53 protein-coding genes and 1 pseudogene (2 of these 54 cut by a window edge) are annotated in these 56,259 nt (G+C 72.3%); 28 read left to right on the top strand and 26 right to left on the bottom strand.

The genetic code is table 11. From position 1 onward, the window contains the following. Positions 1-80: the end of a cellulose binding domain-containing protein gene (locus tag SACTE_RS02705; RefSeq protein ID WP_343236534.1), read on the top strand. 2,644 nt of this gene lie to the left of the window's left edge; 80 of the gene's 2,724 nt are visible here — the last part of the coding sequence; its start codon lies off the left edge, out of view; its stop codon occupies positions 78-80. A gap of 63 nt (positions 81-143) precedes the next feature. On the opposite strand, the gene SACTE_RS02700 is transcribed toward SACTE_RS02705, so the two are convergent. From SACTE_RS02700 to SACTE_RS02670, 7 genes are all read right to left on the bottom strand, one after another. After that, positions 144-2,537, bottom strand: a complete 2,394-nt coding sequence (locus tag SACTE_RS02700) for a family 43 glycosylhydrolase (protein WP_014044493.1) — start codon at positions 2,535-2,537, stop codon at positions 144-146. Further along, a complete protein-coding gene (locus SACTE_RS02695) occupies positions 2,489-4,000 on the bottom strand; it encodes a sulfatase-like hydrolase/transferase (protein WP_014044492.1) in 1,512 nt (503 codons plus the stop codon). The genes SACTE_RS02700 and SACTE_RS02695 overlap by 49 nt, the downstream gene beginning before the upstream one ends. Further along, positions 3,997-4,980 (bottom strand): aliphatic sulfonate ABC transporter substrate-binding protein, encoded by a 984-nt coding sequence (locus SACTE_RS02690; protein ID WP_014044491.1) that lies wholly within the window; start codon positions 4,978-4,980, stop codon positions 3,997-3,999. Before SACTE_RS02690 ends, SACTE_RS02695 begins: the two co-directional genes overlap by 4 nt. Positions 4,981-5,017: 37 nt before the next feature. Further along, entirely contained in the window at positions 5,018-5,797 is a 780-nt protein-coding gene (locus SACTE_RS02685) for an ABC transporter ATP-binding protein (protein WP_014044490.1), read from the bottom strand. Further along, positions 5,794-6,522, bottom strand: a complete 729-nt coding sequence (locus tag SACTE_RS02680) for an ABC transporter permease (RefSeq protein WP_226995213.1) — start codon at positions 6,520-6,522, stop codon at positions 5,794-5,796. The genes SACTE_RS02685 and SACTE_RS02680 overlap by 4 nt, the downstream gene beginning before the upstream one ends. A 95-nt stretch (positions 6,523-6,617) precedes the next feature. Next, complete coding sequence (locus SACTE_RS02675) at positions 6,618-7,817, bottom strand: ROK family transcriptional regulator (RefSeq protein ID WP_226995142.1); 1,200 nt, start codon at positions 7,815-7,817, stop codon at positions 6,618-6,620. A gap of 77 nt (positions 7,818-7,894) precedes the next feature. Next, entirely contained in the window at positions 7,895-8,860 is a 966-nt protein-coding gene (locus tag SACTE_RS02670) for a formylglycine-generating enzyme family protein (RefSeq protein ID WP_014044487.1), read from the bottom strand. Positions 8,861-9,143: 283 nt separating this feature from the next. On the opposite strand from SACTE_RS02670, the gene SACTE_RS02665 reads away from it, so the two are divergent. Then, positions 9,144-9,728 (top strand): hypothetical protein, encoded by a 585-nt coding sequence (locus SACTE_RS02665; protein WP_014044486.1) that lies wholly within the window; start codon positions 9,144-9,146, stop codon positions 9,726-9,728. Between the two features lie 116 nt (positions 9,729-9,844). Beyond that, positions 9,845-10,549, top strand: a complete 705-nt coding sequence (locus tag SACTE_RS02660; protein ID WP_019992869.1) for a class F sortase — start codon at positions 9,845-9,847, stop codon at positions 10,547-10,549. Between the two features lie 69 nt (positions 10,550-10,618). Here the strand turns inward: SACTE_RS02660 and SACTE_RS02655 are convergent, their stop codons facing one another. Beyond that, positions 10,619-11,491 (bottom strand): aquaporin, encoded by an 873-nt coding sequence (locus SACTE_RS02655; protein WP_014044484.1) that lies wholly within the window; start codon positions 11,489-11,491, stop codon positions 10,619-10,621. Positions 11,492-11,647: 156 nt separating this feature from the next. Continuing rightward, a pseudogene (locus tag SACTE_RS02650) lies at positions 11,648-12,220 on the bottom strand (DNA polymerase ligase N-terminal domain-containing protein); the annotation flags it as partial. A gap of 735 nt (positions 12,221-12,955) precedes the next feature. On the opposite strand from SACTE_RS02650, the gene SACTE_RS02645 reads away from it, so the two are divergent. Together SACTE_RS02645 and SACTE_RS02640 are read left to right on the top strand one after the other, a co-directional pair. Continuing rightward, positions 12,956-13,876 (top strand): glycoside hydrolase family 16 protein, encoded by a 921-nt coding sequence (locus tag SACTE_RS02645; RefSeq protein WP_014044481.1) that lies wholly within the window; start codon positions 12,956-12,958, stop codon positions 13,874-13,876. A gap of 101 nt (positions 13,877-13,977) precedes the next feature. Further along, complete coding sequence (locus SACTE_RS02640) at positions 13,978-14,961, top strand: aldo/keto reductase (protein ID WP_014044480.1); 984 nt, start codon at positions 13,978-13,980, stop codon at positions 14,959-14,961. Between the two features lies 1 nt (position 14,962). On the opposite strand, the gene SACTE_RS02635 is transcribed toward SACTE_RS02640, so the two are convergent. The 3 genes from SACTE_RS02635 to SACTE_RS02625 form a co-directional block, all read right to left on the bottom strand. After that, the gene (locus SACTE_RS02635; protein ID WP_014044479.1) at positions 14,963-16,135 is read right to left on the bottom strand and encodes a serine/threonine-protein kinase; all 1,173 of its coding nucleotides are present in this window, start codon (positions 16,133-16,135) and stop codon (positions 14,963-14,965) included. Positions 16,136-16,340: 205 nt separating this feature from the next. Beyond that, entirely contained in the window at positions 16,341-17,069 is a 729-nt protein-coding gene (locus SACTE_RS02630) for an HAD-IA family hydrolase (RefSeq protein ID WP_014044478.1), read from the bottom strand. Then, positions 17,066-17,575 (bottom strand): Lrp/AsnC family transcriptional regulator, encoded by a 510-nt coding sequence (locus SACTE_RS02625; protein ID WP_014044477.1) that lies wholly within the window; start codon positions 17,573-17,575, stop codon positions 17,066-17,068. The genes SACTE_RS02630 and SACTE_RS02625 overlap by 4 nt, the downstream gene beginning before the upstream one ends. 223 nt (positions 17,576-17,798) lie before the next feature. Here SACTE_RS02625 and SACTE_RS02620 point away from each other — a divergent pair, with 223 nt between their 5' ends. From SACTE_RS02620 to SACTE_RS02610, 3 genes are all read left to right on the top strand, one after another. Next, positions 17,799-18,191 carry a heme-binding protein gene (locus SACTE_RS02620; RefSeq protein WP_014044476.1) on the top strand — a complete coding sequence of 131 codons (393 nt, stop codon included), beginning with the start codon at positions 17,799-17,801 and terminating at the stop codon, positions 18,189-18,191. 266 nt (positions 18,192-18,457) lie between these two features. Beyond that, positions 18,458-19,969 carry an FUSC family protein gene (locus tag SACTE_RS02615; RefSeq protein ID WP_026359046.1) on the top strand — a complete coding sequence of 504 codons (1,512 nt, stop codon included), beginning with the start codon at positions 18,458-18,460 and terminating at the stop codon, positions 19,967-19,969. A 290-nt stretch (positions 19,970-20,259) separates the two neighbouring features. After that, positions 20,260-21,330 (top strand): lactonase family protein, encoded by a 1,071-nt coding sequence (locus SACTE_RS02610; RefSeq protein ID WP_014044474.1) that lies wholly within the window; start codon positions 20,260-20,262, stop codon positions 21,328-21,330. 78 nt (positions 21,331-21,408) lie between these two features. On the opposite strand, the gene SACTE_RS02605 is transcribed toward SACTE_RS02610, so the two are convergent. Both SACTE_RS02605 and SACTE_RS02600 read right to left on the bottom strand, forming a co-directional pair. Beyond that, positions 21,409-22,332 (bottom strand): hypothetical protein, encoded by a 924-nt coding sequence (locus SACTE_RS02605; protein WP_014044473.1) that lies wholly within the window; start codon positions 22,330-22,332, stop codon positions 21,409-21,411. A 138-nt stretch (positions 22,333-22,470) separates the two neighbouring features. Continuing rightward, the gene (locus SACTE_RS02600) at positions 22,471-23,607 is read right to left on the bottom strand and encodes a BadF/BadG/BcrA/BcrD ATPase family protein (RefSeq protein ID WP_014044472.1); all 1,137 of its coding nucleotides are present in this window, start codon (positions 23,605-23,607) and stop codon (positions 22,471-22,473) included. Positions 23,608-23,672: 65 nt separating this feature from the next. Here SACTE_RS02600 and SACTE_RS02595 point away from each other — a divergent pair, with 65 nt between their 5' ends. Next, entirely contained in the window at positions 23,673-24,350 is a 678-nt protein-coding gene (locus SACTE_RS02595; protein WP_014044471.1) for a uracil-DNA glycosylase, read from the top strand. A gap of 108 nt (positions 24,351-24,458) precedes the next feature. Here the strand turns inward: SACTE_RS02595 and SACTE_RS02590 are convergent, their stop codons facing one another. The 4 genes from SACTE_RS02590 to SACTE_RS02575 form a co-directional block, all read right to left on the bottom strand. Then, positions 24,459-25,124: a DUF3618 domain-containing protein gene (locus tag SACTE_RS02590; protein WP_014044470.1), complete on the bottom strand. Its 666-nt coding sequence runs from the start codon at positions 25,122-25,124 to the stop codon at positions 24,459-24,461. Next, positions 25,100-25,546 carry a phage holin family protein gene (locus SACTE_RS02585; RefSeq protein ID WP_014044469.1) on the bottom strand — a complete coding sequence of 149 codons (447 nt, stop codon included), beginning with the start codon at positions 25,544-25,546 and terminating at the stop codon, positions 25,100-25,102. Before SACTE_RS02585 ends, SACTE_RS02590 begins: the two co-directional genes overlap by 25 nt. A gap of 18 nt (positions 25,547-25,564) precedes the next feature. Then, a complete protein-coding gene (locus SACTE_RS02580) occupies positions 25,565-26,251 on the bottom strand; it encodes a hypothetical protein (RefSeq protein WP_014044468.1) in 687 nt (228 codons plus the stop codon). A gap of 379 nt (positions 26,252-26,630) precedes the next feature. Then, positions 26,631-27,701, bottom strand: coding sequence for a LacI family DNA-binding transcriptional regulator (locus SACTE_RS02575; RefSeq protein WP_026359048.1), 1,071 nt, complete (start codon positions 27,699-27,701; stop codon positions 26,631-26,633). A 212-nt stretch (positions 27,702-27,913) separates the two neighbouring features. Here SACTE_RS02575 and SACTE_RS02570 point away from each other — a divergent pair, with 212 nt between their 5' ends. The 11 genes from SACTE_RS02570 (at position 27,914) to SACTE_RS02520 (ending at position 42,852) form a co-directional block, all read left to right on the top strand. Then, entirely contained in the window at positions 27,914-29,158 is a 1,245-nt protein-coding gene (locus tag SACTE_RS02570) for an extracellular solute-binding protein (protein WP_026359049.1), read from the top strand. Between the two features lie 2 nt (positions 29,159-29,160). Beyond that, entirely contained in the window at positions 29,161-30,090 is a 930-nt protein-coding gene (locus SACTE_RS02565) for a sugar ABC transporter permease (RefSeq protein WP_014044465.1), read from the top strand. Between the two features lie 5 nt (positions 30,091-30,095). Then, a complete protein-coding gene (locus SACTE_RS02560) occupies positions 30,096-30,995 on the top strand; it encodes a carbohydrate ABC transporter permease (RefSeq protein WP_014044464.1) in 900 nt (299 codons plus the stop codon). Between the two features lie 90 nt (positions 30,996-31,085). Continuing rightward, positions 31,086-33,488, top strand: coding sequence for a glycoside hydrolase family 3 N-terminal domain-containing protein (locus tag SACTE_RS02555; protein ID WP_014044463.1), 2,403 nt, complete (start codon positions 31,086-31,088; stop codon positions 33,486-33,488). Positions 33,489-33,767: 279 nt separating this feature from the next. Continuing rightward, a complete protein-coding gene (locus SACTE_RS02550; protein WP_014044462.1) occupies positions 33,768-35,036 on the top strand; it encodes a glucarate dehydratase family protein in 1,269 nt (422 codons plus the stop codon). A gap of 63 nt (positions 35,037-35,099) precedes the next feature. Continuing rightward, on the top strand, positions 35,100-36,638 hold the full coding sequence (locus SACTE_RS02545; protein WP_014044461.1) for a sodium:solute symporter family protein: 1,539 nt from the start codon (positions 35,100-35,102) through the stop codon (positions 36,636-36,638). 74 nt (positions 36,639-36,712) lie between these two features. Beyond that, positions 36,713-39,913, top strand: a complete 3,201-nt coding sequence (locus SACTE_RS02540) for a glycosyl hydrolase 115 family protein (protein ID WP_014044460.1) — start codon at positions 36,713-36,715, stop codon at positions 39,911-39,913. A gap of 24 nt (positions 39,914-39,937) precedes the next feature. Next, the gene (locus SACTE_RS02535; RefSeq protein ID WP_014044459.1) at positions 39,938-40,339 is read left to right on the top strand and encodes a hypothetical protein; all 402 of its coding nucleotides are present in this window, start codon (positions 39,938-39,940) and stop codon (positions 40,337-40,339) included. A gap of 142 nt (positions 40,340-40,481) precedes the next feature. Then, entirely contained in the window at positions 40,482-41,588 is a 1,107-nt protein-coding gene (locus SACTE_RS02530; RefSeq protein WP_014044458.1) for an NADH:flavin oxidoreductase/NADH oxidase, read from the top strand. Positions 41,589-41,648: 60 nt separating this feature from the next. Next, positions 41,649-42,377, top strand: a complete 729-nt coding sequence (locus SACTE_RS02525; RefSeq protein ID WP_014044457.1) for a class I SAM-dependent methyltransferase — start codon at positions 41,649-41,651, stop codon at positions 42,375-42,377. A gap of 100 nt (positions 42,378-42,477) precedes the next feature. Beyond that, positions 42,478-42,852 (top strand): helix-turn-helix transcriptional regulator, encoded by a 375-nt coding sequence (locus tag SACTE_RS02520; protein ID WP_176724345.1) that lies wholly within the window; start codon positions 42,478-42,480, stop codon positions 42,850-42,852. Positions 42,853-42,889: 37 nt separating this feature from the next. Here the strand turns inward: SACTE_RS02520 and SACTE_RS02515 are convergent, their stop codons facing one another. Continuing rightward, positions 42,890-43,555 (bottom strand): DUF305 domain-containing protein, encoded by a 666-nt coding sequence (locus SACTE_RS02515; RefSeq protein ID WP_014044455.1) that lies wholly within the window; start codon positions 43,553-43,555, stop codon positions 42,890-42,892. A 175-nt stretch (positions 43,556-43,730) separates the two neighbouring features. On the opposite strand from SACTE_RS02515, the gene SACTE_RS02510 reads away from it, so the two are divergent. Further along, entirely contained in the window at positions 43,731-45,227 is a 1,497-nt protein-coding gene (locus tag SACTE_RS02510) for a hypothetical protein (protein WP_014044454.1), read from the top strand. 186 nt (positions 45,228-45,413) lie between these two features. On the opposite strand, the gene SACTE_RS02505 is transcribed toward SACTE_RS02510, so the two are convergent. From SACTE_RS02505 to SACTE_RS02485, 5 genes are all read right to left on the bottom strand, one after another. Next, a complete protein-coding gene (locus tag SACTE_RS02505) occupies positions 45,414-45,608 on the bottom strand; it encodes a hypothetical protein (protein ID WP_014044453.1) in 195 nt (64 codons plus the stop codon). A gap of 128 nt (positions 45,609-45,736) precedes the next feature. Continuing rightward, positions 45,737-46,462, bottom strand: coding sequence for an HAD-IA family hydrolase (locus SACTE_RS02500; protein ID WP_014044452.1), 726 nt, complete (start codon positions 46,460-46,462; stop codon positions 45,737-45,739). Between the two features lie 30 nt (positions 46,463-46,492). Continuing rightward, positions 46,493-47,179: a phosphatase PAP2 family protein gene (locus SACTE_RS02495; RefSeq protein ID WP_014044451.1), complete on the bottom strand. Its 687-nt coding sequence runs from the start codon at positions 47,177-47,179 to the stop codon at positions 46,493-46,495. Positions 47,180-47,214: 35 nt separating this feature from the next. Next, positions 47,215-48,150, bottom strand: coding sequence for a M56 family metallopeptidase (locus SACTE_RS02490; RefSeq protein ID WP_014044450.1), 936 nt, complete (start codon positions 48,148-48,150; stop codon positions 47,215-47,217). Positions 48,151-48,237: 87 nt separating this feature from the next. Continuing rightward, a complete protein-coding gene (locus tag SACTE_RS02485; RefSeq protein ID WP_014044449.1) occupies positions 48,238-48,819 on the bottom strand; it encodes a DUF5134 domain-containing protein in 582 nt (193 codons plus the stop codon). Between the two features lie 230 nt (positions 48,820-49,049). On the opposite strand from SACTE_RS02485, the gene SACTE_RS02480 reads away from it, so the two are divergent. Then, on the top strand, positions 49,050-49,598 hold the full coding sequence (locus tag SACTE_RS02480) for a GNAT family N-acetyltransferase (protein WP_014044448.1): 549 nt from the start codon (positions 49,050-49,052) through the stop codon (positions 49,596-49,598). 18 nt (positions 49,599-49,616) lie between these two features. Here SACTE_RS02480 and SACTE_RS02475 read toward each other — a convergent pair whose 3' ends face one another. After that, positions 49,617-50,300 carry a glycerophosphodiester phosphodiesterase family protein gene (locus SACTE_RS02475; protein WP_014044447.1) on the bottom strand — a complete coding sequence of 228 codons (684 nt, stop codon included), beginning with the start codon at positions 50,298-50,300 and terminating at the stop codon, positions 49,617-49,619. Between the two features lie 248 nt (positions 50,301-50,548). Here SACTE_RS02475 and SACTE_RS02470 point away from each other — a divergent pair, with 248 nt between their 5' ends. The 4 genes from SACTE_RS02470 to SACTE_RS02455 all read left to right on the top strand — a co-directional run bounded on the left by SACTE_RS02470 (position 50,549) and on the right by SACTE_RS02455 (position 54,469). After that, positions 50,549-51,946, top strand: coding sequence for a DUF6421 family protein (locus SACTE_RS02470; protein WP_014044446.1), 1,398 nt, complete (start codon positions 50,549-50,551; stop codon positions 51,944-51,946). 26 nt (positions 51,947-51,972) lie between these two features. Then, entirely contained in the window at positions 51,973-52,743 is a 771-nt protein-coding gene (locus SACTE_RS02465; protein WP_014044445.1) for an SDR family NAD(P)-dependent oxidoreductase, read from the top strand. Beyond that, entirely contained in the window at positions 52,740-53,804 is a 1,065-nt protein-coding gene (locus tag SACTE_RS02460) for a low specificity L-threonine aldolase (RefSeq protein WP_014044444.1), read from the top strand. The genes SACTE_RS02465 and SACTE_RS02460 overlap by 4 nt, the downstream gene beginning before the upstream one ends. 68 nt (positions 53,805-53,872) lie before the next feature. After that, entirely contained in the window at positions 53,873-54,469 is a 597-nt protein-coding gene (locus SACTE_RS02455; protein WP_014044443.1) for a transglutaminase domain-containing protein, read from the top strand. 88 nt (positions 54,470-54,557) lie between these two features. On the opposite strand, the gene SACTE_RS02450 is transcribed toward SACTE_RS02455, so the two are convergent. Continuing rightward, positions 54,558-55,280 carry a lysophospholipid acyltransferase family protein gene (locus tag SACTE_RS02450; protein WP_014044442.1) on the bottom strand — a complete coding sequence of 241 codons (723 nt, stop codon included), beginning with the start codon at positions 55,278-55,280 and terminating at the stop codon, positions 54,558-54,560. A gap of 219 nt (positions 55,281-55,499) precedes the next feature. On the opposite strand from SACTE_RS02450, the gene SACTE_RS02445 reads away from it, so the two are divergent. Next, complete coding sequence (locus SACTE_RS02445) at positions 55,500-55,826, top strand: thioredoxin family protein (RefSeq protein WP_014044441.1); 327 nt, start codon at positions 55,500-55,502, stop codon at positions 55,824-55,826. Between the two features lie 197 nt (positions 55,827-56,023). Next, positions 56,024-56,259 carry the beginning of a flavin reductase family protein gene (locus SACTE_RS02440; RefSeq protein WP_014044440.1) on the top strand. 271 nt of this gene lie beyond the right edge of the window, so 236 of the gene's 507 nt are visible here — the first part of the coding sequence; the start codon lies at positions 56,024-56,026; its stop codon lies off the right edge, out of view.

Here is a 56,259-nt window from a genome sequence, read left to right as displayed (position 1 = left end):
GCTTCACCGGCAGTTGGGCGGGGAGCAACGCCGAACCGGCCGCCTTCACCCTGGACGGCCAGGCCTGCACCGTGGGCTGACCCCTCCGGCACGCACGCGGGGCCCGGCAGTCGCCGCCGGGCCCCGCACGACTTGACGGGCTGTCAGGGAGCGTACGTCCGCACGTAGTCGAAGTCGGCCACCGCCCCCGACCGGTTCAGGGAGACCAGCCCGATCCGCAGATCGCCCCGCGCCGGGAGCGTCCAGACACCGCCGGGCGACCAGTGCGCACCGTCCCGGCTGGTGGAAGCCCTGACCTCGTGCTCCTGATGCGCGGTGTCACGGTGGTAGGCCAGCCGCAGCCACATGGTGTCCGCCGTGGGGCCGCCGAACATGGGGGCGTTGGCGACGGCGGTCGGCGGGGTGGTGGTCGGCCGCTCGCCCTCCTTGCCGAACTCGCTCACGTGCAGCACCGCCCCGTCGCCGTTGGTGAGCGGCAGCACCGAGTGGACCAGCTTGAACCAGCGGTCGTCGTTCTCGTACAGCACCAGCCCGGCCTGCTGGGCCGCCTGGGCGGGCGCGAACCGCAGCTTCGTCTCGACCGTGAAGTCCCCCGGCGGGGCGTCCCGCAGGAGCACAGAGGCGCTGTTGTCGCCGAGATACAGCTCCGCGTCCTGGGTCGGCCAGGACAGCGAACCGCCCGTCGCCCGCACCCCGGAGGCCGGGCCGCGTACCCACCGCCAGGGCGAACCCTCCGTCGTACCCGGGACGGTCGCCGCGTCGAACTCGTCGCTGAACGCGGGCAGCGGCCTGCCCGGACCCGCCTGCGGTACCCGCGAGACCACCGGCCGGTACAGCGCCGCCGCCCCCACGTTGTCCGCCGCCGCGCCGGCACCCCGTGCCGCCGCGCCGACCGCGCCCTCACGGACGGCCCCGGCGGGCAGCACCCGGTCCTGGACGGCCACCGGGTCCCGCAGCCGGTCGCCGGTCACCTCGACCGTCATCCGGGTGCCCCGCACCTCCACCGACACGGTGTGCCAGGTGTCCCACGAGAAACCGGCCGGCAGCGCGGTCACCCGCTCGCCGCGGCTCGCACCGCCCACCCGCACGTCGGTGACCAGGGCGCCGCGGGCGCGGTCGAGCCAGGCCACCACCCGGTTGCCCGCGTCCTTGTGGGCGACCGTCAGCCCGGCGGCCCCGGACGGGGACGTCACCCGGAGATCCGCCTCCGCGCGCAGCGCGGCGGGCGCCCGTCCCGCGGCGAGCAGATACGCCGGGTCCGTCGCCGGACGGGCCGGCGCGTACGCCGCGTACCCGCCGGAGTCGCGGTCCGTACCGGCGGACCAGCCGGCGGGCGACGCGCCCTCGGCGCGCCAGCCGGACAGCCCTCCGCCGAAGGACCCCCCGGCAGCCCACGAGGTGACCGGGGCGGCCGTCGGACCGTCCGAGGGGCCCGCGCCCGCGCGGACGACGGGCCAGCCGCCGATCCAGTCGAGCCGGTCGATCAGCATCGGACGCCGGGTCAGCTTGAGCGAACCGTTCGACGCCGGGGCGAGATCCGGCGACTCGCTCGGGATGCCGTGGTAGACCAGCCAGTCCTGACCCGACAGATCGGTCTGGATCGCGTTGTGCCCCGGGCCGATCCACCGGTTCCCGCCGGCCGAGACGACGACACCCGCCTTGCTGGTCAGGGCCATCAGATCGGTGCCCTCGTCGTCGGTGAACGGCCCCGTGGGCGAGGTGGAGCGGCCCACCTTCACCTGGTAGCCGCTGAACGCGCCGTCGCAGCAGCCCGCGTCGGAGTAGAAGAGGTAGTAGAACCCGTCCCGCTGGACGACGAACCCGCCCTCGACGCGGCGGCCCCGCGCGACCTGGGTGACCTCGCCCTCGGTCCGGGTCCGGTCGCCGTTCATCTTCGCGACGCAGATCGTGTCGTAGCTGCCCCAGTACAGGTAGGGCGTGCCGTCGGTGTCGGTGAACTGCGCCTGGTCGATGTTGCCCGCGGGGCAGCCGCTCGGGGACGGCAGCACCGCGCCCCGGTCGCTCCACGGGCCGGTCGGGGTCGGCGCGGTCACGAGGCCCACGGTGTTGCGGCCGGGCACGGAGTAGTAGAGGTAGTACCGCCCGAACGCGTAGTGGACGTCCGGCGCCCACAGCCGCGAACCCTCCAGCCAGGCGGGACGGGTCGCCGGGGTGAAGACCTCCCCGGCGTACTCCCAGCTGACCATGTCCGCGGAACGCAGGATCGGCAGGATGCGCTCCCCGTCCTCACCCTTGCTCTGGAACACCGGGTTCTGTGTGCCGTAGGCGTACCAGAACCCGTCCTTGCCCCGGATCATCACCGGGTCGGGGAACGTGTCGACGGTGGTGCCGGTCACCGGGTTGGTGTACGTCGCCGGCGCGGCCGGGGGCCGCGGGGCGCCGTGGGAGGGCGCGGCGGCCAGGGTGCACAGCCACAGCAGGGCGGCGGCCGCCGCGGCCCACGGGCTGACGGTCCCGCGCGTGCGTCTCACGGGGCCCCCGTCCCGGCCCCGGCCGCATCCGCGTCCGGGGTCCATGTGGTGTCACCGGTCTCGAAGGCGCTGAGACTCGGGTCGTAGTCGGAGGCGCCGATGTCGTACATCGACGTCATCCAGTGGTAGAAGTTGTCACCGCGCTCCCGCAGCAGCTCGTACAGCCGCCGCGTCAGCCGGGTGCGTACCGGCGCGAACTCCGGGTGCGTGTACCGGTTGCTGAGCTCGTGCGGGTCCGCCTCGAGGTCGTACAGCTCGTTGACCGACTCCGGGTTGACGACGAGCTTGTAGCGGTCGTCGCGGATCATCCGCTGCGGGTACGGGAAGTGGTGGCCGTGGAACTCGGCGACCAGCTCGCCCGGCCACCCGGGCTCCTCACCGCGCACCAGCGGCACCAGACTGCGGCTGTCCACCGCGGGCGAGGTGTCGCAGCCCGCCAGCTCCAGCAGGGTCGCCGTGCAGTCGGTCAGGCTCACCAGCTCGTCCCGGACCTGCGGGGGCGCCCCGGGGATCCGCACGATCCCGGGGATGCGGTAGATGTCCTCGTACATCGCCGGGCCCTTGTCGTGCAGCCGGTGCGCGCCCGTGAACTCCCCGTGGTCCGCGGTGAAGAACACCGAGGTGTCCTCCCCGAGCCCCAGCTCGTCCAGGCGCGTCAGGATGCGCCCGATCTGCTCGTCGATCAGAGTCACATAACCCCAGTAGACGGCGATCAGCTTGCGCGAGGTCTCGATCGGGATGGTGTCGAAGGCCCAGTGGGCGCTGTAGTTGCGCTGCACCGGCGGTTTGCCCTCGAAGGTCTCCGCGACCGACGGCGGGAGCTCGACCAGCGCCGGGTCGTAGAGGTCGTAGTAGGCGTCGGGCAGCAGATACGGCAGATGCGGCCCGAAGAAGTGGGTGGCCAGGAAGAAGGGGCGGCCGCCCGCCGCGTACTCCTCCAGCTGTTCGATGGCCCGGGTGGCGAGGTAGTACTCGAAGGTCGCCTCCACCGGCTGGTGCAGCCGCGCGGCCAGCAGGTTCCCCGGGTTGCCGCCGGGCGCCGTGCCCCGCACCGGGTCGGAGATCCGGTACGGGGGCAGGCCGCGCTCCTCCAGGTACGCCAGGTAGTCGGGGTGGTCGACCGGGTTGTGCCAGCCCGGCAGGTCCGGGCCCTCGAAGCCGTAGGAGGCGGCGTTGCGGTGGGTGCCGCCGTGCCACTTGCCGACCAGGCCGAGGCGGTAGTCTCGCTCGGCGAGCGCGGCGGGGAAGGTGAAGGCGTCCTCCCGCAGATCCTCCAGATACCCCACGTTCCGCTCGTAGTTGGCGAGCAGCCGGTGCCGGAACGGGGCCTGCCCGGTGAGCAGGCTGGCCCGCGCCGGGGTGCAGATGGCGGTGGGTGTGTAGAACCGGTCGAACCGCGTGCCGGTCGCCGCCAGCCGGTCCAGGTTCGGGGTCGCGACATGAGGGTTCCCGTAGCAGCCGAGGGTGTCCACCCGGTGCTGGTCCGTCATGAGGAAGAGGAGATTCACTTGCCGTACGCCTCCGTGTAGAGGTCGCCCTCGTAGTACGTGGTGGAGGCCGGCGCCTTCGGGAGCTGCCCGGTGCCGACGAAGAACTCACCGAGCCCGTCCAGCCAGCCGCCGACCGTGCCGTCCTTCGTCTTGGCGACCAGTTCCCCGGTGGACAGGGTCTCCACGTTCGCCGCGTCGGCCGCCACGGCCTTGCGGTCGATCTTCAGCAGACCGGCCGCCGCGTCGACGGACTCCTCGGGGTGCGCGGCCCGCCAGTCGTTGGCCTTCTGCAGGACCTTGACGACCTTGGTGGTCAGCTCCTTGTCCGCCTTCGCGGGGCTGACGAACGCGGTCGGGAACGCCTTGTCGGTGAAGTCCGCGGTGCTCGCCACCTCCTTCAGACCGGGCTTCCTGGCCTTGATGGTGTCGATCAGCGGATACCAGAGCCCGGCGCCGTCGATCTGCCCCGACACGAACGCGGACACCACCGTGGAGGGGTCCATCGGCACCTTCTCGACGTCCTTCTCGCTCATCCCCGCCTTCTGCAGGGCCAGGTTGAGCGCCATCTCGCCCGATGTGCCCTCGGGGACGCCGACCTTCTTGCCCTTGAGGTCCTGGATCGAGTCGATGCCGGGCTGGGCGATCACCCGGTCGGCGCGCGCGAGCGTGTTGACGGCGACGACCTTGGCCTTGCCCGAGGCGGGCAGCCACATGGCGCCGGGCCCGATGTAGCCGAAGTCGAGGTCGCCCGAGCCGAGCGCCTGGATCTGCAGGGGGCCGTTGGTGAAGACCTTGTAGTCCGGCGAGAGCCCCTGCTCCTTCCACAGCCCCTGCTTGTCGGCGATGGCCAGCAGGGAGGCGCCGTTGTAGTCGCTGATGTAGCCGAAGCGGACCTTCCGGCCGCCGTCGGAGGACGAGTCTCCGGAGCAGCCGGTCACGGAGAGTGCCAGGACGGACACGGCGGCGACCGCCGTCAGGGCGCGCTGAAGTATACGCATGTCGAAGTGGTCCTTAGAGAAGCGGTGGAGGGAGGGGTCAGAGGGCGGAGGCAGCCGGTGACTGGTGGTAGACCGCCTGCCAGACGGTGTTGCGGATGCGGGCGAACTCGGGGGAGAGGCGGATGGCCTCCGTACGCGGATACGGCAGGTCGACGTCGACGACCGAGTGGATCCGGCCCGGCCTGGCCGCCATCACCACGACGCGGCGCGCCAGATACACCGCCTCGTCCACGTCATGGGTGACGAACAGGACCGTGCGCCGCTCCCGGCTCCAGGTGTCGAGCAGCCGGTCCTGCAACCGCACCCGGGTCAGGGCGTCCAGCGCGCCGAACGGCTCGTCCATCAGCAGCACCCGCGGGTTCACCGCGTAGGCGCGGGCGATCGCGCAGCGCTGCTTCATCCCACCGGACAGCGTCTTGGGCAGGGCGTCCGCGAAGTCCGAGAGCCCGACCAGATCGATGGCGTGTTCCGCCCGCCGCCGGCGCTCGGCCCGGGGCACGGAGGCGAGTTTCAGCCCGAACTCGACGTTGCCGCGCACCGTCAGCCAGGGGAAGAGCGCGTACTGCTGGAAGATGACGCCGCGGTCGGGGCCGGGCCCCGTCACCGGCTCCCCGTCGACCAGGACCTCGCCCCCCGTCGGGGCGGTCAGCCCGGCCGCCAGCGAGAGCAGGGTGCTCTTGCCGCAGCCGGACGGGCCGACGACGGTGACGAACTCCTCGTCCCCGATGTCCAGGTCGACCTCGTCGAGGGCGGTGAAGACGGAGTCCTTGAGCGGATAGGTCCGGGAGACCCGGCGGAAGCTGATCTTGGGGTTCATCGGGTCTCCTGCCAGCGGGTGAGACGGCGTTCGGCGAGCAGCAGCAGACGGTCCATCAGCAGGCCGAGGAGGCCGATGGTGATCAGACCGACGAAGATGGTGGGCAGGTCGTAGTACAGCTGGGCGCTCTGCATGCGGAAGCCGAGCCCCTCCTGGGCGGCGATCAGCTCGGCGGCGACCAGCGTGCCCCAGGCCGAGCCGAGCCCGATACGCATCCCGACGAGGATGAACGGGGCGGACGCCGGCACCACCACCTTCAGGAACACCGTCCCGTCGCGTGCGCCGAGCACCCGTGCCGCGTCGATGAGGGTACGGTCGACGCCGACGACCCCCTGGAAGGCGGCCACCACGCTCGACAGGAAGGCCGCGAGGAAGATCACGAAGATCTTCGGCACCTCCCCGATGCCCATCAGGACGATCGCCAGCGGGATCATCGCCAGCGGCGGCACCGTACGGAAGAACTGGATGTAGGGCTCCAGCAGCCCGCGGGCCACCGGGTACCACCCCATCAGAAAACCGACGGGCACGGCCAGCAGCGTGCCGAGCGCGAAGCCCACGAGGACCCGGCGCAGGCTCGCCAGCGCGTCCACCACCAGCGTGCCGTCGGCGATCAGCTCAGCTGCCCGCTTCCCCACCGCCACCGGCCCCGGCAGTGCCTGCACCCCGGCCCGGGCCAGGAGGGCCCAGATGCCCAGCCCGGCGGCCAGCGCCGCCAGGTTGAGCACCGGCGCGGGCGGGAACCGGCGCTTGGGGCGGAGCGCCCGGCCCGGCTCGCCCGGTGCGGCGGGCGCCGCCTTCTCGAACGTGGTCTCCGTGGAACTCACAGCGCTTCCTCGAGGTCGTCGGCGCCCGGATAGCGGGCGAGCAGCGGGGATTCGTGCAGGGCGAGCGCCACACCGCCGAGCGCGCCGGCGGCTTCACCGAGCGCCGTCCGGCGCAGCGTCACACCGTCCCGGGCGAGCGGCAGGACATGGGCGTCCAGGGCCCGGCCGACCGGACCGAGCAGGGCGTCGCCCGCCGCGGCGAGTTCGCCGCCCAGCACGATCACCAGGGGGCCGACGGCGTTGACGACGGAGGCGAGCACCGCGCCCGTACGGGTCCCGGCCGCCTCCAGTACGCGAAGTGCCACGCGGTCACCGGCCGCGGCGGCCGCCAGCAGCGTGTCGACGTCGTCGGCGCGCCCACCGCCGGCCCGGTAGGCGTCGAGCACCGCGCCCACCGAGGCGACCGTCTCCAGACAGCCGGAACCGCCGCACTCGCACGGCCGGCCCCCGGGTTCGGCCGTGATGTGCCCGAACTCGCCCGCCAGGCCGTCCACTCCCCGGTGCAGCGAGCCGTTCACGACGAGCCCCCCGCCCACTCCGTGCGAGAGGCGCAGGTACAGCACGTCGCGGCTCCCGGCGGCGGCACCCCAGGAGCATTCGGCGAGCGCGGCGAGGCGGGTGTTGTTGTCCAGCAGCACGGGAGCGCCGAACCGCTCACCCAGCAGCTCCGCGAGGTCGGCCAGCGGCCCGTCGGGCACATGGCCCTCACCGGTCAGCCGTACCGGTCCCACCACGCCCACCCCGACGGCGCCCGCCGTGCCGAGCGTGGTCAGCCGCAGTGTCTTGCCGGCGACCGACCCCACCAGCTCCTCGGCCAGGGCCACCCTGCGCCGCCAGGAGAGCCCGGCCGGATGCGCGGCGCTCGCCGAACCCGTCACCTCGTGGGCCACGTTGGCGGCCGCCACGCGCACGGCCCGGCGCGCGAAGTCGACACCCACGGCCTGACCGGCCGACGGGTCCAGCGAAAGGCGCTCGACCGGACGGCCCCGCCGGCGCGGACCGGGGTCGGCGGCGGACGACACCACGGCACCGCTCGCCACCAGGGTCGCCACGATGTCGTACAGCGTGGTGCGGGACAGCCCCACCCTGCGTCCGAGCTCGGCGCGGCTCTGCGGTCCGTGCCTGCGCAGCAGGCCGAGCACGCTTTCCTCGTGCCCGCGTCTGAGCTGCGTGAGAGGGCCACCGTGAGTGTGCATGCCGCTCAGCATGCTGACGTGACGATTTTTTCGTCAACCTCCCGGAAAAATATTCATGTTGCCGCAATGCCTGGCGGTCACGCGTCCCGCACGCAGCGGAACCCCAGATTCCCCGCTGTGCTGTCCGGGGTGTTCCGGGTGCGGGCGGCCACCCGGTAGCGGTTGCAGTACGAGTGGTGGCACAGGTAGGAGCCGCCGCGCATGACCCTCTGGCCGCCGGAGGCGGGTCCCCGCGGATCGGTGCGGCGCCGGTCGCCGTGGTCGGTGCCCCAGCGGTCCGCGCACCACTCCCAGACGTTGCCCGCCATGTTGTGCAGCCCGAAGCCGTTGGGCGGATAGGCGTCCACGGGTGCCGTACCGGCGTACCCGTCCTCGACGGTGTTCTTCACCGGGAACCGCCCCTGCCAGATGTTGCAGCGGTGCTCGCCGCCGGGGGTCAGCTCGTCGCCCCACGGATAGCGGCGCTGCTCCAGGCCACCCCGTGCGGCGTACTCCCACTCGGCCTCCGTGGGCAGCCGCGTACCGGCCCAACGACAGTACGCCCGGGCGTCGTTCCACGAGACGTGCACCACCGGGTGGTCCTCGCGGCCGTCCAGGCCGCTGCCCGGCCCCTCCGGGGCGTTCCACCGGGCGCCCTCCACCCCGCACCACCACGGCGTACCGTCCGGCCTGGGGGCACCGCGCCGCAGCGCGGCGGGCAGGAAACCCGCGAACACGTACGACCAGCCGAAGCGCTCGGCCTCCGTCACATGCCCGGTCGCCGCCACGAACCGTGCGAACCGTTCGTTGCTCACCGCGTGCGCCTCGACGCGGAACGCGGACAGCCGCACCTCGCGCACCGGTCCCTCGCCGTCGGACGCGAAGCCGTCCTGGTCCTGGGCCCCCATCAGGAACGTCCCGCCGGGCAGCAGCGGCATGGTCACGGGCGGGACGGCGAGATCCGGCCGGACCGGCGGCGCCAGGTCCACCGGGGCCGGTATGTGCGGGACGGCTGTTTCCCCGCGGGCGGGGGAACAGCAGCTGGGAGGGGTGGTGTCGGTCATGGCGTGATCCTACGAGCGCCCGCCGCACCGCCCGGCTTCCCCTCGGGCACCGCGCATACATCGAAGATCGTCGGAGCCCAAACATGCCGTCGGCGTGGCGTGCCGTCCAACGGGTGAGATCCGCACCGAAGTCACACGTTGGGCCCACGGCGTCCCTCGAATGCGACGTTCTCCGGTGGTGAGCCGCGGAGATCAGGCTGACGGTGGATCACGTCGCCCCTGTGGTCAGACGAGCGGGCAGCCGGCCCGCCCTCGCAGGAGTGGCGAAAGGAACTGTGTATCCATGCGCTCTGCCCGCACCCTGTTCGCATCGGCCGCCGTCACGGCGGTCCTCGCGGTCTCCGTCCCCGCCGCTTACGCCGTGACCTCGGCGGATGACTGGGACAAGGACAGCGGCCACTCCTCCAGCAGCAACGACCACCACGACAAGTCGGACTCCGGGAAGTACGGCAAGCCCGAGGGCGGTGTGCACACCGGTGGTGGCGCGCTCGCCAAGGTCACGTCGGACGACTGGCAGAAGGACAAGGACAAGGACTCGGGGTCGCGTGGTGACGACCACGGTGACAGGTCGGACTCCGGGAAGTACGGCAAGCCCGAGGGCGGTGTCCACGCCGGTGGTGGTGCGCTCGCCAAGGTCACCTCGGACGACTGGCAGAAGGACGAGTCGGGGTCCGGCAACAACGCGGACCGTGACAAGCCGGAGTCCTGGAAGCACGAGAAGCCCGAGGGCGGCGTGCACGCCGGTGGCGGCGCCATGGCGCTGTCCGGCGGCGGCCTGGCCGCGGGTTCGGTGCTGATGCTCGGTGGTATCGGTGCCGCCGCGTACCGTCTGCGCCGCCGCAACGCCTCGGGTACCGCGGCAGCCTGACGGGCGGCCGTAGCTGAGTGAACGCCGTCGTGGCCGCCGTCCCCTCCAGGGCGGCGGCCGCGCCGATTTCCCTTTCCGCGCCCGCACCCTCCCGCCAGACGAAAGGCAGCAAGCGCATGGCCGCCCCCCAGCCGTCCGGAACGGACCCCGCGCCGTCCCCGGCCCCCGCCCGATCCCTGCTGTGGCCCGCCGCGGCGGTAGGGCTGGGTTTCCTCCTCGTCTACAACTCCCTCGACGCCTCCGCGGGTGTCCCTCCGCCGGCTGCCGCGGTCTCCGCGCCCACCACCGGCGCGTCGGCGTCCGCCTCCGCGAGGCCCGCGCCGTCACCTTCCGCGGCGGCCGTGAACCCGGGACTGTCCCGGTCGGAGCCCTCACGCATCTCGATCCGGTCGATCGCCGTCAACGCGCCCTTCACGCCGCTCTCCATCGGCGCCTCGGGCCAGCTCGACGCGCCGCCGGCCGACGACGCGAACCTGGTCGGCTGGTTCAAGGACGGGGCCACCCCGGGTGAGCGCGGCACCTCGGTGGTCGCCGGACACGTCGACACCAAGACGGGACCCGCGGTCTTCCTGCTCCTGAGCACCCTCAAAGCGGGGAACACGGTCGACATCACCCGCAAGGACGGTGTGGTCGCCACCTTCAAGGTCGACGCCGTCGAGACGTTCAGCAAGGCGGACTTCCCCAGCGACCGGGTGTACTCGGACAACGGCACCGCCCAGCTGCGGCTGATCACCTGTGGTGGTGTGTACGACAAGAAGGCGAAGGACTACGAGGACAACGTGGTCGTCTTCGCCCACCTGGACTCCGCGAAGAACGGCTGAGCCGCACGGACGCGTACGACGAAGGGCCGCCCGCGTGCGCGGGCGGCCCTTCGTCGTCTACGCGGTCGCTCATTCCAGATCGTCGTCGCGGTGCGCCGGGGCGGGTCGGGGCGCACCGTCGGGCGTCGTGCCGCCAGGGGTCTCCGAGGCGGGAACCGCCGGCTGGTCGGTCGGCGCGTTGTCCGTGCCGGGCAGGCCGTGCGTCAGGAAGTGCACGAGGACCGCGATCACCGCGCCCACGAGCGGGGCGACGAGGAAGAGCCACACCTGGCTCAGTGCGTCGTTCTCGGCGAACACGGCCGGACCGAGGGCCCGGGCCGGGTTCACCGAGGTACCCGTGAGCGGGATGCCCAGCAGATGGATCACCGCGAGGCTCAGGCCGATCGCGATGCCGGCCGGGCCCTTGGCGCCCTTGCCGTGGGTCGTGCAGAGCACCACGAAGACCAGGAGGGCGGTGAGGATCGTCTCCGCGAGGAAGGCACCGCCCGCCGAGATGTGCACGAGGGAATTGGCCCCGTACCCGTCGCTGCCGAAGGAGCCGCGTCCCGCCACCTGGAACACCGGGACGCTGTCGGCCAGCCAGGCCAGCAGCGCGGCTCCGGCGAGACCGCCCGCGAGCTGGACCACCCAGTAGCAGAGGCCCGTGACGGGGGAGATGCGCCGGCCGAGCACCATGCCCAGGGTCACCGCCGGGTTGACGTGACAGCCGGAGACGGGGCCGATCGCGTAGACGAGGGCCAGCAGGACGAAACCGAAGGCCAGCGCGATGCCGAGCACTCCCACGAAGGGCTCGGCGAAGATCGCCACTCCCACCGCGAAGAACACCAGCAGGAGGGTGCCGAAGAATTCGGCGGCGAGTGCGCGAGGATCGACGTCCAGGGCCCGGTGTCCCGCCGCGGACGGGGAGGTGGAGTCCTGTGGAGCCGTAGTGGTTGTGCTCATGAAAACCTCTTCGTGGTGATCGAGAGCCGGTCGCGTCAGGGCAAAGGACCGCGCCGTTTGACCCTTATGTGCCATTTACCATTTTCTCACGGTACGGCCGGGGCCCGCCGATGTCGCGCAGAGCGACGTACAGCCCGCGACACGCGAGGGGCCGGGTCAGCCGACGTCCTCGCCGCGCCCCTCCGCCAGGGCCACCTGGCGCAGAGTGCGGCCGCTGCGGGCCGAGCGCGCGTGGTGGGGGTCGGGTGTGCCCGGCCGGTCGCGGACGGCCTGCCGGTCGTTGGCCTTGATCAGCAGCCAGGCCTCAGGGCCGGGATTGACCTCCTCGTCGCCCACCCGGAAGCGCGTCAGGGCGAACTCACCGTGCAGCTTCGCCCCGTCCAGCCAGAACGTCGCGTGCCCGCGCTCCAGGGACTCGCCGAACGGCAGGGGGGAGCCGTCCGGAGCGTGGCCGAGCGGCCGGTAGGTGCCCTGGTCCCAGACGATGACCGTGCCGCCGCCCTGCTCGTCCGCCGGAATGACGCCTTCGAAGGTCCGGTAGGACAGCGGGTGGTCGTCCGTCGGCACGGCCAGCCGCTTGTCCCGCGGATTGTCCGACGGGCCGCGCGGGACGGCCCAGGATCTGAGCACCCCGTCCACCTCGAGCCGGAAGTCGAAGTGCATCCGCCGGGCGTCGTGGATCTGCACCACGAACCGCTGTGCGCCGTCGCTGCTCACATCCTGCTCCTTCCGCCCCGGGGAGCGTGGCCGCGACGGCGCTGTCCGGCACCGCCGCGTCCCCGTCTTCCACTCTGCCGCCGCCGACCGGGCTCCGCACGACGGCTCGGACGCGTGCGCTCCCGGGCATACCGGGTCCTACGGCTTCGCGGAGCGGTACTCGCTGTGCGGCCGGATTTCCGCGCCAACTCGCGGAAAACCGGTAAGAGACCAGGTCGGCGTACGAGAGGCTCCTCCTCTGCGCGCCGTGGGGACGGCGCGGGGTGGAGGGGGAACATGTCGGTCGATCCTGCGGCATTCACTGCCCGCCTGCGGGCCGAGCAGAATGCTCCGGATCGTGAGGAAAGGCTGCGCCGTGAGCGGGCAGCCCGACGGCGCAAGGCACTGCTCGGGGCAGGTGCCGGACTTCTGGCGCTCGGGTGTTTCGGTGTCTGGCTCGCGGGCGCCACGTCCGGCTGAGTCATCCCCCTCGCGCACGACGTCGGGGCGGAGGCACACCCGGTGCTGCCGGCCCACCGGCCCCGGTCCGGCCGGGCTTCGTCAGTGGTGGCCGGCCGGACCGCCGCCACGTGACGCGGACCGGAACCGTCCGGTCCGGACCCTTGACGGTTTCCGATGGGCCCCTCTTAAATCAAGTGTTGAAGCATTCGCGCCGGGGCGGGTGTGCCCCGCGTTCACTTCTCGGCGCGGCTGTGTCATGAGCATGACCCCACTCGTGCTCTCCCATCCGCCTCCGGAAGAGATGTGATGACCGTGCCCACCTCCCCCCACGACGGCAGGCCGGCGGCGAAGCCGCGCCGTGCCACGCTGTACGCGCTGTCCCTGCTGTGCTGTTCGGCACTCCTGACCGCCCTGCCCGCCGGGGCGTCGGCCGCGCCCGCCTCCGACGCGGCCGCCTCCGTCCCGGTCCGGGACGCGGGATCCGCCGCCGTCGTCTTCGCCGACGAGTTCGACGGCCCCGCGGGTTCCGCGGTGGACGGCGGCAAATGGCAGGTCGAGACGGGTGACAACGTCGACAACCACGAGCGGCAGTACTACACGCAGGGCAACGACAACGCCGCCCTCGACGGTGACGGCCACCTCGTCATCACGGCCCGCAAGGAGAATCCCGGCAACTACCAGTGCTGGTACGGCACCTGCGAGTACACCTCGTCGCGCCTGAACACCGCCGGCCGGTTCACCCAGACCTACGGGCACGTCGAAGCCCGTATGAAGGTGCCGCGCGGGCAGGGCATGTGGCCCGCCTTCTGGATGCTCGGGGCCGACATCGGTGACGTCGGGTGGCCCAACAGCGGCGAGATCGACGTCATGGAGAACGTCGGATTCGAGCCGGACACCGTCCACGGCACCCTGCACGGTCCCGGCTACTCGGGATCCGGCGGCATCGGCGCCGGCTACACCCTCCCGGGCGGGGCGGCGTTCGCCGACGACTTCCACACGTTCGCGGTCGACTGGGCCCCCGACTCGATCACGTGGTCCGTCGACGGCACCGTCTACCAGCAGCGCACCCCGGCCGACCTGAACGGCAACACCTGGGTGTTCGACAAGCCGTTCTTCCTGATCCTCAACCTCGCCGTCGGCGGCTACTGGCCCGGCGACCCGGACGGCGGCACCACGTTCCCCCAGGAGCTCGTCGTCGACTACGTCCGCGTGACCACCGACGGCTGACACCGCCGTCCCCGCCCTTTGCCGCCCGGCCCCGGGAAGGACCTCCGGGGCCGGGCCCCGGGGCGCTCCGGCCCCGGGCGCGCCGACGTAGAGTGACCCGCATGGAGCAGCGCACACTCGGCAGGACCGGCCGTGACGTATCGGTCGTGGGACAGGGCACGTGGCAACTGGGCGGAGACTGGGGCGAGGTGCGGGAGGCCGACGCCTTCGGTGTCCTGGACGCCGCCGTCGAAGCGGGCGTCACGTTCTTCGACACCGCGGACGTGTACGGCGACGGCCGCAGCGAACAGCTCATCGGCCGCTATCTGAAGGACCGGCCGGACGCGGACGTCTTCGTCGCCACGAAGATGGGCCGGCGCGCCGACCAGATCCCGCAGAACTACGTACTCGACAACTTCCGCACCTGGAACGACCGCTCACGCGCCAACCTCGGCGTCGACACCCTCGACCTGGTGCAGCTGCACTGCCCGCCGACGGCCGTCTACGCGTCCGACGAGGTCTACGACGCGCTCGACACCCTCGTGGCCGAAGGGCGCGTCGCCGCCTACGCGGTGAGCGTGGAGACGTGCGCGGAGGCGCTCACCGCCATCGCCCGGCCGGGGATCGCGAGCGTCCAGATCATCCTCAACCCCTTCCGCCTCAAGCCGCTGGACGAGGTGCTGCCCGCGGCCGTGGAGGCGGGGGTCGGCATCATCGCCAGGGTCCCGCTGGCCTCCGGGCTGCTGTCGGGGAAGTACACCGCCGACACCGTCTTCGCGCCCGAGGACCACCGCACGTACAACCGCCACGGCGAGGCGTTCGACCAGGGCGAGACCTTCTCCGGCATCGACTACGCGACCGGTGTCGCCGCGGCGGCGGAGTTCGCCCGGCTCACCCCCGAGGGCGCCACCCCGGCGCAGACCGCCTTGCGCTGGATCATCCAGCAGCCGGGTGTCACGAGCGTCATCCCCGGCGCGCGTTCGGTGGAGCAGGCGCGTGCCAACGCCGCGGCGGCCTCGCTGCCGGCGCTCCCGCAGAGCACCCTGGACGCGGTGCGCGACCTGTACGACCGGCGCATCCGCGCGGAGGTGCACGGCCGCTGGTGACCTACTCGTCGTCCCCGTCGTCGTCCTGCTGAGCGTTCTGCCCGGGCCCGTCCCCGGTGGAACCCGCGGCCGGTGCGTCGACCTCCGCCGTCGGGGTGGTCCCGGTGTCCGGGGTGTCAGGGGTGTCCGGTGAGAACAGGACCGTCCCGAGGTACACCGCCGCGATGAACGCGATCGTCCCGGCGACGGCGCTCGCCACCCGCGGGCGGCGGCGGATGGCCTCACTCGTGCTGAGTCTTCGGGTGGGAGCGGATCTCGCGGCCCGGGGCGCGGGCGCCGCCCGTCTGCGGCCGGACGGCTGCGGCAGACGGTACGTCGCCGAGCCGCCCGCGGCCGGGTTCCCCGGCGCCGCGGAGGCCGCCCGGGGAGCGGGCGGCGTGCTCGTCGGCAGGTGCTGGGGCAGCGGCTCGGGGCGGCCCCGCCAGGCGTCCGTACGGAACCAGTCGGAGACCTGCTGGGCGCTCGGCCGGTCCTCGGGCTTCTTCGCCAGCAGGCCCAGAAGGTACGAGTCGAAGGCGGGGGAGATGTCGACCCCGCGCTGCCGCACCGGGACCGGCGGCGTGTCCACGTGCTGGTAGAGCGTCGCCGTCGCCGTGTCCGAGCGGAACGGGGGCTGGCCGACGAGCAGTTGGTAGATGACGCAGCCGAGGGAGTACATGTCCGAGGCGGAGTCGGCCGTGCGGCCCAGCGCGCGCTCCGGGGCCAGGTACAGGCTCGTCCCGACGATGTGGCCGGCGGTGGTCAGTGCCGTCGAGGGGTCGTCGACGAACTGGGCGATGCCGAAGTCACCGATCTTCACGGAGCCTTCGGCGTCCAGCATCAGGTTGCCCGGCTTGATGTCGCGGTGCACGATGCCCTGCCGGTGCGCGGCGGCCAGCCCGGCGGCGGCCTGGCCGGCGATGTGGGCGACCTGCTCGGGGCCCACCACCTCCTGGGACTCCAGCAGATCGCCCAGACTCCGGCCCTCGACCAGCTCCATCACCAGATAGAAGCGGTCCTCCCACGACCCGAAGTCGAACACCGCGACCAGGTGGGGGTGGCTCAGCCGCGCGGCGGTCTGCGCCTCCAGGCGGAACCTGGCGGTCGAGGAGGCGTCGGCGTGGTCGCCCAGCAGCAGCTTCACCGCCACGGCCCGCCCCAGTACCTCGTCCGTCGCGCGCCACACCTCACCCATGCCGCCCCGGCCGATGGGGGATATCAAACGGTACCGACCAGCTACCAGCACCTGTGCACACCAATCTCGAACTGTGGCCTGCTCTCCGACTGCCGCGGCGGCGACCTCATCGGGCTCAGCGGCTCGGTACGGTGCGTGGGGGTGCGCGACATGATCAGCTTATCGGTCCCGTGGACCGCCGTTCGCCCGGGCGGCCCCATCCGGCTCAGGACGGCCGGTACGGTGCCCCGGGCGCCGGGCCGAGTGGCTGGTTCCAGTCCCCGGCGAGCCGTTCGAGCACGGCGTCGGCCTCGAACTCCCGCTGCCCGTGGGGGAAGAGGAGATCCGCGGCGCGGAACGCGGGATCGTCCGCCTCCGCCTCGACGTACGGGACCGCCACGCAGCGCATGCCCGCGGCCCTGGCCGCCTCCACACCCGGCACGGCGTCCTCCAGCACCACGCAGGAAGCCGGTTCGGCACCGAGCCGCCGGGCCGCCTCCAGGAAGACGTCGGGCGCGGGCTTCCCGTGCGCCACCTCCTCCGCCGACACGTACAGCGGGAGGTGGGCATCCAGCCCGGTGACCGCGAGTGTGGCCGCGATCACGGCCCGGGAGGACCCGGAGGCCACCGCCATCGGCACACCGCGCCGGTGCAGCCGCTCCACCAGGGCGCGCATCTCGGGAAAGGCCTCGGTCGACCGTCCGGCGAGCTCCAGGTACAGGGCGTTCTTGCCGGCCAGCAGTTCGTCGACCGGGGCCTCGATCCCGTACTCCGCGCGCAGGGTGGTGAGGGTCTCGCGGGTGCCGACCCCGATGAAGCGGGCGTGGTCGTCCCAGCCGAAGTCCCGGACGCCGTACCGGGCGAGGAGGCGGCGCCCCGCCTCGTAGTAGTTCGGTTCGCTGTCGACGAGGGTGCCGTCGAGGTCGAAGAGGACACAAGGGCCCGGGGTGCTCATGTGCCCAGCATGCCGGAGGCCGGCCGGCCGGGGCCGTCGGCGGCCCGCCCCACTGCCTCGACCAGCGGCAGGACCCGGTGCGGCACCCGCTCACGCAGTGCCACCTCGGTGCGTGTCCTGACCACGCCCGGTAGCTGGATCAACTGCTGGATCACGTCCTCCAGATGGCTGTTGTCACGTGCCACGACCCGGGTCAGCAGGTCGCCGCCTCCCGTCGTCGAGAACACCTCGATGATCTGAGGGACGGCCGCGAGGGCGTCCCCGACCTCGTCGAGATGGCCCTGGGTGACCTCCAGGTGGACGAAGGCCAGCACCGGGTGGCCGAGCGCCGCGGGGGAGAGCGAGGGGCCGGTGCCGGTGATCACGCCGTCCCGCTCCAGCCGGTCCAGCCTGGCCTGGAGGGTGCCGCGCGCCACGCCGAGGACGCGCGCGTACTCGCGGACGCTGGTGCGCGGCTGCTCGATGAGCAGCCGCAGGATGCGGGTGTCGAGCACGTCCACCGCCATGTTCCGAATGCCTCCTGCCCGCCGGGCCCTCGGCCCGCCCCGGGGCAGCCTACCGGGCGCCGGGCGAGCCCCTGGCCTGCTGATCAGCACCTGCCGGAGCCCGGGCCCGCCCCAGGGAGACGGACCGTACCGGGCGGCGCGTCGACCTCCTCCGGGTGTCCGCGCCAAGAGGCGTCCTGGCCGCCAAGGACCTTAACGTGGCCCTGTGCACACTATTCGGACAGTGGATCTCGCCGATGCCCGCCGGATCATCGATGCGGGTATCGGTGAGGCGGACCGCATCCAGTCGCCCAGCAACATCGCCGTGGTGGACGCGGGCGGCAGTCTCGTCGCCCATGTGCGGATGGACGGAGCGCAGCTCGGCAGCATCGAGCATTCCATCGACAAGGCGCACACCAGCGTTCTCTTCCGGTCGGCGACCGGTGATCTGGCTCAGGACTCCGAACCGGGCGGACAGTTCTGGGGCATGGCCCTGTCCGGGCTGGGCCGGGTGCTGGTCTTCGCGGGCGGGGTGCCCCTCGTGGTCGACGGCGAGGTGGTGGGCGCGGTCGGGGTCAGCGGCGGCTCACGCGAGCAGGACGGCGCCGTGGCCGAGGCGGCAGCCGCGGCCTTGTGAGCGGCGGCCGGGGCCGGACACGAGCAGGCCCAGGGGTCGGAGCGCCGTCGGGGCGCCGGTGCCGTCAGGATGGTCCGTTGGCTCTGCTGTGGTCAGGTGAGGTGACACCGTGCTGGGCCATTGGTCCAGTGGATCGGGTTCAGTTTGAACCATCAGCCCCCCGGATGCTGAGATAGGAAGGTCAATGGCGCTGCGGGTCCCCTGGGATCCATGCGGCGCCTTTCTCATGTCCGCGCTGGTCCGCGGTGCGAAAGGGGTGGGGCAACTTGCTGAAGAGGGCGTTCGTCGCACCGGATCCGGGACGGATCCGGTTGCGGTTCGCGTCCCGGGCCGTGCTCGGCATCGGGCTTGCCGTCGCGCTGTGCGGGGCGGCCGGGCACTCGCTGATGGCGACCGTCTCGGGGGGCCTGGCCGCGCTGCTCGCGTTGTTCACCGTGACGGATCCGACGGTGCGCGGGCAGGCGATCACGACCGCGCTCCTTCCCGTCGTCGGTCTCCCGGTGCTCACGCTCGCCGCCGTGCTGCACGACGTGCCCGTGGCGCGCGACCTGGCGTTCCTCGCCGTCGTGGGGGCAGGGGTGTACGCGCGGCGGTGGGGGCCCCGCGGGCACTCGCTGGGCGTGTTCGGCTTCATGGCCTACTTCTCCGCCCAGTTCCTCCACACCGTGCCAGGCCGGCTGCCCGAGCTGTACGCGGCCGTACTCCTGTCGCTCGTCGCGTCGTCGGTGGTGCGGTTCGGGGTGTGGTGCTACGAGCGGCGGCTTGCGGCACCGGTGGCAGTCACCCTCCCCGCCGGGGCGGCGGGACTCGGGCGGATCACGACACGGCAAGCCGTGCAAGCGACGTTGGGGGCGGGGTTCGCGCTGGGTGTGGGGCAGGTGCTCTCCGAGCAGCGGTGGTACTGGGCGGTCGGTGCCACCTGGTGGGTGTTCGTGGCCACGACCTCGCGAGGTGAGACCGTCGTGCGCGGGTTCAGACGATTCCTGGGGACGGTGCTCGGGATCGTGCTGGGCCTCGCCGTGGCTGTGCCGCTGCATCACGAGCCGGTCGTGGCCGCCGTGGTCGTGGCGGTGAGCGTGTTCGGGATCTTCTACACCGCCGCCGTCTCCTACACCTGGATGATGCTGGCCGTGACCGTGATGGCGAGCATGCTGTACGGGCTGCTCGGTGTGCTGGACGCGGGGCTGCTCGTGCTGCGGGTGGTCGAGACGGCGGCCGGGGCGCTCGGTGCCGTACTGGCGGTGCTGTTCGTCCTGCCGGTGACCACGCATTCGGTGACCGAGGCGTGGGTGGAGCGGGCACTGCGGTGCGTGCACACCTGCACGGCGGAGGCCGCCGCCCGGCTCGTCGGGAGCGAGGACGCCGACCCGCTCCGGCGCGTCGTCGAACTGGAGGCGACCCTCGGCCGAGTGCGCCTGTCGCTCGCGCCGCTGGTGCATCCGCTCAACCCGATGAAGACCCGCAAGCGGCGGGCGCGGCATGTGCTCGCGCTGCTGGACGACTGCGCACGCGAGGTGCGCGGCCTGGCATCCGTCGCTGCCGACCCGGAGGCCTCGCACGACGTCCGGCTCGCCGCGGCCTGCTGGCGTGTGGAAGCCGCGGTCCAGGCCCTCACCGAGGCGCCGACCGTCGGGCAGCACCTCCGACTCGACAGCGCGACGGCCACGGAGCCGACCGGCGCCGAACCGGTGTTCGCCCACCTCCATGCGCTGGAGCGCGCCCTGCTGGAGCTCGCCGTGCCCCTGCGGAGGTCCAGCCGGATTCCGGCCGGCGCCTGAGCCGTCGGGCCGGGCGAGGCCGTCGGGCATCACCCGGGCCCGGCGCGTCGGCCCCCGACATCCGGATCGGGGCGATCGGGACGGCGCGGTCGCCTTCCGGCAGGCGTGACGCCGCTGGGCCGGCACGGCTGTCGCTCGCGTCCCTCGTCCACCGTCCGGGCCGGAGTGGGTCCGCCGCGCACGCCCCTGGTCGCGCGCCCGGCACCCCTCCCGATTTGGTCTGGACCAGAAAACGCTGCCTGCTACCGTCGACAGGGAAGATCGTGACGGATGCGAAGAGGGGTAGCGCGATGGACGGCAACGGCGCGGAGCGGGCATACATAGGGTCGTTCACCTCGGCAGGCGGGCACGGCGTCACGGCCGCGGCCGTCGACCGGGACACCGGGGCGCTGACCGTGCTCGGGACCACGGACGCCGTTGCCGATCCGTCCTTCCTGGCCGTCGGCCGGGCCCCCGCCACGGGGGCCCGGGTGCTGTACGCCGTCAGCGAGACCGCCGACGGGGCCGTCGCCGCGTTCTCGACGGACGGTGACGGCGCGCCCCGGCCCACCGGGATGCCGCAGCCCGTCGGCGGGAGCGGTCCCACCCACCTCGCCGTCGCCGGGAACCATCTGGTCACCGCCAACTACACGTCCGGCAGCGTCACCGCGCTGCCCCTGGCGGGCGACGGCACACCCGGCCCCGCCACCGGCGTGCTCCGCCACGAGGGGACCGGCCCGGACGCCGAACGCCAGGAGGGCCCGCACGCCCACCAGGTGCTGCCCGACCCGTCCGGGAACTGGGTGCTCAGCGTCGACCTGGGCACGGACTCCGTACGGGTCTGCGCCCTCGACCCGGGCACCGGGGAGCTGCGGCCGCACGCCGAGACGGCGCTACGGCCCGGCAGCGGCCCCCGGCACCTGGCCTTTCACCCGTCCGGGCGACACCTCTACGTCGTGAACGAGCTGGAGCCCACGGTCACCGTGTGCCGCTGGGACGCGGCCGCCGGGCTGCTCGACCCCGTCGGCGAGACGCCGGTGCTGCCCGACGGCGCCCACGCCGGGGACGGGGGCCGCAGCTATCCGTCGGAGGTCGTGGTGGCCCGGGACGGACGGTTCCTGTGGACCGCCAACCGCGGGCACGACAGCATCTCCGTCCTCACCCTCGACGAGAGCGCCGAGAAGCCGGTCCTGGCGGCGGCCGTGGGCTGCGGCGGGCACTGGCCCCGCGACCTCACCCTCGACCCGTCCGGGCAGTGGCTGTACGTGGCCAACGAGCGCTCCGGCGACGTCAGCTGGTTCGCCGTGGACGCCGCGACGGGCGTCCCCGCGCACGCGGGCTCGATCGAGGCCCCGGCCGCCTCCTGCGTGGTGTTCGGCTGACCCGCACGAGCACCGCCCCGACACACGCGTGGGCGGCACGTCCGGCTGCGCCGGTCCGTGCCGCCCACGACGGCGCGGTCAGTGCACCGGGGCTCCCTGCGGCGTCGCCGGGGTGATCCCGAGCGCGGTCGCGTAGAGCGAGAGGACCAGCTTGCCGATGGCCGGGTACGCGCCGAGGGGCTCGGCGGTGGCGCAGCCCACCTCCTTGGCGGCGGCCTCCAGCAGACTCGCGTCGATCTCCGGCCCCACCAGGTACGGAGCGAGCGCGAGCTGAGCCGAACCGGCGTTGCGCAGCTGCTCGGCGATCGAGGAGACCGATCCGTCCACGTCGAGCGCGGCGGCCATCACCGGCACCGCGAGACGGGCCGCCAGCAGCATGCCGGTGATCCCCGCGGCCTGGACGGCCTCCTCGCCGCCCACGGTGGCCAGCACGATGCCGTCGGCCGCAGTGGCCACGGTGAACAGCCTGGCGCGGTCGGCGCGCGCCAGCCCGGCCTCCGAGAGGCGTACGTGGAGGGCCTCGGCCAGCAGCGGGTGCGGGCCGAGCACATCGGTCAGCTCGACCTGTGTACCGCTGTCCATCACGGCCTGCCGTATGCGCCGGACGATCGAGCTGTCCGGTCCCGCGAGCAGCGGCACCACGACGGCCGACGGGCCCTCGGGCGCGGCCACCTCGCGGCCGGCGGCGACGGCCTGCTCGTAGCGCGCGGTGCGCTCGGTGGAGGCGTGGGTGAGTTCGGAGGCGAGCGCGGGGTACTCCGCGTCGTCACCGTCGAGGTAGCCGATCCGCGCGTTGAGACCGGGCAGCTCGGAACGGGCGATGCTGATCACTTCCTCGGCCAGGCTGCGCGTGGCCGAGGAAGGGGTACCGGGAACGGCGAGGACGAGCGCCGCAGCGCCCTCGGGTGCGACCACGGGCTCCGGGCGGCGGTGCCGTCCGGACTGGCGAGGTCGCGGCATTCGTACTGGCAGGCCGGAAGCGGGCCCAGTGGGGGTGCTCATGGCGCCGCATGCTACTGGTTTTGGGTGCCCCTCTGTTCGGGGAGGGGGTGGTCGGGCGTCATCTGTCCGTTTATGTCTGTTGCGTCGCTTACCGGTTGGCGGACGGGACCTGTACGGGTGGACGTCCGACCGTACTCTTCAGGCCGCGTCCGGCAGGAACAGCAGCGTCGGGTGGGGCGGGAGCCGCAGCTCCGAGCGGGCCAGGGCGCGGCCGATCTCCAGCGCCCCCGCCAGCGGATCGCCCGACGCCCGCACGACGCGCGCCTGCGGTACCTGCCGGGCCAGTTCGGCGCGCAGCGGCCCGAGGAGCGGGTCGCCCATCTTGAACAGGCCGCCGGTCAGGGCCACTTCGCACGGCTCCCCGTCGTCCCCCTCGCTCCGTCCGGACGCGGCGCGCGGCGGCGGACAGGCCGCGGCGGCGGCCTCGGCGATGTGCGCGGCGGCCGTCCGCAGGATGCCCGCCGCGACCTCGTCCCCGGTGGCGCAGGCCGCCACCTCCGGCGCGAACGACGCCAGCAGCGCGGGACGGTCCGTGCGTGGGTAGAGCAGGCCGGGGAGCCCGGCCGCCGGGCCGAAGACCGCCTCCAGCCGTGCCAGCAGGGCCGCCGAACCACCGCGCCGTCCGTCGTGGGCGCGCATCGCCGCGTCGAGCCCGGCCCGCCCGATCCAGGCGCCGCCGCCGCTGTCTCCCAGCAGGTGCCCCCAGCCGTCCGCCCGGCGCCACACCGTGAGGTCGGTGCCGAGCGCGATCATGCCCGTCCCGCCCGCGACGACCGCTCCCGGCCGCTGCCCGAGCGCGCCCGCGTACGCGGTCACCGCGTCGGCGGCCAGCGCCACGCGGCGTACGCCCAGCGCGTCGGCGAGCGCGGCGGGCAGCGAGGCGCGCAACTGGTCGCCGAGCGTCGCCATTCCGGCGGCCCCGACCGCCGCCGCGGTCACCGTCGCGCCCGGGGCGGCACGGGCCAGCAGATCCCGGGCGACCGGCAGTACCTGGGCCAGCAGATGCGCGGCGTCGATGCCGGACGGGCCCGTCCGTACGGGTTCCGCGCAGGCCGCGGTGAACACCTGGCCGCCCGTCCCGGCGGAGCCGAGAGCCACCCGCAGTCCGGAACCGCCCGAGTCCACCCCGAGGACGAACGCGTCCGGGCCGTCGGCGGTCACCTGCCCGCCCCGGAGGGCGTGTGCGGTGCCCGGGGCCCGGACGTATGCCTGCGCGACCTCATGAACCGGCTCCGGGAGGGGTGGGGAGGGGACGACGACAGGCACCCTACCCATGGACCGGCTCTTCCGGGACCCCTCGTGATCATGTGCGGTCGTGTGGGCCGGTAGGGTGACGGACTGTGGCAGCACGACCGTTGAGTGAACTTGTCGAGCCCGGCTGGGCCGAGGCGTTGAGTCCCGTCGCCGGGCGTATCGCGGCGATGGGCGACTTCCTGCGCGCGGAGATCGCGGCGGGCCGCACCTATCTGCCGGCCGGGCAGAACGTGCTCCGCGCGTTCCAGCAGCCCTTCGACGACGTACGTGTCCTGATCGTCGGTCAGGACCCTTACCCGACACCGGGAATGGCCATCGGCCTGAGCTTCGCGGTGGCGCCGGACGTGCAGCGGCTGCCGGGGAGCCTGGAGAACATCTTCCAGGAGCTGAACAGCGACCTCGGCATCCCGCGCCCCTCGAACGGCGACCTGACGCCGTGGACCCGGCAGGGGGTCCTGCTGCTCAACAAGGCGCTGACCACGGCTCCCCGCAAGCCGGGTGCGCACCGGGGCAAGGGCTGGGAAGAGGTCACGGAGCAGGCGATCCGCGCGCTGGTGGCCCGTGGCAAGCCGCTGGTGTCCGTCCTGTGGGGGCGCGACGCCCGCAACGTGCGGCCGCTGCTCGGCGATCTGCCGGCCGTCGAGTCGGCCCACCCCTCGCCGATGTCGGCTGACCGCGGCTTCTTCGGCTCCCGCCCCTTCAGCCGTACCAACGCCTACCTGACCCAGGCCGGCGATCCGCCGGTCGACTGGTCCCTTCCGTAGCGGCACCGGATCCTCGCTGGCGCGCACGGACGGGCCCGCGGCCCGAGCAGGGCGACGGGCCCGGCCTCCGGCCGGCTCGGCGGAGACGACTTCGCCGAGGGGCCGTCTCTACCGGCCGCGCGTCTCCTGGGCGGCGTCCCGGCCCGCTTCCCGCAGGCCGCTCGCGGCGTCCTGGCCCGAACTCCGGGCCCGTTCCCTGGTGGTCCGCGCCGCGTCCTGCGCCGTGCTCCTGAGCGAACCGACGGCTTCCGCGGCCGGTTCGCGCATCTCCTCCTTCACGTCCTGGCCGATGTCCTGAGCGGTCTGCTTGACGGGACCGAGCAGTTCGTCGGAATGCTCACGGATCCGCGTCCCGGCCCTCTCCTCGGCAGCCGACGTCGGGAGGAGTGCGGCGGCCAGCATGCCGGCGCCGAACGCGATGACTCCCGCGGCGAGCGGGCTGCCCTGCGTCTGCTCGGCGACCTGGCCCGGAGCGGAACGGACGGCCTCGCCGGCCTCGTCCGCCGCGTTCCTGGCCGTCTCCCGCGTCCGGTCCGCGGCTGAGGCGGCGGACCCCGCGACGTTCTGGGCGTTCTCCGCGGTCGTGGACCGGGCGTCGTCCGCCGCACCCATGACCCGCTCCTTCATCCCCGCGAGCCTGTGCTGGGCGGCGCCGGCCTTGCGGCGTGCCACCTTGCCGGGCGTCACCTTGTCCGCGAGCCGGTCCACGTTGTGCGCCAGGTGGGCCCGGGTGTCTTCCACTTCGGACTTCAACTCGTCGGGTTGCGAACCCATTTCGCGTCCTCCTTCAGCGTCTCGGCGGTCCGTTCGGGCTTGACCCGCACCGCCCGGAGGCGACTGCGGCCCGTCACGAAGAGGATCGCGCCCACGACCAGCCAGATCGCGGTCACGATGAGCGCGGCCCACGCGATGTCGACCACGTGCGCGAAGCCGAAGACGGCGGCCAAGCTGCCGAACAGCACGACCAGATGCATGGTGTAGCCGGAGCCGGCGAGCATGCCGCCCGCCTTGCCCGCCTTGGCTGCTTCTTCCTTGACCTCGGCCTTCGCCAGTTCGATCTCTTCCCGCACCAACTGCGTGAGGTCCTCGCTGATCTCGCCGACCAGTTCCCCGATGGACGGGTCCGACGAGGGGGCCTGATGCGATCCGGCGGCCGGGGTGTCCGACCGGGCGGCCTCGTTCTTCGCGTATGACATGGCCACGTCTCAGCTCCCTTACGGCTGTCGCGGGTCCGTGTACGGGTCGACGCGGGGCACCGGTCCCGGCGCCGGGGCCGAACCGCCGTAGGGCGGCGTGACGCCGGGGGAGGGCGACGGGTATCCGTCGTCCCCCGCCGCGGGACGGGACCGGTCCCGACCGCCGGATGCCGGGGCCGGGCTGCCACCGCCTGCGCCGCCGTCCGCGGACTTGACGCCCTTGCCGATGCGGGCGGTGGCGAAACCCAGCAGAGCGGCTCCCGCCAGGAACGCGCCCGGGCGCCTCCGGGCGAAGTCCTGCAGGTCGCCGACGAGCCCCTCGGGACCCCGGTGCTCGATACGGGAGGCCACCTGGTGGCCGCCGTCGGCGACCTGACGCACGGCGCGGGCGGCCGACGAACCGTTCCGGTCGCTGTCGCTCATGTCCCGCAGTTCGTCGCTCAGCCGCCGGACGTTCTCCGCGAGACGTTCCGTCTGTGTCCGGGCCTGTTCCCGCAGTTGCTCCCGCAGTTCGCCGGCGACGTCACGGGCACGGGCGGTGGCCTCACCCGCGACGTCGGACACCTGGTCCTTCGCGGTGCCCGCCACCTCGCCGGCCTTGTCGCTCACGAGCCCGGCGCCCTCGCCGGCCTTGTCGCGTACGGCCGGTGGTACGGCCTCGGATGCTTTGCTGCCCAAGCGGTCGGAACCGTCGAAGTCACTCAATGTTCCTCCTCGGTCGGTCCTGCCGGTACCCGGCATGTGTGGTCATGGGGTCGGACGGACCGCGTCCTTACCCATCATGACGACTCTGACAACATGCGCAAAACGGGCTAATTTGCCCGGCTTTCCCGGCCGTTCCCGGCCCCTCACTCCGTGCTCGCGATTCCTCACGGGGCGGAGCGCCGCCCCGTGGCAGGGCGCTGTCGGGTACCGGTGGTACGTCCCGGCGTCCGCGACGGTCCGTATGCGGCGGGTGACGCTCCCGCCTGCCTTCTCGGTGTCCAGCCCGCCGGCTCCGGTCGTTGCGTGACACGTCGTTGCGTGACACGTCGTTCCGTGACGAGGGGTTCCGTGACAAGGGATTCCGTGACGAGGCGGGGTGTCACGCCTGCGGGCGCTCGGCGGGCGGTGCCGTGCTGCTGCGCACCACCAGGCTGGTCGCCAGGTCGACCCGGGTCGTCGCGGGCTGCCTGCCCCGGCCGAGGTCGAGCACCAGACGGGCCGCCGTCTCGGCCATCTCGATCAGCGGCTGGCGCACCGTGGTGAGCGGCGGCCCGATCCAGCGGGTGACCGGCAGGTCGTCGAAGCCGACCACGCTGAGGTCCTCCGGGATGCGCAGCCCCAGTTCACGCGCGGCCTCGTAGACACCGAGCGCCTGGAGGTCGTTTCCGGCGAAGATCGCGGTGGGCGGCTCCGGCAGCCGCAGCAGCTCCAGCGCGGTGCGGTAACCGTCCTCGTGGTTGAACTCGCCCTCACGGACGAGCTCGGAGTCCATGGGCAGGCCCGAGGTCTCCAGTGCGGCGCGGTAGCCGTCCAGCCGGGCGCGGCTGCACATCATGCGGGCCGGGCCGCCGATGACGCCGATGCGCCGGTGTCCCAGGCCCGTCAGATGGCGGGTCGCGGCGAGACCGCCCTGCCAGTTGGCGGCGCCCACGGAGGGGATGTCGTCCCCGGGGTCCCCGGCCGGGTCGACCACGACGAACGGGATGGAGCGGCTGTTCAGCTGGGCGCGCTGGGCGGCGTCGAGGTCCGACAGGACCAGGATGACACCGGCCGGCCGGCGCGCCAGGACGCCGTCCACCCATGTCTGGCCCGGCGTCAGGCGACCGGCGCTCTCCGACAGGACCAGGCTCAGGCCCTCCTCCCGGGCGACGTTCTCGACACCCCGTACCACCTCCATCGCCCAGGCGCTGTCCAGTTCGTGGAAGACCAGGTCGATGAGCTGGGACTGCTGGGAGGCGCCGCGGCGGCGGCGGTAACCGTGCCGGAGCAGCAGTTCCTCCACCTTCGTGCGCGTACCGGGGGCGACATCGGCGCGGCCGTTCAGCACCTTCGAAACTGTCGGAGCCGAAACTCCGGCCGCTCGGGCGATCTCCGCCAGCGTGGCGGTGCTCTCCGACGACGCGCCGGCGGACGCCTTTTCCTGTGGTGGCTGGACCTTTGCGGGGCTCATGCACGAATCGTAGCCGCACATCCCCTCCGGCAGGCGACGGGCAAGGATCGTAAATCCTTGGTCCTGCCCTCTTGACGGGCCCGAAACACGACCGTACGGTTCCGGCAACATTCGAAAGGCACGCCGAAACATTCGACAGAGGTGCGGTCATGCGGTCGGGGATTTTCAGTCAGGGCACACGTACGACGAGATGGGCCGCAACCGCTGCGGCGCTGGCGATGACCGGCCTGCTGGCCGGCTGCGGATCCGGGGACAGCGGGTCGGACGGCGGCACCATCACCGCCTATGTCTACGGTGACGACTCGGTCAAGGTTCAGCAGGCCGCGGTCGATTCGTTCAACAAGACCTCGAAGGTCAAGGTCAAGCTGGTGTCGGTTCCCGGGACCGACTACGTCAACAAGCTCCGCAGCGCCATGGGTTCGCCCAACGCCCCGGACGTCTTCTACAACTGGGGCGGCGGCTCCATCAAGCCGTACGTCGACGCGAAGCAACTCGTCGACCTGACCTCCACGGTCGAGAACGACGCCACGCTGAAGGACGGCTTCCTCCCCTCGATCATGACCGCCGGCGGCCTCGACGGGAAGATCTACGGGGTGCCGATGCGCGGCATGCAGCCCGTGATGCTCTTCTACAACAAGACCCTCTTCGCGAAGCACGGCCTGGAAGCGCCCAAGACCTGGGAGGACCTCCAGAAGGCCATCACCACCTTCAAGGCCGAAGGCATCACGCCCTTCGCGCTCGGCGGCAGCGACAAGTGGCCCGAACTGATGTGGATGGAGTACCTCCTGGACCGCATCGGCGGCCCCGAGGTCTTCCAGAAGATCCAGAACGGCGACACCGACGGCTGGGGCGACCCTGCGGTCCTCAAGACGGCACAGACCGTCAAGGGACTGGTCGACCAGGGTGCCTTCGGCAAGAACTTCAACTCGGTCGACTACGGCAACGGCGGAGCCCCGACGCTGCTCAACAAGGGCAAGGCCGCCATGCACCTCATGGGGTCGTGGGAGTACTCGACGCAGCTGGGCAAGGCGCCCGAGTTCGCCGAGAAGGACCTCGGCTGGACCACCTTCCCGACGGTGGCGGGCGGGGTGGGCGACCCGGCGAACATCGTGGGCAACCCGACCAACTACTGGTCCGTCAACGCCCGGACCAAGTACAAGGACGCCGCCGTCGAGTTCCTGAGGACGATGGCGTCGAAGACCTACGCGCAGTCCCTCGTCGACAACGGTGACGTCCCCACCACGTCCAACGCCGCCTCGATGCTGAGCGGTTCCCCGAACCCGCAGTTCGCCACCGACCAGTACCAGATGGTCGAGAAGGCCCCCAGCTTCACCCTCTCCTGGGACCAGGCGCTCGAAGCGCAGTACGCCACCCCGCTGCTCACCGAGATCAGCAAGCTGTTCGCGGGCAAGACGACCCCTGAGAAGTTCGTCGAAGCGATGAAGGCCGCCAAGTAGACATGTCCCACCACACTCCGGTAGCGAAGACGCGCGGAGACAGGAAGGCGGCCGTCGGCAACGTCGGCCGCCCGCCGGTCAGCTGGGCCCTGCCCGGCATCGTCTTCTTCGCCGTCTTCGCGATCATCCCGCTGGGGATCGCCGTCTACCTCTCCTTCTGCGACTGGGACGGACTCAACTCCCCGTCCTTGACCGGCCTGGACAACTGGTCCCGGCTGTTCAAGGACTCGGAGTTCGGCCAGGCCGCCTGGCTGAGCCTCCTGCTCACCACGATCAGCTGGGTCTTCCAGACCCCCGTGGCGCTGCTGCTGGGCGTCTGGGCTGCGGGCCGCCAACGCAGCCGGGCCGTGCTGTCGGCGATCTTCTTCATCCCGCTGCTGCTCTCCACCACCGCGATCGCCATGCTCTTCCACGCCCTCCTGGACCCCAACTTCGGTGTCATCAAGGAGATCGGCCCCTGGATCGGCGTCGACCCCAACGTGATGGGATCGTCCACCGGCGCCCTGCTGGTCGTCGCGTTCGTCGGCGGCTGGCAGTTCATGCCCTTCCACACGCTCATCTACCAGGGCGGCGCCCGGCAGATCCCCGAGGTCCTCTACCAGGCGGCCTCCATCGACGGCGCCGGCATGGTGCGGCAGTTCTTCCACATCACCCTGCCGCAGCTGCGCCACACGATGACGACCTCCTCGGTCCTGATGATCGTCGGCTCGCTGACCTACTTCGACACCGTCCTCATCATGACCAAGGGCGGCCCCGGCACGGACACCACGATCCTGCCCTACCTGATGTACCGGACCGGTTTCCAGACCTACGACCTCGGATACGCCGCGGCCATCGCCACCGCGCTCGTCGTTGTGGCCACCGGTATCTCGCTGATCATGGTGCGCCTCAGTGGCTTCGGCTCCATGCGGTCCACCCGGGAAGGTATGTGACGCCCATGTCGACCGACACCCGTCCCGCCGCGCCGCGGCAGCGTTCCGCTCCCGCCCCGCGGCCGGGCAGGGGCCCGGCCCGCCGCCGCAAGCCGTTCGGCAACCCGGTGGCCGGCGTGGGCTCGCTCATCTGGCTCGTCATCGTCCTGGTACCGCTCTACACACTGGTCTCCGCCTCGCTGATGCGGCAGGACCAGGCACTGAACGGCGACCCGCTGGCGATCCCCACGGACCCGACCCTGGAGAACTACAACACCGTGCTGGACAGCGGGTTCCTCACGCTGCTCGGCAACACCGCGATCGTGGCCGTGGTCACGGTCGTCCTGGTGCTGGTGTTCTCCGTCCCGGTGGCGTACGTCGCCGTGCGCACCCGCAGCCGGCTCTCGTCGCTCGCCTTCCGGACCTTCCTGCTCGGCGTCGCCATCCCGGCGCAGGCGGTGATCGTGCCCCTCTACCTGCTGATCGGCAAGATGGGCCTCTACGACACCCTGTGGGCGATCATCCTGCCCACCGCCGCCTTCGCCATGCCGGTCGCGGTCCTGGTGCTCAGCGGCACCATGCGCGACGTCTCCGAGGAGATGTACGAGGCGATGTCGCTCGACGGCGCCTCGCCCGTGCGGATGCTCTGGCAGCTGGCGGTGCCGCTGTCCAGGGCCGGGATCTCCACCGTGGCGATCTTCTCCGCCCTCCAGGCGTGGAACGGATTCCTGTTCCCGCTGATCCTGACGCAGTCGGAGGAGAACCGGGTACTGACGCTGGGGCTCTTCAACTTCATGACCCAGTTCGGGGTGAACATCCCCGCCGTCCTGGCCGCGATCGTCCTCTCCGTCGTGCCGATCTTCGCCGTGTACCTCGTGGCCCGTCGCGCGCTGGTCAACGGACTGATGGGGGTGGGCGGCAAGTAGGAGGCGCTCGCACATCCCCTTGTGCGCACCGCCTCCTGCACACCCACGCCGCCCCGCACCACCGCACTCATGAGAGGAACCCCTGCCGCCATGGCAATCCACCCCGTCCCGCCCGCCCGACAGGCCGAGCAGGTCCCCGCCACCGACGGCCCGTGGCGCGACCCTTCGCTGAGCCCCGAGGAGAGGGTGGCCGATCTGGCGGCCCGGATGACCCTCGAGGAGAAGACCGCCCAGCTGTACGGCATCTGGGTGGGCGCCGACGCCGAGGGCGACGGAGTCGCGCCCCACCAGAACGACATGGTCGACACGGTGGACTTCGAGGAGATCACCACCCGCGGACTCGGCCAGCTCACCCGGCCGTTCGGCACCGCACCGGTGGACCCCGGCGTCGGCGCCGTCGCGCTGGCCCGCGCCCAGTCCCGTATCGCGGAGGCCGGCCGGTTCGGCATCCCGGCGCTCGCCCACGAGGAGTGCCTGGCCGGATTCACCGCCTGGGGCGCCACCGCCTACCCCGTCCCGCTCGCGTGGGGCGCCGCCTGGGACCCCGAGCTGGTCGGTGAGATGGCCCGGCGGATCGGCGAGGACATGCGGTCGGTCGGCGTCCACCAGGGGCTCGCCCCCGTCCTGGACGTGGTCCGCGACCTGCGCTGGGGCCGGGTCGAGGAGACCATCGGCGAGGACCCCTACCTGGTCGGCACCATCGCCACGGCCTACGTCAAGGGGCTGGAGTCCGCCGGGATCGTCGCCACGCTCAAGCACTTCGCCGGATACTCCGCCTCCGCCGGCGCCCGCAACCACGCGCCGGTCCGGGCGGGCGCCCGGGAGATGGCCGACGTCATCCTGCCGCCGTTCGAGATGGCGGTCCGCGAGGGCGGCGTCCGCTCGGTGATGCACAGCTACGCCGAGATCGACGGCGTCCCCGTCGCGGCCGACCCGACGCTGCTCACCGGACTCCTGCGCGACACCTGGGGGTTCACCGGGACGGTGGTCGCCGACTACTTCGCCGTCGGCTTCCTGGAGACCCTGCACAAGGTCGCGGCGGACCGCGGCGACGCGGCCCGTCTCGCCCTGACCGCCGGCGTCGACGTCGAACTGCCGACCGTGCGCGGTTACGGCGACGCGCTGGTGGCGGCCGTCCGCGCGGGGGCCGTCCCGGAGGAACTGGTCGACCGCGCCCTGCACCGCGTGCTGCTCCAGAAGTGCGAACTGGGCCTCCTGGACCCGCGGAGCACCGCCCTGCCCACCGCCCTCGACGGGGTGGACCCGGAGCGGGCCCGCGGCACCGTGGACCTCGATCCGCCACGCAACCGGGCTCTGGCACGGCTGCTGGCCGAGCGCTCCTGCGTCCTGGTGGCCAACCGCGACGGCGCGCTGCCGCTGGCCGGAACCGGGCGGATCGCGGTGGTGGGCCCGCGCGCCGACGACGCGCTGGCCATGCTGGGCTGCTACTCCTTCCCCAGCCATGTCGGCGTCTCCTACCCGGACATGCCCGTGGGCATCGAGATCCCCACGGCGCTGGACGCCCTGCGCGCGGAGTTCCCCGGCGCCCAGGTGGACTTCCGGCCGGGCTGCGACGTGGACGGCGACGACGACTCCGGCATCGCCCGGGCGGCGGACCTGGCCGCCGGCGCCGATGTGTGCGTGGCCGTGCTGGGCGACCGGGCCGGACTGTTCGGGCGCGGCACCTCGGGGGAGGGCTGCGACGCCGCCGACCTCGCGCTGCCCGGACGCCAGGCCGCGCTGCTGGAGGCGCTGCTGGAGACGGGGACGCCCGTCGTCCTGGTACTGCTCACGGGACGTACGTACGCACTCGGCGCGCACGCGGACCGGCTGGCCGGCTGTGTGCAGGCCTTCTTCCCCGGTGAGGAGGGCGGACCGGCGCTGGCCGGGATCCTGTCGGGGCGGGTCAACCCCTCGGGCCGGCTGCCCGTCGGCATCCCCGACGGCCCCGGCGGCCAGCCGTGGACGTATCTGCAGCCGCCGCTCGGCCTGGCCAACGGGGTCAGCAACCTGGACCCGACCCCGCTCCACCCCTTCGGCCACGGACTCTCGTACACGTCGTTCGCCTGGGAGCCGGGCACCGGCGCGCCGGACGAACTGCCCACCGACGGCGAGACGGATCTCGACCTCACGGTCACCAACACCGGTGACCGGGACGGCGCCGAAGTGGTCCAGCTCTACGTCCATGACCCGGTCGCCCAGACGACGCGCCCCCAGGCCCGGCTGATCGGCTACGCGCGGGTGCCGCTCACCGCCGGGGAGTCCCGGCGGGTCCGCTTCCGCTTCCACGCGGACCTCGTGTCGTTCACCGGCGCCCGGGGCCACCGGATCGTCGAACCGGGCGACCTGGAGCTGCGCTTCGCCACCTCCAGCGCCCCGGCGGACGTCCGGCACACGGTGCGCCTGCGCCTCACCGGCCCCGAGCGCACCGTCGACCACCGGCGCACCCTGGTCTGCGCCACCTCCGTCGAGCCGGTGCCCGCGGCCGGCTGACAGTCCGGGCGGCCTCGGTGGATCCACCGAGGCCGCCCCGCCGCCCTCCGTCCCCGGTATGCGCGCGCAGAGGGCGCCGAAACTTTCGAAGGCGGTCCCGTCCCGCCGCCCGGCCCGGGTTCGCGCCGGCGCGCCCCCACGGAGAGGTGTATGGCATGTCCAGGGCAAATATCGATGGCCCGGTCGCCGCCTCGCACCCCGTCCGGTACGGCCCGGCCCACGACACCGCCGCGTCCGGACGCGGCACACCCACCCTGGTAGCGGAAAGAGGCCACGCACATGACGGAAGCCCTCCGGATCACCGGAGTGAGGATCACCCCCGTCGCCTTCCGGGACCCCGCGCTGCTCAACGCGGTCGGCGTCCACGAACCCTTCGCCCTGCGAGCCGTCGTCGAGGTGACCACGGCCGACGGCCTGACCGGTCTCGGCGAGACCTACGCGGACGACGGGCACCTGCGCCGGCTGCGGGCGGCCGCGGACCTGCTCACCGGCATGGACGTGTACGCGCTCGGTGCCATGCACCGCGAACTGTCCCGGCTCCTGGCCGGTGACAGCGGCACCGACGGATCCGGGCTCACCGGGATGATCACCACCAGCAGCGCCGTCGACCGGGTCTTCTCCCCGTTCGAGGTGGCCTGTCTGGACATCCAGGGCAAGGCGGCCGGCCGGCCCGTCAGCGATCTGCTCGGCGGCGCGGTCCGCGACCGCGTCCCGTTCAGCGCCTACCTCTTCTACAAGTGGGCCGGGCACCCGGGCGGCGAGCCCGACGACTGGGGGGAGGCCCTGGACCCGGAGGCGATCGTCGCGCAGGCCCGGCGCATGATCACGGACCACGGCTTCACCGCGATCAAGCTCAAAGGCGGGGTCCGGCCGCCCGAGGAGGAGACCGAGGCGGTCCTCGCCCTCCGCCAGGCGTTCCCCGGGGTGCCGCTGCGGCTGGATCCCAACGCCGCCTGGAGCGTGCCCACGTCCATCGAGGTGGCCCGCCGGCTGGAAGGCGTCCTGGAGTATCTGGAGGACCCCACCCCCGGGCTCGGCGGCATGGCCCGGGTGGCCCGCGAGACGCCGATCCCGCTCGCCACGAACATGTGCGTCGTCGCCTTCGGGCACCTGGCGCCCGCCGTGGCCCAGGGCTCGGTCCAGGTGGTGCTGTCCGACCACCACTACTGGGGCGGGCTGCGCCGCTCCACCCTCCTGTCCGGGATCTGCGACACCTTCGGCATGGGCCTGTCCATGCACTCCAACTCACACCTCGGGATCAGCCTGGCCGCCATGACCCACCTCGCGGCCGCCACCCCGAACCTCACCTACGCCTGCGACACCCACTGGCCGTGGAAGGACGAGGACGTCGTGGTCCCCGGCGTCCTCACCTTCACCGGCGGCGCCGTACGCGTCCCGACCGCGCCGGGCCTCGGCGTGGAACTGGACCGCGACGCGCTCGCCCGGCTCCACGAGCAGTACCTCACCTGCGGACTGCGCAACCGGGACGACACCGGATACATGCGGCGGATCGACCCGGACTACGAGAAGAAGACGCCCCGTTGGTAGTGCGCCGCGGCCGGCGCCCCCCCGCCCGCCCCGGTACGCCCGACGCACAGCAAGGAGTTCTCGATGGCCATGCTCGACTGGGCCGCCCTGGGCGGCTACTTCCTGGTGATGCTGCTCATCGGCCTCTGGTCGCACCGCCGCGTCGGCAACGTCGGTGACTACTTCACCGGCGGCGGCCGGATGCCCTGGTGGCTGTCCGGCATCTCCCACCACATGTCCGGCTACAGCGCCGCCGTCTTCGTCGCCTACGCGGCGATCGCCTACAGCTACGGCATCACCGTCTACGTGTGGGCGTTCCTGCCGCTGGCCTTCGGCACCGCCGTGGGGGCCTGGCTGTTCGCCCCTCGCTGGCAGCGGCTGCGGCAGCGGTACGCCGTCGCCTCGCCGCTGGAGTACCTCGCCGCGCGGTACGACATACCCACCCAGCAGGCACTCGCCTGGAGCGGCGCCCTGCTCAAGGTCTTCGACGTCGCCGCGAAATGGGCGTCCGTCGCCGTGCTGCTCAACGTCTTCACCGGCATGTCGATGACGGTGGGCATCCTGATCACCGGCGTCGTCACCCTGCTCTACTGCACCGTCGGCGGCCTCTGGGCCGACGCGCTCACCGACTTCGGGCAGTTCGTCATCCAGGGCGTGGCCGCCCTCGCGATGCTCTGGGTCGTACTGGACCGGCTCGGCGACGGACCGTCGGGGCTCGCGACCATCTGGGACCGGCTCCCCGACGGGCACGGCCGGCCCCTCGTCGGCCCGTACACCGCCGCCTTCCTCGGCGCGTACGTCGTCGTGAAGCTCTTCGAGTACAACGGCGGCATGTGGAACCTGGCCCAGCGCTACATGGCCACCAACTCTCCGAAGGCCGCCCGCCGTTCGGCCGCCCTCTCCGCCCTGCTGTACGTGGTGTGGCCCGCCGTGCTGCTGTTCCCTCCGGTCGCCGCGGCGGTGCTGCTGCCGGACATCGCCGACCCGGAGAAGGTCTACGCGCTGATGGCCGAGTCCTATCTGCCGGCCGGACTGGTGGGGCTGACGCTGGCCGGGATGTTCTCCCACACCATGGCGATGGCCTCCTCGGACGCCAACGCGGTCTCCGCCGTCGTCACCCGCGACATCATCCCCGCGGTGGTGCGCCGCGCCCGCGAGCTGTCCCCGGCCACCGCACTGCTCCTCGCCCGCGTCTGCACGGTCGTCTTCATCGGCGTCAGCATGGCCGTCGCCATCGAGGCCGACCACTTCGGCGGCGTCCTCGGCATCATCGTCGGTCTGGTGGCGGCCGTGATGGGACCCATCTCCATCCCGATGCTGCTCGGACTGCTCCCCGCCTTCCGGCGGTTCGGGCCCCGCGCCGCCCTCTCGTCCTGGGCGCTCGGCCTGCTCGGCTACGTCCTGGTGAAGTTCGTGCTCGACAGCACCGACCAGACGCTCGTCATCGTCACCCCGCTGGCCACCTCGCTCGTGGTCTACCTCGTCGTCGGCCTGACCGGTCCGGAGCCCGACGACACCGCGGACGCGATCGTGGCCGCGCTCTCGCCCGCGCCCGACGGGGACGACGTGCCCACGTCGGCTCCCGGCCCGCGGCCCGCCGCCGCACCCGGCACCACCGACTGACCCGCCCTTCCGGGCCCGCGCCCGCACAGCGCGGGCCCGCTCGTCACGCATACGCACCCATGGGGAGAGCCAGCATGGACCAGCACACCCCGCATCACACCAGCCGCAGGTCGCTCCTCGGGGCCGGCCTCGGCATCACCGCGCTGACGGCGACCCCGCTCGGGTCGCTGACGGGACTCACCGGCGAGGCGGCGGCGACACCGCACGGTCCGGCCGGGCCCGGCACCGTACGGTCCACCGACCCCGGCGCCTATGTCTCCTTCACCCCGCGGTCCGGGGCGTTCGCCCTGGTCGAGGCGGGGCGGGCGGTCCCGCTGGTGGTCAGTGACCGCGACCACCCCGGCGTCGTCCGGGCGGCCGGCGACCTCCGGGACGACATCCGGCGGGTGACCGGTGCACGCCCGGCCCTGGCCGCCGACGTGCCGGCGCGGGCCCGCGAGATCGTCCTGATCGGGACCATCGGCCGCAGCCCGCTGATCGACCGGCTGATCGCCTCCGGCAAGCTGGACGTCTCCGGCGTCGAGGGCGCCTGGGAGACCAGTTTGCAGACCGTCGTCGACGCGCCGCTGCCCGGTGTCGACCGCGCCTTCGTCGTCGCGGGCAGCGACCAGCGCGGCACGATCTTCGGGGCCTACGACGTCTCCCGGGGCATCGGCGTCTCGCCCTGGTACTGGTGGGACGATGTCGTCCCCGTCCACCGTGACGCGCTGTACGTCCTGCCCGGCCGGTACAGCCAGGGAACCCCCGCCGTGAAGTACCGCGGTTTCTTCGTCAACGACGAGAACCCCGCCCTCGGCACCTGGGCCCCGGCGTACTTCGGACCCGGCAAGGCCCCCGGCTTCGAGGGCGGCTTCAACTCCGGCTTCTACGCCAAGGTGTTCGAGGTGATGCTGCGACTCAAGGCCAACTACCTGTGGCCCGCCGTGTGGGGCCGCGCCTTCGCCGAGGACGACCCGCTCAACCACGCCACCGCCAAGGCGTACGGCGTGGTCATGGGCACCTCCCACGAGGCGCCCATGATGCGGGGCATCGAGGAGTGGAACCGCCACGCCGTCGCGGCCGTACGCGACGCCGAGGGGAACGTCACCACCCCCGGACACGACCCCTACGGCGGTACCGGCGAATGGTCCTTCCGCCGCAACGCCGAGGCAGTCAAGGCCTATTGGCGCGAGGGCGTCCGCCGCATGGCCGACGAGGACTTCGAAGGCGTCGTCACCCTCGGCATGCGCGGCAACGGCGACGTCGGCCTGCCGGACGGCGACGGGATCGAGCTGATGCGGGAGATCATCGCCACCCAGCGGGCGATCCTGGCCGACGAGCTCGGCTCCGAGACCGCGGTGCCCCAGGTGTGGACGCTCTACAAGGAGGTCCAGCACTACTGGGACCGCGGTCTGCGCGTGCCCGACGATGTCACCGTCGTCCTCACCGACGACAACTGGGCCAACCTCCGCATGCTGCCCGACCTCGCCGAGGACGACCGCAGCGGCGGCTACGGCCTCTACTACCACTTCGACTACGTCGGGGTGGGCCGCAACTACAAGTGGGTCGACACCACGTCGCTCCCCAACATGTGGGACCAGCTCCACCAGTGCGCCGCGTACGGCAACCGCGGACTGTGGGTCACCAACGTCGGCGACCTCAAGGGCAACGAACTGCCCACCCAGTTCTTCCTGGAGTACGCCTGGAATCCGGACCGCCGGCCGCTGGAGAAGCTCCCGGAGTGGGAGGAGGGCTACGCCCGGCAGAACTTCGGCGAGAAGCAGGCCGAGGAGATCGCCGGCGTACTGCGCGCGTACGCCGCGCTCCAGTCCCGCCGCAAGCCCGAACTGCTCAACCGCAGGATCACCCTCGACCCGGCCAAGGACCTCGCGACGGACTCCTCGGCCGTCGTGTACGACGACGAGGCCACCCCCTTCAGCCTGGTGGACTACCGCGAGCTGGAGCGGGTCACCGAGGAGTGGCAGCGGCTGGACAGAACCGCCGAGCGCGTCCGCCGCAGGCTCCCGGCATCCGCCCAGGACGCCTGGTACGAGCTGGTCGGCTACGCGGTACGGGCCACCGCCAACCTGTACGCCCTGCGCGAGGCGGAGTTCACCAACCTGCACTACGCGCCGCAGGGCCGGGCCCTGACCAACGAACTGGCGGCCACCGCCGAGGCGCGCCTCGAGGACGACTTCGCCCTGGCCCGGCGCTTCGGCACCGAGGTCGCCGACGGGAAGTGGGAGGGCTTCCAGTCCCAGCCGCACATCGGCTACGGCGACGTGGAGCGCTACGGCCCCAACGCCCCCTGGCAGCAGCCCGAGCTGAACGACGTGGCGATCGCCGACGAGATCTTCCCGGCCGTCAAGCGGATCACGCTGCCCCGGCGCGCCGAGATGGGCGTGGCCGTCGACGGCTCGGAGCACTGGTGGCCGGGCGGTGCCGAGGACGGCGGCGCGCCGGAACTGCCGGTCTTCAGCCCGTACCAGAGCCAGCCCGCGCAGTACGTCGAGGTGTTCAACCGCGGCACGGTGCCCTTCGACTTCCACGTCCGCACCGGCGCACCCTGGCTGGTGGCCGACCGGACCCGGGGGAGGGTGAGCACCCAGACCCGCGTCACCTTCCGGGTGGACTGGGCCCGCGCGCCCAAGGGAGTCACCCGGGTCCCGGTCACCGTCACGGGCCCCGGGGGGCGTGAGGTCGTCGTCCGGGCCGTGGTCGACCGCCCCCGTACGGACCGCTCCCGGCTCACCGGATTCGTCGAGGCCAACGGGTACGTCTCCATCGGCGCCGACCACTTCCACCGCGCGGTCGGGCGCGGTGGCGTCTCCTGGCGCCGCATCCCCGGCATCGGCCGCACCGGCGCGGGCATGGAGCCCTTCCCGGTCACCGCGCCCCGGCAGACCCCCGGCGGCACCGGGTCCCGGCTGGAGTACCGTCTCAGCCTGTTCACCACCGGACCGGTCACCGTCTGGGCGTACCTCTCGCCCCGCAACAACACGCTGGCCTCCGACGGGCTCACCTACGCCGTCTCCTTCGACGACGACGCGCCGCGGTCCGTCGACATCACGAAGGCGACCGGTTCCGACGACGGTGCCATGAACCCGCAGTGGGCCCGCAACACCTCGGACAACGTCAACCGCACCGGCACCGCGCACCACATCGGCCGGGCCGGGACGCATGTGCTGAAATTCTGGATGGTCGACCCGACGGTGGTGCTGCAGAACCTCGTGGTCGACACCGGCGGCCTCAAGCCCAGCTACCTGGGCCCGCCGGAGAGCCTCCGGCTGAGCTGACCGGGGCGGGACGAGGAGGCGCGGATGGGAATCCGGATCGAGGACACCGAAGGGCGCGGGGCGACGCTGGAGGTCACCCCCGGGCAGCCGGGGGACCGGCCGCGGGTCGGCATCCTGATCGAGGACCCGTCGGGCCGCGCCTCCTGGTCCTGCTCCCCGGCCGCGGCCAGGGAACTGGCCGCGGCGCTCGCCGGCGCGGCCCGGGAGGCGGAGGAGGAGCCGTCGCGGCCCGTCACCGTCAAGGCGCGCGACCTGCTGCGCGGGGACGTCCGGGACGGGCACCGGGTCATGACGGTCGAGGCCGTCCGGACGGACGGGGCGAACGTCCAGGTGACCTGGGCCTCGGACGGCGGCCGCAGCTGGAGCCAGGTGTACGCGGCCGAGACCGACATCCGGCTCCGGCGCCGACTGCGCCCCGGAGGCTGAGGAGGCGGAGCCGGGGGGCTGGTACGACAGGTTGCGTATTACGGTGGATCTCGTAGTACGGTGAATCTCGTACGAGTCGCGGCCCGGTGTGCCCGGGCCGCGCCGTCCGCCCTGCCGTCGCACCCGAGGAAGCGGAGCCCCCGTGAGCGCCCTGTTCGAGCCCTACACCCTGCGGTCACTGACCGTGCCCAACCGCATCTGGATGGCACCCATGTGCCAGTACAGCGCGGAGCCGTCCGGGCCGGACACGGGCGCGGCGAACGACTGGCACCTCGCCCACTACGCGTCCCGTGCGGCGGGCGGTACCGGCCTGGTCCTGGTCGAGGCCACGGCCGTCAGCCCCGAGGGCCGGATCAGCCCCGCCGACCTCGGCCTCTGGAACGACCGCCAGACCGAGGCGTTCCGCCGCGTCACCGGCGCGCTCGCCGCGCAGGGAACCGTCCCGGGGATCCAGCTCGCCCATGCCGGCCGCAAGGCGTCGCACGACCGTCCCTGGCGCGGCGGCGGCCCCATCGCCGAGACGGACCCGTCCGGCGAGGGCTGGCGGACGGCCGCCCCGAGCCCCCTCCCGTACGACGAAGGCCACCCGGTGCCCGCCGAGCTGACCACCGACGAGATCCAGGAGGTCGTCACCCGGTTCGCCGACGCCGCGCGCAGGGCCCTCGCGGCCGGCTTCCAGGTCGCGGAGATCCACGGCGCGCACGGGTACCTGATCGGGCAGTTCCTCTCCCCGCACACCAACCGCCGCACCGACGCCTACGGCGGCTCCTTCGAGAACCGCACACGCCTCGCGCTGGAGGTCGTGGACGCGGTGCGCGCCGTCTGGCCCGATGAGCTCCCGCTGTTCTTCCGCATCTCCGCCACCGACTGGCTGAGCGAGAACGCCGAGGACGACCGGGAGGGCTGGACCGGCGACGACACCGTGCGCCTGGCCCGCGAACTGCGGGCCCACGGCGTCGACCTGCTGGACGTCTCCACCGGCGGGCTGGCGCCGAGGGCGAGCATCCCCGTCGGGCCGAACTACCAGGTGCCGTTCGCCGCGCGGGTGCGCACCGAGACGGACCTCCCGGTGGCCGCCGTCGGGCTGATCACCGACCCTGTGCAGGCCGAGAAGATCCTCACGGAGGGCGAGGCGGACGCCGTCCTGCTCGGCCGTGAACTGCTGCGCGACCCCTACTTCGCCCGCAACGCGGCGCGTGCGCTGGGCGGCGACGTCGCGATACCCGAACCGTACGGCTACGCGATCTGACGAGGTGCCGGCCGGGACGCCGGCCGTCCGGGCCGGTGTCCGTCGGTACGCTGGGCGGCGATGTTCACTCCTCAGGGACCCACCCTCCCCGAACTGGCCGTCCAGGCGCTCTCCTCGACGATGCGCGGATACGACCTGCTCGCCCCGAAATTCGACCTGACGCCCTACCGGACCCCGGACCGCGTGCTCGACGCCGTCGCCCGCGCGGTCCGGCCGCTCGGCCCCTTCGACCGGGGACTCGACGTCTGCTGCGGAACCGGGGCGGGCGTGGAGGTCCTGCGCGGGCTGTGCCGGCGGCGGGTCACGGGCGTCGACTTCAGCGCCGGCATGCTGGCCGTGGCCAGGACCGCCGCCGGTGACGCCGGTACCGGCCCCGCGGTGGACTGGGTACGTGCCGACGCCCGGGCCCTGCCCTTCGGGCCCGTCTTCGACCTCGCCCTGAGCCTGGGCGCGTTCGGGCACTTCCTGCCCGCCGAACGGCCCGGCCTGTTCGCCCAGGTGCACGCCTCGCTGCGACCGGGCGGCAGCTTCGTCTTCCCGGTCGGCGCGCCGCCCGCGGTCGGCTCGCGGGCGTACTGGTCGATGCTCGGATTCGACGCGGCCATGCGGGTGCGCAACGCGCTGTGGCGCCCGAGGTTCGTCATGTACTACCGCACGTTCCCGCTCACCGGGGTCACGGACGACCTGGTGCGGGCCGGATTCGGGGTGCGGCTGCTGCCGCTGGAGGATCTCGGGCGGCGGGCGGACGGCAGCCCCAGGGCCCGGCTCGTGGTCGCCACCCGCGGGTGACCGCGGCCGCCCGGTGCCGGGGCGGGCCGGAGCCGCGACGCCCCTCGTACACGGAGCCACGACGTCTCTCGTACACCGGAGCTACGACGCCTCTCGTACAATGGACAGCCCAGGACGAAAGGGAGCCACCGTGACGCCCAACGCCCGTGCGCTCGCGCATCCCTCACGCGAGGAGATCCGCGTCGAGGGCGTGCTGCACGCGCTCTCCGACCCGATACGGCTGCGGATCGTCCGCCGGCTCGCGGGCGCGGGGGACGAACTGGCCTGCTCCCACTTCGACCTCCCGGTGTCCAAGTCCACCAGCACGCACCACTTCCGCGTGCTGCGGGAGAGCGGGGTCATCCGCCAGGTCTACCGCGGTACGGCGAAGCTGAGCGTCCTGCGGGCCGAGGACCTGGACGGCCTCTTCCCCGGCCTGCTGGACAGCGTGCTGGGCGCGGCCGAACTCCAGGCGAAGCGGCTCGGCGAGGACTGAGCCCCGGCCGCGTGCCGGGGCACGGGCGTCCCGGGCCTCAGGTCAGCAGGGCGCGCATCCGGTCGATCTCCACGGTCTGCTGGGCGAGCACGTCCCCGGCCATCTCCTCGATCAGCACGTTGTTGCCGTCCGAGAGGGCCTCGGTGGCCATGGTGATCGCCCCTTGGTGATGCGTGATCATCAGCGTCAGGAACAGCTGGTCGAACTCCTCACCCCGGGCCGCCCGCAACTCCTTGAGCTGGGCCTCGGTCGCCATCCCCGCCATGGCCGAGTGGTCGTGCGCCTCCGCCTCGCGCTCGTCGCCGCCGTTGTTCGTCAGCCAGCCCTCCATGGCGCCGATCTCCGGCTGCTGGCCGGCCGCGATGCGCTCCGCCAGCCGCTTCACGGAGGTGGAGGAGGCGCGCTCGGGGACGAGCCCGGTGAGGACGACGGCCTGCTTGTGGTGCTCGATCATCATGCGCGCGTACCGGAAGTCGGCGGAGTTGGGGCTGTCGTTCCCGGCGGCCTTCACCGCCTCGTCCGGGGAGAGTGTCCTGGCCGGCTCACCCGGCCTGCCGGGGGCCACCACCGCGGGGCCCGCGGCCTTCTCCGCGGCCTCCCCGTCGCCGCCGTCCGCGTCACAGCCGCCCAGCGCGAGCACGGCGGCCGCGAGCGTCCCGAGGACGGCTGCGCGCCCGCGCGCGAGGTGACGGGGTATCAACACGGTGGCCTCCTGTGCCGCACGGATGTGTCGCAGACCGTCCTAACACCTTCCGCGAGGCGGTGATCAGAAACTTTCATTACATCTCTGTTGCCGTCTGTTGGTGTGTACATGATACGGGCGATACTGCCGGGGTCCAGGAACCGTTCACCTGCGGACGGACACAAGGGAGGAATCAGTGACCTCGTTGCACACCACCAGCGTGCGGCGCAGACGTCTGGGAGTGGCGGCAGCCGCGGCCGGGCTGATCGCCACGCTGTTCACGGCCGGACCCGCGGCCGCGACGCCCGACCCCGGTGACACCGCCACCACCAGCGGCGGTGTCTCCGTGAGCCGGCAGGCCGAAGCGGAGGCGGAAGCCGCCATCAGGAGCGGTGAGGTACCCGGTGTGGACGAGATCGTCCACAGCGACAACATCCAGCACCTCACCAACGTCCCCAAGGACGCGCTCCAGGGGCTCAACACGGACCTGGCCTTCCAGGGCGATTACGCCTTCGCCGGCAACTACGACGGCTTCCGCATCTTCGACATCAGCAACCCGAAGAAGCCGAGGACCGTCGCGCAGGTGCTCTGCCCCGGTTCGCAGAACGACATATCCGTCTCGGGTGACCTGCTGTTCCTGTCCACGGACTCCTCGCGCAGCGACGACTCGTGTTCCAGCACCACCCAGCCCGCCACGGAGAAGTCCTCCTGGGAGGGCATGAAGGTCTTCGACATCAGCGACAAGCGTCACCCGAAGTACGTCGCCGCCGTCGAGACCGCGTGCGGCTCGCACACCCACACGATCATCCCGGAGCGCCGGGACGTGTACATCTACGTCTCCTCGTACGCGCCCAACGCGGCGTTCCCGGACTGCCAGCCGCCGCACGACGGCATCTCCGTCATCAAGGTGCCCCGCAACGCGCCGGAGAAGTCCCGGATCGTGAACTTCCCGGTGCTCTTCCCGGACGGCGGGAACCCGGGCGCGCCGACCAACCCCGGCGTGTCGCAGACCACCGGCTGCCACGACATCACGGTGCTGCCGTCGAAGGACCTGGCGGCGGGCGCCTGCATGGGCGACGGTCTGCTGTTCTCCATCAAGGACCCGGCGCATCCGAAGATCATCGACAGGGTCCAGGACAACGTGAACTTCGCGTTCTGGCACTCCGCCACCTTCAACCAGAAGGCCGACAAGGTCGTCTTCACCGACGAACTCGGCGGCGGTGGCGCGGCCACCTGCAACGAGGAGATCGGGCCGAACCGGGGCGCCGACGGCATCTACGACATCAAGGGCCGCGGCGACCACCGCAAGCTCGTCTTCCGCAGCTACTTCAAGATCGACCGCCCGCAGGCCGAGACCGAGGTCTGCGTCGCGCACAACGGGTCGATCATCCCGGTGAAGGGCAAGGACCTGATGGTTCAGGCCTGGTACCAGGGCGGGGTCTCCGTATGGGACTTCACCGATTCCTCGAAGCCGAAGGAGATCGCCTACTTCGAGCGCGGCCCCGTCTCCACGGACGCGGTCACCACGGCCGGCCCCTGGTCGGCGTACTACTACAACGGCTACATCTACTCCAACGACATCGCCAAGGGCTTCGACGTCCTGAAGCTGAACGACCGGCGCACGGACCCGGCGAAGAAGGTGCGGCTGAAGGAGCTCAACGTGCAGACGCAGCCGGAGTACTTCGACCGCTGACACGCGCACCCGCGCCCCTGCGGAACGAGATGTCCCGCCGGGCGGCCTCCGCCCGGCGGGACGTCCGCGGAATTCTCGTTGACCGGGAAGCCGGGCGGGGACATGATATGCCCCTGGTTCCGGCGATGCGGGGGATCGCCGGAACCGGCCGCGGCCCGTCGGGCGCCACCCGCTCCAGGGCGGCCGTCAGCCGGCTTCCGACGCGACGGCCGGCCGCACGCTCGTACCCGCCGCCGCGGCCCACTCCACCAGCAGCCGCTGGTACTCCGTCTCGTCCTCCGGGGACAGCAGTCCGCCCGAGCGCTGCCACAGGTCGCGGATCTCGTCGTTGACCACGGAGGCGGAGCGCACGGGAACGGAGGTGTTCGGGTACGGGGACATGCCTCCAGGCTAAGGCCGGGGTGCCCGTCCCCACGCCGTCCAGGGACGGGAGATCTCTCACATCTCCTCCCGGAATCCTTCACCCTCCGTACCACCGCGCCCTACCGGCGAGCACCTACCGCGCGGCGTCACACCGCGTGCGGATCAGGCTTCCTCGGCGTGTGCGGGGCCAGCCCGAGCGACGTGAGCCCGGACGGCCGCTCGGTCACCGGCAGATGGTCCACGAAGCGCACCTCACAGCCCAGCACGGCGGCGCCCGCGTCGGCCACGCGGTCGTCACCGACCATCACCGTCTCCGCGGGGTCGAGCCCCAGCCGTGCGCAGGCCGTGGCGAACAGGCGCGGATCGGGCTTCTGGACGCCCTCCTCGAAGGACAGGACATAGGTGTCGACCAACTCGTCCAGGCCGTGCGCGCGGAAGACCGGACGCAGGTCCCAGCCGATGTTGCTCACCACGCCGACCGCCGTACCGGCGCCGCGCAGTCCGGCCAGGACCTGTGCCGCGTCCGGATAGGGCTGCCAGGCCGCCGGGCTCATGTGACGCTCGTACAGCGCGTCGTACAACCCCGGATCAGGCAGGTCCACCTGGCGCGCCAGGCCGGTGTACGCCCGCCGGTGCAGGTCCGCGCTCCGGTCGCGGTCGGCCCACACCTCGGCCAGCTCCGGCGGCACCCGCCGCGGCGACGGGCCGCCGGGGAGCGCCCCCGCGAGGGTCAGCCCCTCGGTGTACGCGGCGAGATCCCGCCGCTCCACCGCCGTACCGCGCTCGTCCAGTACGGCGCGCAGCCAGGTCTCGACGGGTTCGATACGGAAGAGGGTCCCGGAGAAGTCGAAGAGCACGCCCTTGATTCGCATGGACCGATCGTCGCCGTTCCCCGTCCCCCTTCACAAGCGCGGCACCGCTTTGCCCAGCCCCGCAGGGCGCCCGGGGTGACCGGCGGCACAGAACGCGACGGCGGCGGCCCCCAGCAGGAACCCGCCCAGCACGTCGGACAGCCAGTGCACGCCCAGATAGAGACGGGTGAAGGACACGCCGGTCACCGACACCACCGCCACCGCCGCCCCGGCCCACCACAGGGCGGGTGCCACACCGGAGAGCCGCAGCAGCCACAGGAGCAGCCCGCAGCTGACCGTCGCGGTCATCACATGTCCCGACGGGAAGGCGGCGTACTGCGCGGAGTCCACGGGATCCGGCCATCGCGGCCTCTCCCGGCCGACCGCCGCCTTGATCCCCTGCTGGAGGAGCGAGGCCGCCACGCAGGTCACCGCCGTCCGCACGGCGAGCACCCGGGCGCCGCGCCGCCACAGGGCGATCACCACCACGGCGATCAGCGCGCGCATCGTCCACGGGTCCCAGACCCAGTCCGTCAGCACCCGGTTGACCCGGACCGCTCCGGGCGCGGCCACCGCCGAGCGGTGGAGCGCCTCGGCCACGGTCCGGTCCAGCGACATCAGGGGGGTCCAGCCCACCGCGACCAGGGCCAGCAGGACGGCGGACAGCACCCCGCAGACGATGCCCGCGGGCAGGGCGCGGCGGCGGATGGCGCGGGACGGACGCGGAGGGGAGTACATGGGGAGTGATCCTCGCGGACCGTCTCCCCGGTCGGCTAACCCAGAGCGCGGAGCGCCGGGACGAACGCCACCAACAGCGGTACGACGGGGACCAGCGCAGCGGCCGCCGTCAGCCGCAGCCGGCGGGCCGCGGTGAGCCGTTCCACCGGGGCGAGCAGCCGGTTCACCCGCAGCGGGAGCTGAGCCTGAGGGGCCGGGCCGGGGCCGAACACCCCACGGTCCTCGTTGAGTTCCACCAGGGCGAGGGCGATCGTGAGACGGCCGAAGCGCCGTGACGCCACATCGTCGGCGGCCAGTTCCACGAGCCGGTGCATCTCGTCGCGGAACGCGGCGAACACCGGCACCTGCGGGAAGCCCGTCGCCAGCGCCGACGAGCAGTGCCGCAGCCAGTCGTGGCGGGCCTGCGCGTGCCCCTGCTCATGGGCCAGTACCGCGTCGAGCTGACGCCCCTTCAGCCGGCCCAGGGCGGCGGTGGTGATGACCAGCCGGGGAGCCGTACCGGGAAGCCACCAGGCGTCCGGGCGCTCACCCTCCAGCACCACCAGGCGGCCGGCGCCCGGCTCCTCGCCCGGCAACAGCGGGGAACGGACCAGCAGTTCCGCGCGCCGCTGCCTGCGGCGCGTCCGGGCCCGCCGGACCTCGCGGACGAGCATCGCGGCCGTCCACAGCCCGCCGAGCGCGAGCAGCACCGCGATGACCGCCGACCACGGCCCGTACGCGCCCAGTGCGTACGCCTCCACCACCGCGTGCGGGGCGGGCGCGAAGACGTGACCCCGGACCGCCTGCCAGGCGGCGGCCGCGCTGAACGTCATGGAGAGACCGAAGGAGAGCAGCACCGCCGCCACCACGCACTGCCAGACCCACAGCGCCACCACCGGCTCGCGCTCCGGCCACCGGGCCCGGGCCATCAGGCCGGGGGCCACGACGGCGGCCAGCGCACCGAGCAGCAGCAGCACGAGGGAGACCAACATGGGTGTCAGCCTATGAGGGCCGCGGCACCCACCGATATGGCCGCGCGTGCCAAGTGACGCAGGACACGGCCGACGGGGGCCGCCGTCTCACAGGGTGAGCAGCATGGCGAACATCGCGATCCCCATCGTCAGCCGGCAGGCCAGCGCCAGCTCGGGACGGGCCCCCCAGGCGATGCGGGTCCCCACCGCGACCGGGGTGCCCGCCGGGGCCGCCGTCACGGGTATCAGGCCTCCCGCCGAGCGCAGGACGTAGAGCGCGTAGTAGGCCAGCAGTGCCCCGGTCAGCAGGGGCACGCCTCCGGCCGCCGCGTGGGCCGTGTGGCCCTCGTGCGCGGCTCCGGCAAGACCGGGGGCCATCGCCACCGCCATGTAGACCATGGCCAGCGAACCGACCAGGTGGTGCACGTGGTGCCCGCCGCTGCGCGCGCCCGTCAGGGCCCGCAGCGCGGCGGCGCCGAAGACCACCGCGTACACCGTCCACGCCCAACGCGGCGGTGTCAGCACCGCGGCGGGCAGGGCCATGGCGGCCATCCCGAAGGCCATGACCGCCTCCGCGCGTGCGGTCGCGCGTTCCCCCGCCGTGCCGCTGCGCGTGCGCAGCAGGCAGTACCCGCCCGCGACCGAGCACAGCACCATCAGCAGCCAGCCGGACAGCGCCGGTCCGTGCACAGCGCACCCCCTACGGCGATCGACGCCGGTGTCATCCGGTCCATGCCCAGCCCGGGCCGGTTCTACCGGGGCGCACGGGCGTAGAGACAGGCGTGCGGGGGGAGCGCGCGAGGCCCGCCGCCGGCGGTCGGTGCCGGGTCACGGCCCGGTGGCGAGCGGGCCCGTCACCCGAACCAGGCCGTTAGTCTCGGACGGCACCGTCGGCCACCACACACCCGGAGAACGCCATCATGGACACCGCACCGGCCACCGAGCAGTCACAGCTCACCTTCCGTGACGCCACCGAGGACGACGTGCCCGCCCTGGTGCGCCTCGTCCAGTCCGCGTACCGAGGCGACTCCAGCCGTGCCGGATGGACGACGGAGGCGGACCTGCTGGAGGGGCGGCGGACGGACGCCGACGGTGTGCGCGCGGTGATCGACGGACCCTCGAGCCGGCTGGTGGTGGCCGAGCGCGACGGCGAGACGGTCGCCTGCTGCCAGCTCGAACACCGGGGCGCCGCCGCCTACTTCGGCATGTTCGCGGTCGACCCCGCCAGTCAGGGCGGCGGCCTCGGCAAGACGGTCATGGCGGAGGCCGAGCGCGCGGCCCGCGAGGACTGGGGCGTGGGCGAGATGCACATGACCGTGATCTCGGTCCGCGAGGAGCTGATCGCCTGGTACGAGCGCCGCGGCTACCGCCGTACGGGAGAGATGAGCCCCTTCCCGTACGGCGACGAGCGTTTCGGCATCCCGCAGCGCGACGACCTCGCCTTCGAGCTGCTGGTCAAGAAGCTGTAGCCGGTCCGGGCACGGGGGTCAGGCGGTGAGGCGGCCCGCCCGGCGGATCTCCGGGTAGTCGGTCGTCGCGCCGTCCAGACCCAGCGCGTGCGCCAGCCGCAGGTGGTCCTCGGTGTTCACCACCCAGCCGATCACCTTCAGGCCCTCCGCGTGCGCCTGCTCGACCACCTCCAGCGTGAGGCGGCGGATGTTCAGTGCCAGCGTGGCCGCGCCCGCCGCCTTCGCCCTCTCCACGACGTCGCCGCCCCAGCGGCTCGCGATCAGCACCGTGCGCACCCCGGGCACCAGTTGCGCGATCTCGGCGACCGCCTCGTCGTGGAAGGAGGACACCTCGACCCTGTCGACGAGGCCGCGTCGGAGCATCACCTCGGCCAGCGCGCGTGCCGCCGCGACGTCCTTGATCTCCGCCTGCACGGGGGAGCCGACCGCGTCGAGCACCTCCTCGAAGACCGGGACCCGCTCGCCTCCGCCGGCGTCGAGCGCGCGGAGCTCCGCGAGGGTCTTCTCCGCGATCGGCCCGCTGCCGTCCGTCGTGCGGTCCACGTCCGCGTCGTGCATCACCGCGAGCGCGCCGTCCTTGCTCAGGTGCAGGTCCAGTTCCACGGCGTCCATGCCGGCCCGCTCGGCGTGCGCGAACGACCGCAGTGTGTTCTCCGGTTCCACGCCCATCACCCCGCGGTGACCGAGGATGAGAAAAGTCAAGACACCCCTGCTTCCGTCCGTCGTCGGCTGTACCGAGTGCAGTTCCTACCCAGACAACCAGTTCTTGTGCGCCGGGCGCCGAATCTCCTCCGCCCCGCGGCGGAAGAAGTTGCCTCAGGGATGTATGACAGGAAAAAACGCGGTGATAATGAGGTGTGACCGGATAATTTTCTGCTCTCCACTTGTCCGATCGAGCAGCCCACGGATACGGTGGCCGTGACGGCAGGTTCTCCCGTGAAGGAAGTGTCATGACGGAAATCCTTGAGCAAGCTCCCGCGCCTGACACGAAAGATCCTTCCCCGAGGGTGGTCGAGCACCCCGCTTGGGCGACGCTGAAGGGCGCCGTCGAGGAGATCCGCCCCTGGCAGTCCAAGGACGGCTCCGTCGACCTCGCCGCGGAAGGCGCCCCCTCCGCCGAGGCCGCGGCCGCGGCCGTCGAGCGCGTGGTCGCCGCGGTCGAGGAGCTCTCGCCGCTGCTCCCGCACGACGCCGCCTACCACCGTGCCCTCGCCTCGGACCTGCGCCGCTGGGTCGCGGACGGCTTCGGCATACCGGACTTCCTCGACTCGCTGCTCGCCTTCCAGCCCGCGAAGAACCGCGTCGACGGGCTCCAGCATCTGGTCGTCTTCGCGATGTACACGCAGAACGGCAACCCGGACCGCAACCTCGAGGCCGTCGTCCTGCGGATGGTGTGGCCCGAGTGGCTCGCCGACCTGGAGGCGACGCGCTACGACAACCCGCTGTTCTGCGGGATCACCTTCGAGGACTTCACGTCCGGGTACGACACCAACTCCGCGGTGCTCTTCCCCGAGACCATCGCCGTGCGCGAGGCGCCCGAGCGGTTCAGCTGGGGCGGCATCTTCTGCGACCGCGAGGCCGCCCGGTTCCGGCGGGTGACCGAGGCCTCCGTCGACCTGCTGGGCCTGGAACTGCCCGAGGACATCCGCGAGATGATCGGCGACCAGAAGCGCTGCGAGCAGGCCTTCGTGCTCTGGGACATGGTCCACGACCGCACCCACAGCCACGGCGACCTGCCCTTCGACCCGTTCATGATCAAGCAGCGCCAGCCGTTCTGGATGTACGGCCTGGAGGAGCTGCGCTGCGACCTCACGGCGTTCAAGGAGGCCGTGAAGCTCGAGGCCGACGGCTTCTCCCAGGGCCGTGACGTGCAGTACGCCGTGCTGTTCGACCGGATGTTCCGCTTCCCGGTCACTGGCGAGCGTGTCCGCAACTACGACGGCCTGGGCGGGCAGTTGCTCTTCTCCTACCTCCACCGGCACGACGTGGTCCGCTGGACCGACAACACGCTGAAGATCGACTGGACCCGTGCCGCCGAGGTCACCAACCAGCTCTGCGCGGAGATCGAGAAGCTCTACCGCGACGGCATCGACCGCCCCAAGCTGGTGCACTGGTTCGCCGCGTACGACCTGGTCGCCCGCTATCTTTCTCCGCACCCCGGATCCCGCTGGGCCAAGGGCCCGGACGCGCTGGACCTCACTCTGCCCCCGCGTAAGCTCGTCGACGACGTGCTTCCGGACGAGTTTCCCCTGAGCATGTTCTATGAGGCGCTCGCCAAGAAGCTGAAGCACGTGATCGCCTCGACCAAGGGGATCACCGCGGCGGAGACCGGGCGGGCAGCTGCGTGAGCGCAGGTTCCAAGGAGGCGGTGGCCATGAACGCAACAGCATCCAGGGGTGAGGGGAGCGGCGTGCTCGAAGGTGCGGTGGTCGCGGTCGCCGGAGCGGCCGGAGCGGCGGGCCGGGCCACGCTGCTCAGGCTGGCCGAGGGGGGCGCGACCGTGGTCGCCTGCGACGCGCACCCCGAGCGGCTCGCCGAAGCGGTGGACGCGGCGCGTTACGCACACGGTGGCGCGACCGTCACCGGTGAGACCGTCGACCTGCTCGACCCGGCCGCGGCCCGCGCGTGGGCCGACCGGACCGAGGCGGAGTTCGGACGGATCGACGGGCTGGTGCACCTCGTGGGCGGCTGGCGCGGCGGTTCCGGTCTCGGGGAGTCGAGCCTGGCCGACTGGGACTTCCTGGAGAAGTTGCTGATCCGTACCGTGCAGTCGACCTCCCTCGCCTTCCAGGACGTGCTCCAGCGCAGCGACCGCGGCCGTTACGTGCTGATCAGCGCCGCCGGGGCGAGCCGGCCCACCGCCGGCAACGCGGCCTACGCGGCGTCCAAGGCGGCCGCGGAGGCATGGACGCTCGCCCTCGGCGACGCCTTCCGCAAGGCGGGGGGCGACGCGGGCCCGACGGCGGCGGCTGCGATCCTGGTCGTCAAGGCACTGGTGCACGACGCGATGCGCGCCGAGCGCCCGAATGCGAAGTTCGCGGGATTCACGGACGTCGGGGAGCTGGCCGAGGCCATCGCCGGTGTCTGGGACACGCCCGCCGGAGAAGTGAACGGAAAGCGCCTGTGGCTGACCCCGCAACCGTGAGGACCGACGCGCGACGGCACCACGATCCGCAGGTACGCGGTTTCGCCAGTGACAACTACGCGGGCGCGCACCCGGAGATCCTCGCGGCCCTCGCCCTCGCCAACGGCGGACACCAGGTCGCCTACGGCGAGGACGACTACACCGGCCACCTGCAGCGGGTCATGCACAGCCACTTCGGGCCCACCGCCGAGGCCTTCCCCGTCTTCAACGGCACCGGTGCCAACGTCGTCGCCCTCCAGGCGCTGACCGACCGCTGGGGCGCCGTGATCTGCGCCGAGTCCGCGCACATCAACGTGGACGAGGGCGGGGCGCCGGAGCGGATGGGCGGGCTGAAGCTGCTCACCGTGCAGACCCCGGGCGGGAAGCTGACGCCGGAGCTCATCGACCGCCAGGCGTACGGCTGGGACGACGAGCACCGGGCGATGCCCCAGGTCGTCTCCATCACCCAGAACACCGAGCTGGGCACGGTCTACACCCCCGACGAGATCCGGGCGATCTGCGACCACGCCCACGAGCGCGGGATGAAGGTGCACCTGGACGGAGCGCGGATAGCCAACGCCGCAGCGTCGCTGGACGTCCCGATGCGGGCGTTCACCACCGTGGCCGGCGTCGACGTCCTCTCCTTCGGCGGCACGAAGAACGGCGCGCTCTTCGGTGAGGCCGTCGTCGTCCTGGAACCGGACTCCGTCCGCGCCATGAAGCACCTGCGCAAGCTGTCGATGCAGCTCGCCTCCAAGATGCGGTTCGTCTCCGTCCAGCTGGAGGCCCTGCTCGCCCGCGACCTCTGGCTGCGCAACGCCCGCCACGCCAACGCCATGGCGCGGCGGCTCGCCGAGGGCGTCGGCGCGGTGGACGGGGTGGAGATCCTCTACCCGGTGCAGGCCAACGCCGTCTTCGCCCGGCTGCCGCACGACGTCTCCGAGCGGCTGCAGAAGCGCTTCAGGTTCTACTTCTGGGACGAGACGGCCGGGGACGTGCGCTGGATGTGCGCCTTCGACACCCGCGAGGAGGACGTCGACGCGTTCGTGCAGGCGCTCAAGGAGGAGATGGCCTCCTCGTAGTGCATACCTATGCGGTCGACCGAAAGAGTATTGCTATTCGGTCGACCGCATCCTTATGCTCGCCGGTCATGGAACTTACCCAGCAGGAGCCCGACCTGTCGGCCTATCTCGCCGCCGACGACGTCATGGACCACGGGCACCCGCTCGTACGGGAGACGGCGCGGCGCCTCGGAGCCGGGGCCCTCGACGCATACGCGTACGCGGCCGCCGCCTATGCTCACGTGCGCGACGACATCCCGCACTCCTCGGACACCGGGGACCCGCGCGTCACCTGGCGCGCGTCCCACGTCCTGGAGGCACGCACCGGCATCTGCTGCGCCAAGGCGCACGCCCTGGCCGCCCTGCTGCGGGCCGGAGGCGTCCCCGCCGGACTCTGCTACCAGCGGCTGACCGACGACGGCGCGCGTCCGGCCGTGCACGGCCTGATCGCGGTGCGGCTGCCCGGATCCACCGGCTGGGCGCGGCAGGACCCGCGCGGCAACAAGCCGGGCGTGGACGCCCACTTCTCCGTGGACGAGGAGAAACTGGCCTGGGTGCCGCGTGCGGAGTACGGCGAAGTGGACTACCCCCTCGTCCACGCGGTGGCGCACCCGGCGATCCTGCGCGCGCTGCGGAACGCCCGGGACCGCCCGGCGCTGTGGCGGGACTACCCCACCGCCCTGTGATCCGGTCCCGGACAGCCGTACGGCCCGCCCGGCACCGGAGAGCCGGGTGCCGGGCGGGCCGCGGAAGGGGGTCCGAGGAGGCCGCGGATCAGCCGCGCTCGCGCACCTCGGCGGGCGTCGGGGCCGTACCGCCGAGGTGGGCGGGCACCCACCAGGTGTCGCTCGCGTCCTTGGGACGCACCGGATAGGCGCGCTGCGCGGCCTCCAGGAGCTCCTGCACGCGTTCCCGCAGCCGGCGGGTGATCGCGCCCGCGTACTGGTCGGCGGGGGCCTCCAGGGCCTCGCCCACGCGGATCGTGACCGGGATGTGGCTGCGGCGGAAGTTGCGCGGGCGGCCCTTGGTCCACAGTCGCTGGGTGCCCCAGAGCGCCATGGGGACCAGTGGGACCCCGGCCTCCTGGGCCAGCCGTGCCGCACCCGACTTGAAGCTCTTCAGCGTGAAGGACTGGGAGATGGTCGCCTCGGGGAACACACCCACGATCTCGCCGGACCGCAGCGACGCGAGCGCGTGCGCGTAGGCGTCCTCGCCCCTGCTGCGGTCGACGGGGATGTGCTTCATACCCCGCATCAGCGGTCCGGACACCTTGTGCCGGAAGACCGAGTCCTTCGCCATGAAACGGACGAGGCGCTTCTGGGGCAGCGCCCCGAGTCCGGTGAAGATGAAGTCCAGATAGCTGATGTGGTTGCTCACCAGCACCGCACCACCGGTCTTCGGGATGTGCTCCGAACCCTGTGTGTCGATCTTCAGGTCGAGCGCCTTGAACAGGGTGCGAGCGGCGCCGATGACCGGTCGATAGACGAGTTCTGCCATCTGGATGAGGACCCTTCTTCAATGCCTCGGGAGGGTTCTCCCGGCGGAAGTTACGCAGCCGTAGGTTTTCGGCATTGGGGCGATCGTGCCCCATGCGCGACGCCGTGGCCAGCCCCACAGGGGCCTGAGCGGGAGATTCTCGTCACGTGAATCCACCGGGAATGCAATGCGTCGACGCGGTGCTGACGCTGTGTGCGGAGGACTCGGAAGGAGAGCGGAATGGAAGGGCGAACGGCCGCCGACACGCTGGACGCGGACCAACTCGGCGCGGAACGAGGGCAACGGGCGACGCTCGTGCAGTTCTCGACCGCTTTCTGTCAACCGTGCCGGGCCACCCGGCGCGTCCTCACGCAGGTGGCGGGGATGGTCGACGGGGTGGCCCACATCGAGATCGACGCCGAGGCGCATCTCACGCTGGTGCGCCGGCTCGGCATCAGCCGCACACCGACCGTCCTGGTGCTCGACGCGCAGGGCCGCGTCGTGCGCAGGGCGACCGGAACACCGCGTACGGCGGACGTCGTCGCGGCCCTGGGCCAGGCGATGTGACGGGCCGTGACACATCTCCCACCTGGTGGAACGGGCTTGACGGTGCACACCACGCATCGTCAGTCTGACGTTATGCCGCCAGCACTCCTTCTTCACGGCCGGGCCCACGTGGACCTCATGCGCCACGCCAGTGCGCGCTGTCCGGGTGCCTGACACACCCCGCCCCGACCGCACACCCCTCGAAGAAGGACTCCCGCATGACGGCCTCGACCGGTATCGGCACGCCCCGGACGGCTTCCCCCGCCCTGCTGCGCTCCGTCTTCCGTCAGCACGCCGCCGGTGTCGCGGTGATCACCGCGTCCGGTGAGCGCCCGGTGGGCTTCACCGCCACCTCGCTCACCTCCGTCGCCGCCGAGCCCCCGCTGATCTCCTTCGGCGTGGGCACCTCGTCGTCGAGCTGGCCGGTGCTGGCCGAGGCGGAGCACGTCGGCGT

This window comes from Streptomyces sp. SirexAA-E (assembly GCF_000177195.2).
In the GTDB taxonomy this organism is placed as follows: Bacteria; Actinomycetota; Actinomycetes; order Streptomycetales; family Streptomycetaceae; genus Streptomyces; species Streptomyces flavovirens.
The sequence above is the reverse complement of the archived record's forward strand: the minus strand, read 5'-3'. Positions and strand labels throughout refer to the sequence as shown.

What these genes read in the sequence shown, in the direction of transcription:
- SACTE_RS02675 (WP_226995142.1), bottom strand. Translation starts at nt 7,817, where the DNA reads ATGCACACTCACGGTGGCCCTCTCACGCAGCTCAGACGCGGGCACGAG.
- SACTE_RS02625 (WP_014044477.1), bottom strand. Translation starts at nt 17,575, where the DNA reads ATGGCGGTGGACGTGCTCGACACCCGCATCCTGCGGCTGCTCATCGAG.
- SACTE_RS02490 (WP_014044450.1), bottom strand. Translation starts at nt 48,150, where the DNA reads ATGTTGGTCTCCCTCGTGCTGCTGCTGCTCGGTGCGCTGGCCGCCGTC.
- SACTE_RS02590 (WP_014044470.1), bottom strand. Translation starts at nt 25,124, where the DNA reads ATGGGTTCGCAACCCGACGAGTTGAAGTCCGAAGTGGAAGACACCCGG.
- SACTE_RS02600 (WP_014044472.1), bottom strand. Translation starts at nt 23,607, where the DNA reads ATGGGTAGGGTGCCTGTCGTCGTCCCCTCCCCACCCCTCCCGGAGCCG.
- SACTE_RS02545 (WP_014044461.1), top strand. Translation starts at nt 35,100, where the DNA reads ATGGCCATGCTCGACTGGGCCGCCCTGGGCGGCTACTTCCTGGTGATG.
- SACTE_RS02630 (WP_014044478.1), bottom strand. Translation starts at nt 17,069, where the DNA reads ATGAGCACCCCGGGCCCTTGTGTCCTCTTCGACCTCGACGGCACCCTC.
- SACTE_RS02455 (WP_014044443.1), top strand. Translation starts at nt 53,873, where the DNA reads ATGGAACTTACCCAGCAGGAGCCCGACCTGTCGGCCTATCTCGCCGCC.
- SACTE_RS02465 (WP_014044445.1), top strand. Translation starts at nt 51,973, where the DNA reads ATGAACGCAACAGCATCCAGGGGTGAGGGGAGCGGCGTGCTCGAAGGT.
- SACTE_RS02565 (WP_014044465.1), top strand. Translation starts at nt 29,161, where the DNA reads ATGTCCCACCACACTCCGGTAGCGAAGACGCGCGGAGACAGGAAGGCG.
- SACTE_RS02610 (WP_014044474.1), top strand. Translation starts at nt 20,260, where the DNA reads ATGGACGGCAACGGCGCGGAGCGGGCATACATAGGGTCGTTCACCTCG.
- SACTE_RS02640 (WP_014044480.1), top strand. Translation starts at nt 13,978, where the DNA reads ATGGAGCAGCGCACACTCGGCAGGACCGGCCGTGACGTATCGGTCGTG.
- SACTE_RS02450 (WP_014044442.1), bottom strand. Translation starts at nt 55,280, where the DNA reads ATGGCAGAACTCGTCTATCGACCGGTCATCGGCGCCGCTCGCACCCTG.
- SACTE_RS02575 (WP_026359048.1), bottom strand. Translation starts at nt 27,701, where the DNA reads ATGAGCCCCGCAAAGGTCCAGCCACCACAGGAAAAGGCGTCCGCCGGC.
- SACTE_RS02685 (WP_014044490.1), bottom strand. Translation starts at nt 5,797, where the DNA reads ATGAACCCCAAGATCAGCTTCCGCCGGGTCTCCCGGACCTATCCGCTC.
- SACTE_RS02525 (WP_014044457.1), top strand. Translation starts at nt 41,649, where the DNA reads ATGTTCACTCCTCAGGGACCCACCCTCCCCGAACTGGCCGTCCAGGCG.
- SACTE_RS02700 (WP_014044493.1), bottom strand. Translation starts at nt 2,537, where the DNA reads ATGGACCCCGGACGCGGATGCGGCCGGGGCCGGGACGGGGGCCCCGTG.
- SACTE_RS02605 (WP_014044473.1), bottom strand. Translation starts at nt 22,332, where the DNA reads ATGAGCACCCCCACTGGGCCCGCTTCCGGCCTGCCAGTACGAATGCCG.
- SACTE_RS02550 (WP_014044462.1), top strand. Translation starts at nt 33,768, where the DNA reads ATGACGGAAGCCCTCCGGATCACCGGAGTGAGGATCACCCCCGTCGCC.
- SACTE_RS02470 (WP_014044446.1), top strand. Translation starts at nt 50,549, where the DNA reads ATGACGGAAATCCTTGAGCAAGCTCCCGCGCCTGACACGAAAGATCCT.
- SACTE_RS02495 (WP_014044451.1), bottom strand. Translation starts at nt 47,179, where the DNA reads ATGTACTCCCCTCCGCGTCCGTCCCGCGCCATCCGCCGCCGCGCCCTG.
- SACTE_RS02645 (WP_014044481.1), top strand. Translation starts at nt 12,956, where the DNA reads ATGACCGTGCCCACCTCCCCCCACGACGGCAGGCCGGCGGCGAAGCCG.
- SACTE_RS02585 (WP_014044469.1), bottom strand. Translation starts at nt 25,546, where the DNA reads ATGTCATACGCGAAGAACGAGGCCGCCCGGTCGGACACCCCGGCCGCC.
- SACTE_RS02480 (WP_014044448.1), top strand. Translation starts at nt 49,050, where the DNA reads ATGGACACCGCACCGGCCACCGAGCAGTCACAGCTCACCTTCCGTGAC.
- SACTE_RS02500 (WP_014044452.1), bottom strand. Translation starts at nt 46,462, where the DNA reads ATGCGAATCAAGGGCGTGCTCTTCGACTTCTCCGGGACCCTCTTCCGT.
- SACTE_RS02540 (WP_014044460.1), top strand. Translation starts at nt 36,713, where the DNA reads ATGGACCAGCACACCCCGCATCACACCAGCCGCAGGTCGCTCCTCGGG.
- SACTE_RS02660 (WP_019992869.1), top strand. Translation starts at nt 9,845, where the DNA reads ATGGCCGCCCCCCAGCCGTCCGGAACGGACCCCGCGCCGTCCCCGGCC.
- SACTE_RS02520 (WP_176724345.1), top strand. Translation starts at nt 42,478, where the DNA reads ATGGACAGCCCAGGACGAAAGGGAGCCACCGTGACGCCCAACGCCCGT.
- SACTE_RS02555 (WP_014044463.1), top strand. Translation starts at nt 31,086, where the DNA reads ATGGCAATCCACCCCGTCCCGCCCGCCCGACAGGCCGAGCAGGTCCCC.
- SACTE_RS02690 (WP_014044491.1), bottom strand. Translation starts at nt 4,980, where the DNA reads ATGCGTATACTTCAGCGCGCCCTGACGGCGGTCGCCGCCGTGTCCGTC.
- SACTE_RS02655 (WP_014044484.1), bottom strand. Translation starts at nt 11,491, where the DNA reads ATGAGCACAACCACTACGGCTCCACAGGACTCCACCTCCCCGTCCGCG.
- SACTE_RS02635 (WP_014044479.1), bottom strand. Translation starts at nt 16,135, where the DNA reads ATGGGTGAGGTGTGGCGCGCGACGGACGAGGTACTGGGGCGGGCCGTG.
- SACTE_RS02670 (WP_014044487.1), bottom strand. Translation starts at nt 8,860, where the DNA reads ATGACCGACACCACCCCTCCCAGCTGCTGTTCCCCCGCCCGCGGGGAA.
- SACTE_RS02665 (WP_014044486.1), top strand. Translation starts at nt 9,144, where the DNA reads ATGCGCTCTGCCCGCACCCTGTTCGCATCGGCCGCCGTCACGGCGGTC.
- SACTE_RS02535 (WP_014044459.1), top strand. Translation starts at nt 39,938, where the DNA reads ATGGGAATCCGGATCGAGGACACCGAAGGGCGCGGGGCGACGCTGGAG.
- SACTE_RS02445 (WP_014044441.1), top strand. Translation starts at nt 55,500, where the DNA reads ATGGAAGGGCGAACGGCCGCCGACACGCTGGACGCGGACCAACTCGGC.
- SACTE_RS02560 (WP_014044464.1), top strand. Translation starts at nt 30,096, where the DNA reads ATGTCGACCGACACCCGTCCCGCCGCGCCGCGGCAGCGTTCCGCTCCC.
- SACTE_RS02505 (WP_014044453.1), bottom strand. Translation starts at nt 45,608, where the DNA reads ATGTCCCCGTACCCGAACACCTCCGTTCCCGTGCGCTCCGCCTCCGTG.